This is a genomic window from Streptococcus sp. SR4 (genome assembly GCF_000517725.1).
Taxonomy (GTDB): Bacteria; Bacillota; Bacilli; order Lactobacillales; family Streptococcaceae; genus Streptococcus; species Streptococcus salivarius_F.
In genome coordinates, this window is record NZ_AZYW01000068.1 from 1 (window position 1) to 57,671 (window position 57,671).

A 57,671-nucleotide genomic window follows, 5' to 3' on the forward strand; every position below is an offset into this window, starting at 1 on the left:
AATGAAAAAACTCAGGCAAAACCTGAGTTTTTTAGTCTTAATCAATTTCAAGACCACCAGTATAGAGTCGGTAATAAGTACCACCTTGCTCCATAAGGCTATCGTGGTCACCACGTTCAATGATACGTCCGTGGTCCATAACCATGATAACGTCAGAGTTGACTATGGTTGAAAGACGGTGGGCAATAACGAAGACCGTACGTCCTTCCATAAGTCGGTCCATCCCTTCTTGTACCATTTTTTCGGTACGAGAGTCAATAGAGGATGTCGCCTCGTCAAGGATAAGAACCGGTGCATTGGCAAGGGCAGCACGCGCAATGGCGATAAGCTGACGTTGCCCATTAGACAAGCCTGCACCGTCATCTGTAAGAACAGTGTCATACCCATTATCCAAGTGTTGCACAAAGGAATCCACGTTAGCAATACGGGCAGCTTCAAGAATTTCCTCACGTGTCGCATCGGCACGACCATAGGCAATATTTTCAGCGATAGTTCCCGTGAAGAGATGGGTATCTTGAAGCACGATACCAAGTGAGCGACGAAGAGAATCTTTTTCAATCAACTTGACATCAATACCATCATAAGTAATCACACCTGATTGGATGTCGTAGAAACGGTTAATCAAGTTGGTAATCGTCGTCTTACCAGCACCCGTCGCACCCACAAAGGCTACCTTTTGCCCCTTGTCTGCATAAAGGTTAACGTCATGAAGGATTTGTTTCTTACCATCGTAAGAGAAATCAACGTCTTGGAAGACCACATTTCCGACCAACTCGACCAATTCGTAGTCGCCATTTGGACGTGGGTGTTTCCAAGCCCAGAGATTGGTTTTCTTGTCTGTCACAACCATCTGACCATCTACCAATTCGTAGTTGACCAAAGTGACCTTACCTTGGTCTACTTCTTCTGGCTCATCCAAGAGGTCAAAGATACGGTCAGCACCAGCAAGTGCCATAAGAACAAAGTTCAGTTGTTGAGAGACCTGAGTAATAGGTCCGTTGAAGGAACGGTTCAATTGTAGGAAGGCCATGAGACCACCGATAGTCAAACCACCGACACCATTAAGGGCAAAGAGTCCACCAACCAAGGCGGTCAAAACAAAGGAAACATTTCCTAAGTTCCCAAGAATTGGCATGAGAACATTGGCATAGCGGTTGGCCAAGTAAGAAGATTCAAAGAGTTGCTCGTTAATCTTGTCAAAATCAGCCATGCTTTCTTCTTCGTGAACAAAGGCCTTGACCACTTTTTGACCTGACATCATTTCCTCGATGAAACCATTCTCAATCCCCAAATTCTTTTGTTGTTCACCGAAGTAACGGCCTGATTTGGCTGATACATTTTTGATGACCATAAACATGATACCTACCATGACTAGGACCACGATAAAGAGGAGAGGACTAACCGTAAGCATTGTCACTGTTACCCCGATAAGGGTAATAGCCGTTTGTAGCAACTGTGGAATGGATTGCTCAACAGCCTGACGGAGAGCATCGATGTCGTTGGTGTAGATAGACATGATGTCACCGTGTTGGTGAGTGTCAAAGTAGCGAACAGGAAGCTTTTGCATACGAGCAAAGAGCTGATTACGAAGGGAACGTAGAGAATCTTGCGAAATCGTCGCCATGAGGAGTGATGACACATAGTTGGCAATCACACCGATAAGACAGAAGACAGCCACTGAAGTCAAGAAATGTAAAAGCGGACCAAAGTCATGGCTACCAGATTTGAGCATGGGTTGAACGTAAACGTCAACCAAGGACTGAATAGAAGCCGTCAAATTGACCGTTGCCAAGGAAGCAACCACAATAAGGACAAAGGCGATAGAAAGCGAAAGTTTGTAGTCTTGCCACAAAAAGCGTAGAAGACGTGCTAGAGAGCCCCAATTAGCTTTTTTCTTATTCTGCATCTGCTACTCCTTTCCCTTGTGTTTGCATCTTGTAGACGTCACGATAAATGGCATTGTTAGCCACCAATTCATCGTGGGTACCAATAGCATCGATACGGCCATCATCCATAACAACGATGCGGTCTGCATCTTGGATGGATGAAATACGTTGACCAATGATAATCTTAGTGGTGTCCTTAAGACTTGATGCCAAACCTTGACGAATCAAACTATCTGTCTTAGTATCAACCGCTGACGTTGAATCATCCAGAATCAAGATTTTTGGATTCATGAGGAGGGCACGTGCGATACAGAGACGTTGACGTTGTCCCCCTGAGACATTGGCTCCACCACGTTCAATCTTGGTGTCATAGCCATCTTTAAACTCTTGAATAAATTCATCGGCTTGGGCAATCTTACAAGCTTCAATGATTTCTTCATCTGTCGCCTGTTTATTCCCCCAACGCATATTTTCCTTAATGGTTCCTGAGAAAAGAACGTTGGTTTGAAGCACCATGGCAACTTGCTTACGCAAGCTATCCAAATCATAGTCCTTAACATCGCGGCCAGCAACCCTAACCTGACCGGCTTCCACATCATAAAGACGAGGAATGAGCTGAACCAAACTTGATTTACCAGAACCTGTTCCACCAAGAATACCGATAACCTCACCAGACTTAATATCTAGAGTGATATCTTTGAGAACATGGGTCTTGTCACCATTTTCATCAGTATATGAGAAATCCACATGATCAAAGCTGATAGAACCATCTGTGACTTCTGTCAAGCCATTTTCAGGTGAAACAATGGTTGATTCAGTATTAAGCACTTCATTGATGCGCTCTACAGAGGCCATAGAGATAGACAACATGACAAAAATCATCATGAACATCATGAGTGACATGAGAATGGTCATGGTGTAACTGAACATGGAAGTCAATTCCCCAGTAGTTAGGCTACCACCAACGATAAGCTGGGCACCAAACCAGGAAATCATGAGGAAGGATGCGTACATAGACAACATCATGGCTGGATTAGACATGACAACCACACGAATGGCACGCATGAACATCTTGTAAATACGACGTGAGGCCTTCTTGAATTTGTCCGTCTCTTCTTTCTCTTTAACATAGGATTTCACCACACGCATGTTGGTGATATTTTCCTTGATACTGTTGTTGAGGTTGTCATAAGCCTCAAACACTTGAGTAAAGAGAGGGTAAACGATTTTGGTAATAATAGCCAAAACCAGACCAAGGAAGAGTGTCACACCAACGAAAATCCAAGCCATTTCGCCATTAATCAGGAAACTTGCTGCAATGGCAAAAATCAAGTTAAGAGGTGCACGTACACAGATACGGATAATCATCTGGTAAGAGTTCTGCACGTTGGTAACATCAGTCATCATACGTGTTACCAAACCACCAGCTGAGAACTTATCGATATTTTCAAAAGAGAAGGTTTGAACCTTTTTGAAAATGGCCTGGCGAAAATTCTTGGCAAATCCAGCAGAGGCAAAGGCCGCATAGCGTGCCGACTGCATCCCACAGAAAAGCGACAGGAAGGCACAGACCAACATGAGGCCACCATAGAGCCAAATGTTAGACATGTTAGATTGCTGGACACCTTTGTCCAAAAGATTGGCCATGACAAAGGGAATGGAAATCTCAAACATGACTTCTAGCGTCATGAAGAGGGACGCTAGGATTGAGGGTTTCTTGTATTCCTTTATCTGGGCGATCAGGGTTTGAAACATAATTACCTCCGTTTTTATTCTTATTCTTTTTTTCTTTTGATATTTTTCTTAAGTGGCTTCGGACGCTAGCAGCTTCCTTCGGAATCTCATAGCTAAGTTTTGAGCCTAGGTCTCAAAACTTCCGTGTTATAGAAGTCTCTTGACTTCTATAACTATTGCCACGGCGAAAAATATCGCCTGCTCTGTGCAGAGCGTGTTTCATGCATCGATAGATATACACCATTTTTGTAATCTATCACGGCGAAAGCATCGTTATTGGGCAGAGCGAACTGTCGAATTGTGAGCAACTTCGAACAAGTGCAAATAGGTTCAGAATGGTCTCGACCACGGCGAAAAATATCGTCTACTCTAGGCATAGCAAAGCTTAAAACTAAGAGTCTTATGCTTATCATTTATCTATAAAAGAACGGTCATACCCTTTTGAGAGCATACAAAAGCCCCTGAGGGCAGACCCTAGGGATTTTTTCGTTCTCATATATATGTCATTAGTATAGGTTAAATTGAGTAAAATTGCAAGCACAATGTCATTTCACTAACATTTGTAAGCATTTTATGATGTTTGATAAAAATATCTCTCTAAAACCTGCTCATTTTTCACAAAATTATCATAAATGTTCGTTAATTACAGCCAAACGTAGCAGAAATTTGTTTTCTGTTCCTATTTATAATAGACTAACACTAACATTAGATGAAAAGGTGACTCTATGACTATAAATCAACTGCTTCAAAAGCTGGAGCCTACCAGCCCTATCCTTCAAGCTAACTTTGGAATTGAACGCGAAAGTCTTCGTGTCGATAGACAGGGAAAATTAGCACATACGCCTCACCCTTCTTGCCTAGGAGCTCGAAGTTTCCACCCTTATATTCAAACAGATTTTTGTGAGTTTCAAATGGAGCTCATCACACCAGTTGCTAAATCTACCACTGAGGCCCGTCGTTTTCTTGGAGCCATTACCGATGTAGCTGGACGTTCCATCAGTAAAGATGAACTTCTCTGGCCCTTGTCCATGCCACCTCGTATCAAGGCCCAAGAAATCCAAGTTGCCCAACTGGAAAATGAATTCGAACGCCATTATCGTAACTACTTGGCTGAAAAATACGGAACCAAACTTCAAGCTATCTCAGGTATCCACTATAATATGGAACTTGGGAAAGATTTGGTTGAGGCTTTATTCAAAGAAAGTGACCAGACTGATATGATTGCTTTCAAGAACGCCCTCTATCTTAAGCTGGCTCAGAACTATTTGCGCTACCGTTGGGTGATTACCTATCTCTTTGGTGCTGCACCTGTTGCTGAGCAAGACTTCTTCGACCAAGAAGTGCCAGAACCCGTGCGTTCCTTCCGAAACAGCGACCATGGTTATGTCAATAAGGAAGAAATCCAAGTATCTTTTGCAAGCCTAGAAGACTATGTCTCTGCCATCGAAAACTATATCGAACAAGGTGATTTGATTGCGGAGAAGGAATTTTACTCGGCTGTTCGTTTCCGTGGACAAAAGGTTAATCGCTCCTTCCTTGACAAGGGAATCACCTACCTGGAATTCCGTAACTTCGACCTCAACCCCTTTGAGCGTATCGGTATTAGCCAAAATACCATGGATACCGTACACCTACTCCTTCTAGCCTTCCTCTGGCTGGATGCCCCTGAAAATGTTGATCAGGCTCTGGCTCAAGGTCACGCGCTGAATGAAAAAATTGCCCTCTCTCATCCTTTAGAACCTCTACCTTCTGAAGCTGAAACTCAGAACATTACGACAGCTCTAGACCAACTGGTGCAACATTTTGGACTTGGTGACTATCATCAAGGTCTGGTCAAACAAGTTAAAGATGCCTTTGCAGATCCTAACAAGACACTAGCAGCCCAACTTCTTCCTCATATCAAAGACAAGTCCCTTGCTGACTTTGCCCTTGACAAGGCTCTTGCCTATCATGATTACGACTGGACTGCCCACTATGCACTTAAGGGGTATGAGGAGATGGAACTTTCTACCCAGATGCTGCTCTTTGATGCCATTCAAAAAGGGCTTCATTTTGAAATCCTAGATGAGCAGGATCAATTCCTTAAACTCTGGCATAAAGATCATGTTGAGTACGTCAAAAATGGTAACATGACCTCAAAAGACAACTATGTAGTTCCTCTTGCCATGGCTAATAAAACCGTAACCAAAAAAATCCTGGCTGATGCTGGTTTTCCTGTTCCCGCTGGTGACGAATTTACCAGTCTGGAACAAGGTCTAGCCTATTATCCTCTTATCAAGGACAAGCAAATTGTGGTTAAACCAAAATCAACCAACTTCGGTCTGGGCATTTCCATTTTCCAAGAGCCTGCCAGCCTTGATAACTATAAGAAAGCCCTCGAGATTGCCTTTGCAGAAGATACAGCTGTTCTTGTTGAAGAATTTATCCCAGGAACCGAATACCGTTTCTTCATTCTGGACGGGCGTTGTGAGGCTGTTCTCCTTCGTGTCGCTGCTAATGTTGTCGGTGATGGCAAACACACTATTCGTGAATTAGTCGCTCAGAAAAATGCCAACCCATTGCGAGGCCGTGACCACCGCTCACCTCTGGAAATCATTGAGCTAGGAGACATCGAACAATTGATGTTGACTCAGCAAGGTTATGCACCTGATGATATTCTCCCAGAAGGGAAAAAGGTCAATCTCCGCCGTAACTCCAACATCTCTACGGGTGGTGACTCTATTGATATCACTGAGACCATGGATTCATCCTATCAAGAATTAGCTGCAGCTATGGCGACTAGCATGGGGGCCTGGGCTTGCGGGGTTGACCTCATCATTCCAGATAAAACTCAGCCTGCTAGCAAGGAAAAACCTCATTGCACTTGTATCGAGCTCAACTTCAATCCCTCTATGTATATGCACACCTATTGTGCTGAAGGTCCTGGACAAGCTATCACTCCAAAAATCCTAGACAAACTTTTTCCAGAAGTTGCCACAAGTCAAACCTAAAACCTAATTCTTAGGAACAAACAAATCACCTTTATCTCGAGATAAAGGTGATTTTGCTTTATTAACCAAACTCTCCTGCTTCTTCCTCAGGATGCGTTTCCATGTACTGGATGTGTTGTATATAGGCATCTTGAGCCTGATTGAAAGCTTCCTGATCACTATATGGATAATCTATATAAAATAGGTCCCGCCAGCCATTAAAGGTTTGGCTATTGTAAAAACCTTGAATCTTAGTCGGAAGGAAATCCTTGTTGTAGCTGATCCGCAGCTTAAGCAAGGTCTTATCCTGAAACTGAGTGATGATACTGTTGGAGGTTTCTTGACCTTCCAGACTAGACCAAACGTTATTCAGAACGATGTCCTGACTATAGTGATTAGACTTGATACGATTTTTGTCCACTGGGAGCTTCTGGGTGGCCTCTAAAAGGTAGGACGCCTCCCCCTGAAAATAAGCCTCAATGGTCAAATCTCCAAGACTGGAGCCATATAACAGACCATCTTTAATAGCAATATTTGACCCAAAGAGTCTCTGACCAGCCACATCAAAGGACATCCCCTCATCCTGCCCGTAGAGCTTGATGGCATAGGCATCCCTTACACGATAGAAACTTTTAGCGACAAGAACACTATCAAGGGTTTCAGTCTTTTTTGTCTCCACCTTGGGGGTTGTAGGTTTCTTGGTAAAAGCTGTCAAACCCATTAAGCACAAGATGAGAGCGAATATAATCAAGGTAAGCATTGTAGACCTGGAGGCGGTCTTCAGCTTTAACTTGTTTCCATGTTTCAAGATCTTTCAAGCCTCCTTTTTTAACAATATCAGCATAGCGCCCACCATTTAAGACATTCTTGGCATTTTTCCACTTTCTAACCATCTTGCGTCTAATCGCATTATCCGCAGGGTGACGAACATCGAGATAGGTATGGCTATTATTGAGATAGGCTGGCAAGTCAGCATTTAATCCCTTAGATAGGCCGTAGTTAGCAGAGTCCGTATCAGCAATGTCAGCACCATCTTCAACCTTGTAATGCTTAGGATTAGAGTCGATACTACCGTCTTTCCTTTTCTTGTAGACATTCCACTCAGAAACAAATTTCCCTGTATCCATATTGACAATAAATTCAATAAAGCGGGAATTGCTGACACCGTAAGGTCCCATGACACTGGTCTGAGGTAGCTGAATTTTCATGTTCTCTGGATAGGTAAAGTCTCCCAAGCTTCGATTATGATAGGAAGCACCTGTAGTATAATCCAACTTAATCTTCTTGTCCTTGCTGTAAGCCAGAAGCTTGTCCAAATCCGTCTTGCCCTTGTAGTTGGTCCTAATATAGTCCATGGACTGCTTATCAATCCAAGACCTAAAAAGGTGGAGCTTGATACCTAACTCATCTACACCAAGCCCTAGATCCGTCTGATAGGTCTCCATAATAGCCTCACGGAAGTAACTGTAAAAAGCGCTGGTTGGCTCTAGCTTTTTGGAAAATTTATAACCTGACTTCCCTAACTGGAGAAACTGGTACTTATCCACATAAACCTGCATGTGCTCCATAACCAAATTGAGCTTGTCGTGATTAGGCAGTTGAGAAGCTTGGAAAAAGGCCGTATAGGCATCCGAGCCCACTTCCTTGCTTTCTTGGTCAACGTCCTGAAGAACCTTGTCTAGCTGGGTTAGGGAAGTCTTCTTCATCTTACTTCTCACCTGAGCCACATAGGCTGGCTTAATGGCCTGATCCCAGTGATCACGAGATATAATAGCATCTGCCTTTTGCGAAATTAAGGTCAACCGTTTCTGATAAGACTCGTCCTCCAAGGCTAGCTTCAAAGCCTTTGATGGCGTCGCTTGAACAACAGATAAATCACCGTAGATATCAGACTTTAGGACAAGATTTACCTGCATATCATAGGAATGATTGATATGGAGAACGAGGTGAATCTTTCCATCTTCCTTCCTAACAGACAAAGAATCGAGTTGATAGGATTGTATAATCCCAGCCTGACTAAGGGCCAATCTATCTAGATTTTCCAAAGAATCCTTATAGATATAGGAAATCTCAGGGTCTTTGACCTTCTTTACCAGAGAGTGATTTCGCTGTCTGTTGAAAACCACAAGACCAAGTATAAGGATTACAGTCAGAGCACTTGCCAGATACTGTAAAATTACTTTCTTCATAGTACTTCCATTATAGCATAGGAGGACAAAATATTCTGAAAACGATTGGCAAACGCTGAAAACAAATGAAAAACAGGTTGACTAAGACCTGTTTGGTTTGATTGTTTATAAATCACTCAAACGACGATGTTTAATACTGAAGTCAAAATAAGCATTTTCCTGAAGTTTGTGGAATATGTCTCTGTAAGCTTTTTCGTCAAAGTGATCGCCACGATAGAGAATCTCAAAGCTCAAACCCTCATATTCCAAAAAGGCATTGGAAGTCTTAAAACCATTACGCTTATAGAAATCCCAACGCGCCGCACGTTGCTCAGGATTGTCGTTAGGTTCATCCAAGCGCTCTACTTCCAAGACCATAGAACGCGATGGTCCATAAAAGTCCACCAGTTTATCAATAATCTCACTTCCGTAGCCATGACTCCGCATTTGAGGTACGATGGCAAAGAAACTGACATAAAAAACTTTGGCATTGTAGAGAACTGAGGCAAATCCAACAAAATCATCCTCGTCATAAAAGGCAAAGAAATGATAATCATCACGACCATCCAATTTTAAGAAGTCAATTAATGGAATACGTTCTTCTTCTGGAAAGGCCTCGTTGTTTAAACGCTCGACCCTATCTAATTCTGGAAACTCCTTGGTAATTAATTGGCTGCGTAAAGCCATAAATTCCCCCCCCTTTTTGATGCTTATACCTATAGGTCATTATAACATCTTGATAAGCAAGTGCAAGTTTCAAGGGCTAAGATAGATCTGCGGGTAGACTCCTACTGGAATTTATAAATGCTGCTTGGCTGTCTACGACTTCTCTCTTCTTAAAAAATAAAAGACAACGACCATTTCTAGTCGTTATCTTTTTGTGATTCATAAGCTATCGCCTATTTTTTCAATTCCCAAATTTCTTTAGCATACTCTGTGATCGTATCATCTGAAGTGAATTTGTGAGATTTAGCAATATTAGCTAAGCTCATACGTGCCCACTTGTCATGATCACGATAAAGCGCATCGATTTTCTCTTGAACTTCTACATAAGCAGCGAAGTCTTCCAAGAGGAAGTACTCATCGTTGTGGGTGATGAGGGCTTCGTAAATTTCAGTACCTTCAGATTGAGCATTTGGAATCGTACCGTTAACAAAGGTATCAACGACACGACGAATGACTGGGTTATTTTCATAAACTGCACGAGAGTAGTAATCGTGACGTGCATAGTGTTCATAAACTTCGTCCTTGTCCATACCGAAGATGACAACATTCTCATCGCCAACTTCATCCTTGATTTCAATGTTGGCACCATCAAGTGTTGCCAAGGTAATAGCACCAGTCATCATGAATTTCATGTTTGATGTACCAGATGCTTCTTTAGAAGCCAATGAGATTTGTTCAGAGACATCTGCTGCTGGAATGATAAGTTCCGCAAGGCTGACACGATAGTTTTCAAGGAAGACCACTTTAAGTTTTCCTTGAAGGCTTTCGTCATTGTTAACAAGATTGGCAACTTCGTTGATGAGTTTGATAACAGATTTAGCGAAGTGATAACCAGGGGCAGCTTTGGCACCAAAGATGAATACACGAGGTACCATGTCTTTATCTGGATTATCTTTCAGATCCCAATAAAGTTTGATGATGTGAAGAAGGTTAAGCAATTGACGTTTGTAAGCGTGAAGACGTTTCACTTGAACATCAAAGATAGCATCTGTTGACACTTCTACGCCTGTTGTTTCTTTGATGTAGTCTGCCAAACGTTGTTTAGCAGTCTTCTTAACTTGATAGAACTGGTTCAAGACTTCCTTGTCATCCAAGTAAGTTGTAAGATTTTCAAGCTCATGGATGTCGTTACGCCAACCGTCACCAATCACGTCATCAATTGCTGCTGAAAGTTCTGGAGCTGCAATTTGTGTCCAACGACGTTGAACGATACCATTTGTCTTGTTATTGAATTTTTCAGGAAAAATAGTATAGAAATCGTGGAGGGTATCTTCTTTAAGGAGTTCTGTGTGGAGTTTGGCAACCCCGTTAACTGAGTGACCACCAATAATCGCCAAGTTAGCCATGTGGACTTGGTTATCCTTAACAATACGAGTACGTTCGATAACATCTGCAGCAATACCACGTCCAGCCATTTCAGCGATGTAACGGTTGTCGATTTCCAAGATGATTTGGTAAACACGTGGAAGGACACGTTTGAAGAGCTGTTGATCCCATTTTTCAAGGGCTTCTTGAAGAATAGTGTGGTTAGTGTAGCTCATAGTTTTAACAGTCGCATTCCAAGCATCTTCCCATGAAAGACCATATTCATCAAGGAGGAGACGCATGAATTCAGCTGGTGCAACCGCAGGGTGCGTATCATTGATGTGAACAGATACTTTTTCGTGGATATCTTTCAATGGCAAGCCCATCTTGAGGTAAGATTTAATGATTGTTTGGAGACCGGCACTTGTCATGAAGTACTCTTGAACCAAACGCAATTCTTTACCTTCAATCGTTGAATCATCTGGATAAAGAATAGCAGTAATATCTTTCACACGACGACGTGCATCAAGCGTAGGATAATCCAATTCGTATTCTTCAGGAATTTCTACATCCCAAAGACGAAGGTTGTTAATCACACCATTCTTATAACCAATTTGCGGCACATCGTAAGGCACAGCACGAAGAACTTGAGCATTCTTATAAGTTGGAACAAAACGACCATCTTCGTCGCTTTCAAGGACAACATCACCAAAGAGTTTTACATAGACAATATCATGGTCTTTACGCGTTTCCCAAACATTTCCTGTTGAACCAAACCAACCATCTGGTAGCTCTACTTGGTAACCATCAACAATACGTTGTTTGAAAAGTCCGTAACGGTAACGAAGACCATTACCAAAACCTGGATAACCAGTAGTTGCAAGCGAATCCATGAAGGCAGCAGCCAAACGACCAAGACCACCGTTACCAAGTGCCATATCATGCTCAGCTTCTACCACTTCGCGGAAATCGATATCAAGTTCTGCGAAACCTTCTTTAACAAGGTCAAGAATACCAAGGTTGAGAAGGTTAGTTTCCAACATACGACCTGGAAGAAATTCAATCGAGAAGTAGTAAGCAATTTTTTCTTGATTGTCTGAAAGTGCATGGTTACGTTCAATCCATGTATTTGTGTAATATTTACGGATCAAACCAGCCAAGGCTGTAAAGATTTCTGTTGGTGTCGCCTTAGCAACTTTAATCAACTGCTCTTGATGGAGAGTATCTTTAAAGTCACGGATAAATTGTTCTTTTGTTAAATTTTCTAGTTGCATAGAATTCCTTTCTTACTACTTCTATACCTTGGATCCACCTCTAAAAGAGAATAATTAGGATAAGGGGGATTGGAAATTTTTAACTCCCAAACCTTGCCAGATAAGATTCAAAACAAAGGTTTCAAAATCTTTTTACAAAACTGCTAAAGCAGTTAAATTCATTATAACATGATTAGAGTTATTCTTCTATTCAGATTTTTAGATGTTATCTCCATAATTGCTTTCAAGCGAATCTTAAAGAACTAAATAAGTATAGAAGCATTTTCAAACTCTTTACATGAAGATAACTTTTCCCTCACGAGAAAAGTTATCTTTGGAACTATACTAATTGTTTGTACAAATCAACATATGCCAAACTTGCTGTATCCCATGAGAAGTCACGTGTCATCGCATTGTGTTGAAGTTGTTTCCAAGCTTCAGCATGATTTTCGTAGACATCGAGAGCTTTTTCAAGGGTTTGAACCATCCAGTAACCTGAGAAGTTACCAAATGAGAAGCCTGTACCTGAGCCTGTCACAGGGTTGTAAGGTTCAACAGTGTCACGAAGACCACCAACCTCACTAACCACTGGCAAGGTACCATAGCGCATAGACATCATTTGAGAGAGACCACATGGTTCGAAGGCTGAAGGCATAAGGAAAATGTCACAACCAGCATAAATTTGTTGAGCCAACTCTAGGTTGAAGGTAATGTTGGCAGACATTTTCTCTGGGTAGGCATGACCGAACCAAGAGAAAGAATTCTCATAGTCACTGTAACCAGTACCCAAAAGAACAATCTGAACATCATGTTGCAAGATATTGTGGAGCTCATTGACCACCAAATCGAAACCTTTTTGGTCTGTCAAACGAGACACCATACCAATGACTGGTACATCTTCACGAACTGGAAGACCAAGACGTTCTTGAAGCGCTGCCTTGTCTTTGGCTTTACCTGACAAATCATCCACTGAGAAGTGGTAAGGAATGTGAGTATCCGTTTCTGGATCAAGGAGGTCCGTATCGATACCATTAACAATACCAGATAACTTACCAGATTCCATACGCATGATTTGATCAAGGCCTTTACCAAATTCAGGTGTTTGGATTTCTCCAGCATATGAAGGTGAAACTGTTGTTACACGGTCTGCGTAAAGAACAGCAGCTTTCATCCAGTTGAGGCAGTCATTCCAACGAAGGGTACCATCTGCATAACGCTCATAACCAACACCGAAGATTTCCCAAAGCATACCACTGTCAAATTGACCTTGGAACTCAATATTGTGGATAGTGAAGACTGTCTTAATACCTTGGTAAGCTTGAATCCAATGGTATTTTTCCTTAAGAAGGAATGGAATCATGCCTGTGTGGTAGTCATGAACGTGGAGAATATCTGGAATAAAGTCCACTTTTTCCATCAACTCAAGGGCAGCCATTTGGAAGAAGCCGAAACGCTCACCATCGTCCCACTCACCGTATACCGTACCACGGTTGAAATACTGCTCATTATCAATGAAGTAGAAAGTCACACCATCGCGAACGATTTTCTTGATGCCGACATATTGACGCCGCCAACCAACATTTGTATAGAAGAAGCCAAGGTCTTCAACTTGATCGCCAAACTTAGCCGAAACCACATCATAATAAGGGAGAATTACGGCAACTTCGTGACCATTTTTGACTAGAGATTTAGGGAGAGCACCGATAACGTCACCCAAACCGCCAGTCTTAGCGAAAGGTGCACCTTCAGCCGCTACAAATAAAATTTTCATCGTACAATATCCTCTGTTACAACGCTACCTTTTTTGATGACAACTGGGTTGTTTTCTGTACCGCGGATAGTAACGCCGTCAGCGATTTTAACACCTTTATCCACAATAGCATATTCAACGGTAGCATTCTTACCAACTTCAACACGTGGGAAGATGACTGCATGGTTTACAGTTGAACCTTCTGACAAGTCAACATTACGTGAAACAACAGAATGATCTACTTTACCACGGACAAGAGAACCTGAAGCAAACTGAGAAACTTTAACATCAGATGAAGCTGCATAGTATGTTGGCTCTTCATTTTTAACTTTTGTATAAACTTTTTGGTTTGGTGCAAAAAGTGAATAGAATTTTTGTGATTCCAACATATCCAAGTTAGCATCAAAGTACGCTTTCACTGAGTGGATATTTGAAAGGTAACCAGTGTACTCGTAAGCAAAAGCATTTTCAGCAACTGCCAAATCACGAAGTACATAACGAAGCTTACGTGGTTCTTCTTTAGCTGCTTCTTCTTCCAATTTTTCAATCAAGAATGGTGTATCCACAACAAAGATATCTGTAGACATATTGTAAACTTCTTTATCTCCACCCTGGAAGAGTTCATGGCCAAGCACTTTGTCAGATTCATCAATTTCCAAAATGCTGTTTACATCTGAAATGAGTTCTTTCGGAAGTTTTTTGTAGACAACAGTAATTTTTGGTTCTGCTGTATTGTGAAGGTGGAAAACTTGGTTAAGATCAATATTGACCAAAACATCACTGTTAAGCGCTACCGTTTGGTCTGACCCTGAACGTTTAAGGTAAGTCAAAATTTGACGATAGTATTCTTCATCAACAGTTGAACTTTCAACTGGAGTGTTATAAATACCAAGGTAGTAGTGGCTGAGGAGTGTTGATAAGCCCCACTCACGACCTGAACGAATGTGGTCGAAAACAGAACTGATATTTTCGTTTTGGAAGATACCAAAGACGCTACGGATACCAGCGTTAGCCAAGTTAGACAACGGGAAGTCGATGAGGCGATATTTTCCACCAAATGGTAGGCTGGCAATAGGACGGTGCTCAGTCAAACCATCCATGTCATGGAATCCTACGGTATTTCCTAGAATTGCAGAATATTTATCAATCTTCATCTTTTGGTACCCCCACTACTTCATTGTATCCTACGACTTGCACTTCTTCTGTACCGTCAATTTCCACGCCATCAGAAATGTGTGCCCCTTCACCGATAATCGCACGTTTAATTTTTGCACCTTTACCGATAACTGCACCACTCATAATCACTGAATCTTCAACGACCGCACCTTCACGGATTTGGGCACTTGTTGAAAGCACTGAATGTTTAACAGTTCCATCAACCAAACAGCCATCAACAACGAGTGAGTCTTCAATTTCAGCATGTTCACCAAAGAAGTTTGGTGGTGCAATCATGTTACGTGAATAAATTTTCCATTGACGGTTACGGCTATCCAAAGCATTTTCTGGAGAAATATACTCCATATTTGCTTCCCAAAGGGATTCGATAGTACCTACGTCCTTCCAGTAGCCTTCAAATTCATAAGCATAGACGCTTTCACCTGTTTCAAGATAAGCAGGAATAACGTTCTTACCAAAGTCAGACATATCAACTGCACTCTTTTCAGCTGAAACCAACATATTGCGAAGACGTTTCCAGTCAAAGATGTAAATACCCATTGATGCCTTCGTTGATTTAGGATTTTCAGGTTTTTCTTCGAATTCGACGATACGGTTATTAGCGTCTGTGTTCATGATACCGAAACGGCTAGCTTCCTTAAGTGGCACATCAAGAACTGCTACAGTAAGACTCGCGTTGTTGTCTTTGTGTGCTTGGAGCATATCATCATAGTCCATCTTATAAATATGGTCACCAGACAAGATTAAAACGTATTCAGGATTGATGCTGTCGATATAGTCAATGTTTTGGTAAATAGCGTGGCTGGTACCTTCAAACCAACGATTACCTTCACTAGCTGAGTAAGGTTGAAGAATTGATACACCAGAGTTAACACCATCCAAGCCCCAACTTGAACCATTTCCGATATGGTTGTTCAAAGCAAGTGGTTGATACTGTGTAATGACACCAACATTGTTAATCCCTGAATTGGCACAGTTTGACAAACCAAAGTCAATGATACGGTAGCGTCCACCAAACTGAACAGCTGGTTTGGCAATACTTTGGGTCAATTTTCCAAGACGAGTTCCTTGCCCACCAGCAAGGATCAAAGCCAACATTTCATTTTTCATGAATAGTCCCCCTCATGATTTTTAGTTGCATCCTAAAAAGGATGACGAGACAATCAGTCGAAACTGATTATGACAATTAAAGTAAGTTTCTCATTCTGGCAATAGTTTGGGCATCAAACAGCTTCTTTCAACCGTGACTTCCTTGCTATCACCTCTGAAAAACAAATCGTGTACACGTTTAAGTCTACCCTTTATTTCAGGCGACGTTTCACACGCCAGATACTTGCTCCTAGAGCAGGTAGGGTGAAGCTAAGGGTATTTTCATAGTCCTTCCACTTCGCCTTTTGAGTACGGGTTTCAGGATTTCCTTTTTTCCAAACGCCACCGAATTCTTCCATCTCAGTGTTAAGCACTTCTTGGTAGATACCAGCTACTGGCAATCCAATTGTGAAGTTTTGTCGTTCCACTGGAGCTAAGTTGAAGACACAGACGAGGAAGTCACCCTTATCGCCTTTATCATCCTTACGAATGAAGGAAAGAACACTTTCAGCACGGTTATCCGCATCGATAATTTCAATACCATCGTAAGAATCATCAATCTGCCAGAGAGATTTATGGTCCTTGTAGAAAGCATTCATATGGCTAGTAAAGGCCTGCATCTTCTGGTTCATCTCATCTTCAAGATTACCCCATTCGAGTTGATAATCAAACTTCCACTCCAAGAATTGACCAAACTCAGAACCCATAAAGAGCAATTTCTTACCTGGGTGACAGAGTTGGTAAGCATAGAGGTTACGAAGACCAGCAAACTGATTATAGCGGTCACCCCACATCTTATGCATCATGCTCTTCTTACCATGAACCACTTCATCATGTGAGAAAGGTAGAACATAGTTTTCATTGAAGCAATACATGAAACTGAAGGTCATCAGATTGAAGTCATACTGACGGTAAACTGGATCTTCTGCGTAGAATTTGAGGATATCGTTCATCCAACCCATATTCCATTTGAAGTCGAAACCTAGACCACCTTCTTCAATCGGTTGTGTGATTGGCGTTGCCGCAGTTGATTCTTCCGCAATCATCATGACATCTGGATAACGGTTTTTAATTTCACGATTGAGCTTTTGAAGGAAGCCGTAACCTTCCAAGTTACGATTACCACCATCCTTATTAGGCATCCATGGACCTTCATCATAGTCCAAATAGAGCATGTTAGATACTGCATCCACTCGGATACCATCGATATGATAATTTTCAATCCAGTAAAGAGCACTTGAAATAAGGAAAGACTGAACTTGATTTTTTCCTAAGTCAAAGTTAAGTGCGCCCCAACGATAGTTATGAGCTCGATCATGATCCTGATATTCGAAAGTTGGTGTACCATCGAAGTAGGCCAAAGCATCGTCATTCTGTGTATAGTGACCTGGGACCCAGTCTACCAAGACACCGATATTATTCTGGTGACATGCTTCTACGAAATCTTGAAATTCTTCTGGTGTGCCATAGGTATGCTCAAAAGCAAAGTAACCCATAAGCTGGTAACCCCAACTCATCCCAAGAGGATGAGCCATGAGTGGCATGAATTCCACGTGGGTATAGTTCATCTCAACCAAATATGGAATCAACTCTTCTTTCAATTCTTTGAAAGTATAAGGTTGACCATCCTCTTTTAGTTTCCAAGATGATGCATGAGCTTCATAGATATTAACCGGACGTTTTTGGAAACCAAAGCGTTTACGACGACCCATCCAAAGGCCATCCTTCCACTTCTTAGTTTTCTTCTTACGAATCACAGCTCCTGTTCCAGGACGAGGCTCTAAGTAAGTCGCAAAAGGATCCATCTTTTCGACGACTTGACCTCCCTTACGTTTCACCAAGAACTTATAGAGTTGTCCTTCTTGAGGGAGAGCTGAAGTTGCCTCCCAAACACCGATATGGTTTTTGGTCATATCCAGAGGTTCATCAAACCAACCTGTGAAATCTCCAATTACCTGAATCTGCTCAGCATGAGGGGCCCACACACGGAAGATAAAACCTTCTTCTCCCTCTAATTCATGCACACCCAAATAATTCTGAAGGTGGAAGTTCTCACCTGTTCCAAATGTGTACATGGCTTCATCGAGATTCATACCATCACTCCTTTCTTAAACTAGCCTTGATAGTTCTAACTATCAAGAAATTAAAACATTGAAATATATGCAAATACACTAGAAAACCCTTCAGACCGATAGGGCTTACAAGTAAACAAAACCACTTATGTAAGCGTTTACTGTATTATAACATTTTTTGATATTCTTGTCAGTAAATCTCCAAATCTTTTTTCATATTGTTGAATACCAAAGTTTCACGTAATTTTCCTGAGATGTGCAATTCAACAATACCTGAATCGTACTCCGCTTTTGCGACATAGAGGTTATCGTAAATATCTGCATATGAACGATATGAAAATTCTTGTACGGTTTGCTTACGCTCAATTAATTTGGCAACTTTAGCAACCAAGTCTTTCTTAAGAGTCACTTGATTCCAATCCACCTGATTAACCTCATCAGGGGCATTGTAGCTATTCATGGCACGCTTAACATCTGCTTCCGTGTAATTGCCATCTTCGCCTGTAGCAACCATCTTAGTGCGCTGGAATTCTTGTCCCAATTGCATGAAACACATTCCCTGCATAGTCAGATTGAGGGCATTAGCCAAGTAGATACGTTTTTCAATATCCTCTGGCGAATCATGTGGATGCAAATGATGCATCAAATCATTCAAATTGTAGTTGTCATGCGCTTCGATATAGTTGAGGACCTGACCTGGCATGAGGTAGTTTACAAAACCACGGCTTCCAAGCAGACTCTTGGCAATCTGGTCTTCCAATGGTGCTCCAGACACATAGCCATTACTGATGTGTCCATAGACCTCTGCTCCCTTGACCGCGTCACGCGCATTGTCATTGAAAAATCCGATTCTAGGCATCAAGGCTGCATTATCCTTCTTGCCCTTTTGGTCTACAGGAAGTCCAATTCCCATGTCCCATCCTTCACCATAAAGAAGAATCCTAGAATCAATATCATCCATAGCCGAACGAATAGCATTCATCGTAGCAACATCATGCAAGCCCATGAGGTCAAAACGGAAACCATCCACTCCAAATTCTTCTGCCCAATAGGTTAAGGAATCAATCATATACTTACGGTACATTTCCTTTTCACTGGCTGTTTCATTTCCACAACCTGATCCATCTTGGAAAGACCCATTGTCATGCATACGGTAGTAATAAGCCGGCACAGATAGTTGGAAAGGAGAGCTGTAAGATGAGTAAGTATGGTTATAAACCACATCCATGATAACCCCCATTCCTGCCTCATGGTAGGCCTGAATCATTTTCTTAAGCTCTAAAATTGGTGCCACGGGATTCTTTTGATCAGCAGCAAACTGACGATCCGGAACATTGTAATTTTCAGGATCGTACCCCCAGTTGTAGAGAAGCTTCCCACCTTTATCGTAGGTTTTATGGTGATCAAAGACCGGTTGCAGTTGGACATAGTTGTAGCCCATACGTTTGAGGTAATCAAAACAAGTCACATCTCCATGGGCATTTCTAGTCCCTTTCTGACAAGCACCTAGATAGGTTCCTCTATAGGACTTCTTAACCCCAGACGTCTCTGAAATCGAGAAGTCACGGAGGTGCATTTCACAGATTACGGATGAGCAAGCATTTGCCTTACGCCAGCTCGCTTTTTGCTTAGTAACCTTTTCATACCCTCTTGGGACAAGTCTCTTAGGATTGACCACCAAACTTTTTTTATTATCTAAGCTAAGGGCAATACTGTAGGGGTCTCTTGTATCCTGATAGAAGCTTTCCTCATGATACACACGAAATTGGTAGGCTACCCCATCCAAATCCTTTTTGACAGTGGCACTCCAAACACCGTGAGTATTCATCTCATGACGGTCCTTATTGATACTGGTTCCTCGGCTCATCTTAATGATCTTAGGGTTTTTACTGCCCTTTTTAAAAAGCAAGAGCTTCACACGACGAGCTAGAGGTGACCAAAGGCGAAACTCTGTAGCCCCTTTTTCATACTTATGACCTAACCAACCTTGAAAGCCCCACTTCTGATCAAATTCCTGTCTACGAAGTGCCATATCAAAGGCATGCTGGTCACGACCTTCGAAACTATGGCTAGTCAAGGCTGCCTGTTTAGAATAATAAACAGTTGGATCACCTTCAACTATCCAAATAGCATTGGGAGCATCCCCTAGGAAGCGTCGGACACGGTAATCATGTGTTTGCCTCGACCAGTCTTCCGTTTTGACCAAAAGATTGACAGAATCAATAAAACGATTGGAGGGAGAAGTAACCTGACCAACAAGGCCAAAATCATCCTCACGTGAAAAATGGGCTTCTTCGCCCCAATAACCATCTAGCCACTTCCACATACTGTATCTGGAATAGTCGCCATGCATACTATGAAAATGAACGGTTAATAAATTGTCCATTTTTTACTCCTTAGTTTTTGTTACTCACTCTTTCTCCTATTATAGCAAAAATTGTTCGTTTTGTAAGCGTTCTTATGGAATATTTTGCAATTTTTTGGTCTATTTTGAACATAAAAAAAGAATGAGAAAATAAATGGCAAAACACTCATTTTTCTCATTTCTTTTGTCTATTTTAATTCTTTTAAAAACCAGGCTTGAGACTCTTTCCAGTTCATTATTCTTGAGTCATCAAAACCTTACGTGGTTTGGTACCTTCAGCTGGTCCGATAACGCCTGCTTCTTCCAACTCTTCCATCAAACGAGTGGCACGGTTGAAACCAACTGACAGACGACGTTGAATCATGGAAGCACTTGCTTTTTGTGTTTCAAGGACCAAAGCCTTGGCCTCTTCAAAGAGTGGGTCACCTTCTGAGCTACCACCATTGGCAGAGGAACCTCCACCAAAATCATTTTCAGAAACTTCACCAGGATCAAAGCTCTCATCATAGTCAGCTGAAGCCTGATCCTTGATAAAGGTCACAATACGTTCCACGTCATCATCAGAGATGAAGGAACCTTGTAGACGAACAGGGTGGTTCTCATCAATCGGTTTGAAAAGCATATCCCCACGTCCGAGTAGCTTTTCTGCCCCATTTTCATCTAAAATGGTACGACTATCTGTTCCCGAAGACACGGCGAAGGCCACACGAGATGGCACATTGGCCTTAATCAAACCAGAGATAACATCAACCGACGGACGTTGAGTGGCGAGAATCATGTGAATTCCCGCAGCACGCGCTTTTTGTCCTAGACGAATGATGGCATCTTCCACTTCCTTACTGGCTACCATCATCAAGTCAGCCAACTCATCGACGATAACCACAATTAAAGGTAAAGGAATCTGTTTCTCTTGCGATTGGGCATTCCAATCTTCAACCTTGGCATTATAGCCGGCGATATTACGCACACCAAACTTACTAAAGAGTTCGTAACGATTCTCCATCTCATCTACCACTTTTTGAAGAGCCTTGGCGGCCTTACGTGGATTGGTTACCACAGGGATAAGGAGATGGGGAATATCATTGTAAACTGAAAGTTCAACCATCTTTGGATCGACCATGAGGAACTTAACCTGGTCTGGACGTGCCTTCATAAGAATACTAGAGATAATACCGTTAACCGCAACCGATTTACCTGAACCTGTAGATCCAGCCACCAGCAAGTGAGGCATCCGACCCAAATCAAAGCTACGTGCTGAGCCGTCGACTGCCTTACCGAGAGGAACTTCCAAGAGTTTATTAGGATCCGTCTTGGACTGTTCCCAAAGCTCACGGAAGGATACGGTCGCAATCTCAGAATTAGGCACTTCGATACCGACCAAAGATTTCCCTGGAATAGGTGCCTCGATACGGACATCTTTTGCAGCTAGAGCCAGAGCTAAGTCATCAGCTAGGTTGGAAATGCGATTGACCCTGACCCCAACAGCGGGCTTGACCTCGTACTTGGTCACAGACGGTCCAATTTCAGCCCGTTCAACCTTAACATCAATGTTGAAACTCTTGAAGGTATCCTCAAGGATACGTATATTTTTACGAACAATGTTTTTCTCTTTAGATTGACTCTTAGGCTTGTCAGGTGCAAAGAGATCAATAGTAGGGAGCTTATACTGCAGGAGTTCCTTAGGTGTGAAATCAACTTCGACAGGTGCATCATCCCCCTCAACTACCATAGACTGAGGAAATTCCTCACTTGGCAAATCCTCTGGATAAGGTGCATAATCTTCTTGAAAATCTCCGTAATCCTCTGGAGGAAGACTGTCATAATAGTCCTCAGAGCTATAAGCACTGATTTCAGGCTCAGCTGCAAAAATCTCTGCTTCCTGTGGCAAGGCCTCTGCGGCATCCTCCAAGATTTCTCCTGTCTCCTCATCGACAGTCAAATCAGCCAGACGCTCGGACTCGGCACGTTCTTCTGCTTCACGTTCTTTCTGAGCCTGACGTTCTGCCTTCTTCTCCTGACGTTGAGCCGTCCGTTCCAAACGCTTCTCAGCCCCTTTCTGCCAAGCTTCCTTAGCATACTCCATGATATCCAAGACAACCCAAGGGCTAAGAATGAAAGCACCCAAGAAAATAATCAATACCCCAATCATGAAGCTACCAATATTTGAAAAGAGGAAGGAAATAGGCTGATACAAAAGAGCCCCTAGCATGCCACCACCCGCGAAACGAGCGACTTGCACACTCACAAGTTCCCCAAAAAGTAAGTCCTTGGTACCAGGGAAAATATCCAGACCGCTCATACGATCTAAACTAAAGAGATAAGCGTGAAACTCCAACAAGAGCCCCGCAAAGACCATCCAAAATCCTGTGACATAGTTACTGTGTTTACGTAACCATTTAAAGCCAAAGAGATAAACATAGATAGCAAAAATTAAAGGGTAAGCCATACTCCCCACAAATACGCGAAAGAGATTATAGAGGGTAACCCCAAAGAAACCCAATCGAAAGACTGGGAAAATTAAGACAAAGGCAAAAAAGAAGGTCCATAGCATTCGCTTAATCGCCTTCTGTCTGTCTAATTCTGCTTTTGTAAGACGCTTCTTACCGTTCTTAGAAGCCGCCCCTTTTTTCGTTTTTTTCGTTGTAGCCATAGGTGTATTATACCACGTTTTTATACATGAAAAAAGAGAGACAAATCTCTCCTGTGATTAAAGACAAAGTCTTCATTTGACATTATTCTTCAATTAATGATGTTGAGTGGACTGGACGATTCTTACCGTCTGGATCAATATATTGGATAGCTTGGTTGATAGCAATTGGGGCTTCACCCATTCCCACAGCAATCAAGTCAATCTTACCTTCATATGCTGCTGCATCACCGATAGCATAAACACCCTCTTGTGAGGTTTCAAATTGGGCATTAACAGTAACGCTAGAACGTTTATAGTCAACGTTCCAGTTACGAAGGTTCTTGTTGTTAGTTGAAAAACCAAAGCTAACGATGAGGGCATCAAGTGGCAATTCCACAACCTCATCTGACTTCACTTTTTGAACAGTCAAACTTTGGGCAAAACCATTTTCACCCTTGATTTCAAGTGGCACATAAGGTGTCATCACATTAACTGATGATTGATGAAGAAGCTCCACACTGTGCTCGTGGGCACGGAAGGCGTCACGACGGTGAATCAAAGTCACACTTTCAGCAATGCCATCCAAGTGATTTGCCCAGTCAACGGCTGAATCCCCACCACCAGCAATCACAACCTTCTTGCCAGCAAATTGATCGAGACTATGCACATTATAGAACAAGTTATTATCCGCATAATCATCCTCATTGTCCACACCCAAAGGACGTGGGGCGAAGGCACCATTTCCACAGGCAATGACGATAGCCTTAGACAAGTGTTGACCCTTGCTAGTAGCAATTGTGAAGATGCCATCTGTCTTTTCAAAGGTTTGAACTTCCTCTTTCAAATGAATGCTGACACGATCTTCAAAACGCTTAAGCTGAGTCAAGAGGTTTTCTGTCAATTCCGCACCTGTTGTTTGAGGAAAGGCTGGAATATCGTAGATTTTTTTCTCAGGGTAGAGAATGGCAGGCTGTCCACCAAGCTCTGACAGACTCTCAATAATATTAACAGTCATGCCACGTAGACCGGCATAAAAGGCAGCCCAAAGTCCTACTGGTCCACCACCAATAATGGTAATATCATAAATCTTTTCTTCTGACATTTTATTTTCCTTCTGCTTTTATCTCTTCTAAAATCTGACGTTCTTCATCCGTAAAATCATAGTTTTCCAAAAGATCTGGCCGACGCTCCCAGGTCTTACGCAAACTCTGCTCCATACGCCAACGTCGAATATTGACATGGTGGCCTGACAAGAGCACATCTGGCACCTTCATGCCACGAAACTCAGCTGGGCGAGTATACTGTGGAAACTCCAAGAGCCCTGATGAGAAACTATCATCCTTATGACTAGCTTCCTTACCCAAAACCTCAGGAATCAAGCGGACAGTAGCATCTACAATAGTCATAGCAGCTAGCTCTCCCCCAGTCAAGACAAAGTCTCCCAAGGAAATCTCGTCTGTCACCAAAGTTTTGATGCGCTCATCATAGCCCTCATAATGGCCACAAATAAAGACCAATTCCTCTTCTTGCGCCAATTCTTCTGCATAGGCCTGATCAAAGGTACGACCAGCAGGATCTAAGAGAATAACGCGAGGCTTAGTGACATTTAGCTTGTCAAAGGTATCAAAAATTGGCTGGGCACGAAGCAACATGCCTTGTCCGCCACCGTAAGGTTCGTCATCTACATGACGAGCCTTCTCCGCATTTTCACGGAAATTGTGATAGTTGATTTCTAGAAGCCCCTTATCCTTTGCCTTACCGACAATGGAATGCTCTAAGGGAGCAAACATATCTGGAAATAGGGTCAAGATATCAATCTTCATCGTCCAATCCTTCCATGAGCTCAACCTCAATACGACCAGCTGCAACATCAACATCAAGAACTACAGGTGGGATATATGGCAAGAGCAAATCTTTCTTGCCTTTACGTTTTACTACCCAAACATCATTAGCACCCGGTTGGAGAATCTCTTTGACCTGACCAATCAAAGTATCACCTTCATAAACATCAAGGCCTATGATCTCATGGTAGTAAAATTCCCCGTCATCAAGGTCTGTTAGATTTTCCTCAGCAATCTTAAGGCTACAACCTTTATACTTCTCTACATCATTGATATGGTAAAGTCCTTTAAACTTAACGATATCAAAGTTTTTATGCTTACGGTGACTCGCAATCTCGACATCCATGATGTAATTATCTTTGTCATCAAAAAGGGCTAGGACACTCTTCTTCTTAAAACGCTCATCCGCAAAATCTGTTACAGACAAAACACGAAGTTCACCCTGTAAGCCCTGTGTATTTACAATCTTTCCAACGTTATAGTATGTCATTGCATTTCCTTATTATCTGTTTTCTTATTCAAATAAAACCACGACTCGACCAAGGGCTTATCATCATATGACAGCCATCACAAAACAAAGTTTTTTCTTCGAGTCGAGGTCTCGTTATTTATGATTTTAAAGTGGTATAAAATGTCTGACCTAGGCCAGTCAACCCCTCTATTTTATCAAAAAGGACACAAAAAAACCAGCTTTCTCTAGCTGGTACTTATAGTCCGTACGGGATTCGAACCCGTGTTACCGCCGTGAAAAGGCGGTGTCTTAACCCCTTGACCAACGGACCATAATCTGTGTCTCTACCCTCAGGTAGAACTGGGGTAGCTGGATTCGAACCAACGCATGAGGGAGTCAAAGTCCCTTGCCTTACCGCTTGGCTATACCCCAAAAGACTCTTATTATTCTACAGAAAAACTAGTAGGCTGTCAACACTTTTTTAAAACTTTTTTTTAAAAAAGCAACCGGAAATACCGATTGCTAGGAGTTAGGAGATTTCATCATCTAAGCGAACTTAGATAGATGATATGAGGTCGCTTCAACCTCATATGAAAAAAGAAAAGTTTTAGGATGGTTTAATTATATGTTTTGCTAGAAATAAAGTCAAAGAATTTGACTCGCAAAATCCGACTTAGGGTTAAGAGTTATGATCCCCCTCCCTGACCCCTAGATAACAAGCTTAGTTGATAGCTTTATTCATCATCCTGCGAAACCAAATGATGTCTAAAAGCATAAACGACAGCCTGAGTACGGTCATCAACATTGAGTTTTCCAAGGATATTAGACACGTGAGTTTTAACGGTTTTCAACGAAATAAATAGCTCATTAGCAATGGTTTGATTGTCATACCCCTTAGCCAAAAGGGCCAAGATATCACGTTCACGTGCCGTCAAGTCATCGTGTAAGTCCGGATGACTATCATGGTATTTAATCTTATTGTCCACCTCAGTTTCGATAGCTTCTTCACCACGGTAAACCTTACGGATACTATTGAGAATCTCTGCCGCACTACTAGTTTTAAGCATATAGCCTTTAGCACCAGCTTCAATGACTGGGTAAATTTTTTCATTGTCCAAATAGCTAGTCAAAACCAAAATCTTGGCTTCAGGCCATTCTTTGAGCAATTCCAAAGTCGCTTGAACACCATCTAATTCAGGCATGACAAGATCCATAACGACGACATCCGGACGCAGTTCCAAGGCAAGATCGACACCCTCTCGACCATTCCCTGCCTCTCCAACTACTTCTATATCTCCTTGGAGATTCAAGAAACTCTTAAGGCCCAAACGGACCATCTCATGGTCATCGACCAAAATCACATTAATCTTATTCGACATTGTCTTCTCCTCTTAATATCGGCACACGGACATCAATAGACGTCCCCTTACCTTTAGCAGATAGGAACTGCACAGTTCCTGCCATTTCATCGACACGCTCTTGGATATTTTTCAAGCCATAACTCATCTCGTCAGTCGAAGCATTTAAGTCATAACCAACACCATTATCCAACATTTTCAATTGAATTTCCTGACTATTTTGATAGAGGTAAACCTCTATCTGGCTAGCCTTGGCGTGTTTAAGGGTATTAGAGATAAACTCTTGGGCAATCCTAAAGAGATTATTTTCAATACGCTTGGGCACTTTCTTAACCATATCCTTGTAGACGACATGGATATTGGATTTATCGGTTAATTCCTTAAGAATCATCTGCAAACCTTCTTGCAAGGTCTTGTTCTCAAGCTCTGTCGGGCGAAGATGCAAAAGTAAGACACGCATATCATTCTGAGCGTCCGTCAGCATGGCCTCAACCGCCTGGATCTGATTATGCAAATCTTCCTTACTTAGCTGGTCCGCCATCTGAGAGACACCAGATAGGATCATACTAGCCGCAAAAAGCTCCTGACTAACGGTATCGTGAAGGTCACGAGCAATACGTCCGCGCTCCTTCTTGATAATATCACGGCTTTGTAGAGCTTGGGCATTCTCAGTTTTCTGCAAGTCCTTAGTCAATTTACGCATCTTATGAGACAAGCGCATCATATTTTTGTCTAACTCAATATCTCCCTGACGTTTGACTGGTTGATTATTGATAATGCGGCGCAAATCCTGATTGACTGAACGCATACTGTTATCATTGGCAATGGCCCAGAGAATATAAAGCAAAATGAGCAAACTCAGAACCACAAAAACCATGTTAAAAAGGAAGTGGAAGGCCTGAGACAGATTGCCGAAAACCAGTGAAAAGTTGAGGTTAAAGCTATCCATCACTACAAGGGTAACACCAACCAAAACTACAACCGAATAAATCAGGATTAAAAATAGGTACTGTTTCTTCATTTGCGACGTACCTCCACTGGTCCAGCTCCCACATTGAGAATCAATTTAACCGTCCGATGGGCATGCTCATACTCTGCCCCCTGCAAGGTCAAGCTTTCATAACGGAGATCGTATTCATCTTCATTAAAGAAGGTGACAGAGCTATAGATTGCCGATATGTTGAGTTTAACGGAAACATCAATTGGTACCAAGATAGTCGTCGGTCCATAGAGTTTCTGCAAAATCACGACATTATCTCGCCCCGAGATGATAACCTGGGTCAAATCAATCACATCTGTCCCAAAGAAACGGATGATATTGATATCATCAAAGTCATAACGATCACTGACAGGTTCCATTCGAGTCCCAATCCACTGGTTTCGCACAGCCTGAGGATCCAAGTCGTCTTCCTTGAATTGAATGAGAGCGTAACGATTCTTTTTCTTGACCTGTGAAAAATGGTTAATCATGACATAGGCCACACCCACCAAAATAGCAAGAACCACATAGATATTCCACATGGAAACCAGAAAAAGTGATATCAAACTGATAGTCAAAACAAAGTCACTCTTGGATTCCTTGTTAAAAAAGCGAACGGCCAACAAGGTCAAGACCAAAATGAAAATAAAACTGGTAATATCATTATTAAAGATGGTAATCAGGCCCAGAGTCAAAAGCAGGGCTTCCACCACTAAGAAAAAATTAAATTTGGTCATAAGGACCTCTCAAATAAAAGTATACAGGGTTCATTCTATCAAATTTTAAGGCAATTGACAAAAAGACCCAGTTTGAGCACCGACTAACCAAGATAGAAAAGGGGCAGCAGAATTCAAAAAAAGTGCCTCCATTATAGGAAACACTGTCTTTCATTCAAAAATCTTAATCGTCAGTTTCGTCCATTTTACTATTTATGAGTTGCACCGTACTTCTGATTTCCTCCAGTATGACACGCTGCTCTGCCAACTCCTTCTCAATCTCAGCTAATTTCCGTTCAGTCTGACGACCTGACCGCACAAAAATATTATTGAGTGAGCTGGTTAATAACCCTAGAGTGGCAATCCCACTAAACATAAGAACAACCGCAACGGCCTTACCTACCAATGTTCGAGGAACGATATCTCCATAACCTACCGTAGTAACTGTTGCTACAGACCACCAAATAGCATCTATAAAATTATGGTGCTCTACTCTAGCAATAATAGCACTACTGATAAGGATGATAATGCTATTAACCGAAAGCAGAAAATAAAAGCCATTTCTGCGATTAATGCGATTGGAAATGTGCTTGAGCTTACTACTCAAACCAATTAAGCGAGAGAGTTTGGCCAAACGAGCAAAGCGTCCCACCCTTGAAAAACGGAGGAAGGTAAAGACTTCATTGTAGGGAATAATAGCCAACAAGTCTAATACATGCGTTTTAACAAAAATTCGCTTACGAGGTGCCAAGGAGAAACGAATCGCATAATCAATGGCAAAGATGAGCGTTATAGACTGATCTATCACTCTGAAAGGTCGCCTTCCAATTGAAATTAATCCAACCAAATCAAAGATAACCAAGCCAATGGAAATCAGGGCCAGGACCGTCATGACGATATCGTAGGTAATGATATACCTTCTCAGTTTTCTACGGTTTCTCATAGCGTCTCTCCTATATGTGATGTCTTCATTATAAAAGAATCTCTGACCCCTGGCAAGCAGGCTTTTTAAGCTATCGACAAGAAGTCTAGATAACAAAAAAGAGAGATGAAATAACCTCTCTTTTTTTGTTATCTTAGTTATTTAAAACTACTGTAGCTCTGTGTGAGTAGCCTCTGTCGAGGTTTCAGTGCTTGAAGTTGTACTGTCAGTACTTGAGCTCGTCGATGACGAATGTGTCGTACTGCTTGAGCTTGACTGTAGACTTGAACTTGCTGTTGCAACTGAAACATAGAGAATCACTGTACCATCAACACTTGTACCAGCTTGTGGATCTTGATAAAGGACCTCTGTACTGCTAGGAACCTTATCCTTATCTAACTTGGCACCAGTATTATAGTCGTGGTACTCGATGCTACTACTTGAGATACTCTTACGATTCAAGGTTTGAACCGCTGTTGAAACCGTTAAACCAGTCACATCAGGCATGGTGACGGTCTTAGGAGTTGCCACACGGAACTTAATCTTAGCCTTACTATCCTTAGGATTGAAAGACTTGTTTTTCCCTGGACTTTGAGATAGGATTTCTCCCTCTTCAGCACTGTCGTCTTCGACATGCTGAATATCAATTTGGTCCTCAGAAACGCCATAATTCGAAGTTAAGTCCTCAATGGCATCCTTATAATTTTTACCTTTGTAGTCTTTCAAAGCGAAACCTTTACCACCAGAAGAAACATAGACATCAATGCTTGATCCTTCTTTTCGTGTAGTTCCAGCTGTAGGATCAGTCTTGATGACCTTGCCTGTATCAACAGAGTCATCTTCCACTTCTTTAACTTCTCCTACCTTAAATCCAGCACCCTCAATTTTAGTCTGAGCTGTGGACAACTCTTGGCCGACCACATTAGGCACCTGGACATTATCAGGATTGGTAAATACCAAATAGGCAAAGATGATAATACCAATAAAGACAAGTCCTAGGAAAACCTTGAGTAAAGTTGAGAAGAAATTCTTCTTTTTCTTCTTAGCTGGTGTCGTTTTCTTCCTCGGTTGTTTACTTGGAGCAGGTGTAGGCTCTGATGGCTCAGCAGCAACGGCCTTTTTCTCAAGGCTTGCTGATGGAACTGGATCAACCTTTGGCAAGGTCTTGGTATCCGTCATATCATCAAAGACTACCTTGGCATCGCGTCGATGACTAGGATGCAAACTCGTTACCAAGTCACGGCTCATTTCCAAAGTACTATTATAACGATTTTCTAGTTTTTTGGCTGTTGCTCGAATAACCACGTTTTCCAAGGCTTGGGGAACGTTACGGTTCTCTGCCAAAATCGATGGGAGTGGCTTTTGGAAATGTTGGAGTGCAATGGTTACCGCACTATCGCCATCGTAAGGAATATGACCTGTTAACATTTCAAAAAGCATAATACCCATAGCATAGATGTCGCTTTGGATAGTTGCTTTCGATCCACGAGCCTGCTCTGGTGAGAGGTAGTGGACAGACCCCAACATAGAGTTAGTTTGAGTTAGACTAGTCTCTGCAAAGGCAACCGCAATTCCGAAGTCTGTAACCTTGGCTGTACCGTCCTTAGTTAAAAGAACGTTTTGTGGCTTAAGGTCACGGTGGATAATGCCCTTTTGATGGGCAAGAGTCATGGCGGAAAGAACCTCCCCCATGATACGCACAACATCTTGGTTAGAAAGTGGCGCATGGTCTTGAATATATTTCTTCAAGTCCGAACCATCTACATACTCCATCACCAAAAACTGCTGGCCGTCTTCTTCGCCAATATCTCGGATAGCAACGATATTAGGATGACTGAGTTCTGCCATGGCACGCGCTTCACGCTGGAAACGCGCCACAGCCACCTGATCCGTTTGATAATTGGTACGTAGCACCTTAATAGCTACTCTTTCATTATCCAGAATCAGGTCGTTAGCCAGATAAACATCCGCCATACCACCACGCCCGATAGACTTAAGGATTCGATAACGTCCAGCAAACAATTTGCCAACTTGGATCATTATCCTTCCTCACTTTCTATTTTGATGAGAGCAACGGTAATATTATCATGACCACCAGCCTCATTGGCTGCAGCTACCAAACGACTCGTTTTTTCTTCGACGAAACCAGGGCTGTTGACAATATGAACAATCTGTTCAACTGAAATCATATTGGTCAAACCATCTGAATTAGCCAAAATATAGTCTCCTGGTTCCAATTGTTGGACACCAAGGTCAGCCTCAATCGGAGCAGCTTGCCCAATAGATTGCGTAATGATATTACGTTGTGGGTGAACCGCTGCTTCTTCTTCGGTCAACTGACCAGCCTTGATAAGAGCATTGACCAAAGAGTGGTCATTCGTCAATTGCTTATACTCACCATTACGGATAAGGGCAATACGTGAATCCCCAACATGGGCGAAAATCACAGCATTATCAACAAAGGCAAGAACCTCGATAGTTGTTCCCATTCCCTTATATTCTTCGTTTTGGCCAAGTTCATAGATTTTACGATTTTCTGCATCAATGGCAGCAATCATCCAATCACGAATTTGACTCAACTCACGAAAATCAGTGTTAATCCAGTCACGACCAAGGTCAGTCACTGACATCTCACTGGCAATATTTCCAGCACGGTGTCCACCCATTCCATCTGCAACAACGACAAGGGTAACACCAGCTTGGTTGACAAATTTATTAACAAAATCTTGGTTGTTTGACCGTTTTTGGCCAATGTCCGTTAATAATGATATTTCCATAGTTTTCTTTCTGACTTGCGTCAGCATTTCCTCCTCTGTAACCCTAAGCTTTTTTACGCAACTGTGCGATGAAAAAACCATCAGTTAGATACTGTTCGGGGGTAATTGCCAAACAGCCATTGACCACGATGTCTTTGCATGGATGGTCTAAGGCAACTTGCTCAAAATCAGGATGGCTCTCAAGAAAGGCTTGAATCACCTCTTGATTTTCTTCTGCTATGATGGTGCAAGTACTATATGTTATTATACCACCTTTTCGTAGGGTTTGACAAACGCTGGATAGGATATCCAACTGCACAGCCTTAAGGGACTCAAAGTCTTGGAGATCCTTGTTATATTTGATGTCGGGTTTCCGACGAATGAGCCCAATCCCTGAACAAGGAGCATCCACTAAAATCTTGTCAAAACTATCAGCCGGAAAGACTTGATGTACCTGACTAGCATCCAGTTTCTGTGTCTTAACCTTATCAGCTAGGCCAAGACGTTGGGCATTTTCTTCGATAAGGGCAAGCTTATGATCATAGAGATCAAGCGCCGTCACATGTCCACTCGTCAAATAAGAGGCCATATGTACCGTCTTACCACCAGGTGCCGCACAGGCATCCAGGATTTCTTCTTCACCTTGAATCCCTAAAGTTGGCGCAACCAGTTGACTGGTCTCATCCTGAATGGTCAACAAGCCCTCTTTAAAATAATCTGTTCCAGCAAAGTAACCGGAAGACTTAACAAGCCCGACTGGTGATAGGACTGAACGCTCAGCCCCAGTGGCCTCCTCTATCTCTTCCAAACGTGACGCATCCGTTACACGCACACTAGCCTTATTTCTCACAAAGAGGCTTTGGAAAATAGCAAGGGCACGGTCTTCCCCGTACTGGTCGATAAGTTTTTTAACCAACCATACAGGTAGAGAATACTGAACGGAATAGCGTTTATTGACACGTTTAATCTGGCTTGGATCTGGCAAAGGCTGGCTAGATAGTTTACGAAGAACCGCATTTACCAGCTTCTCAGCACCCTTTTTATTGCCACGATTTTTGGCAATAGCAACAGCATCGTTAACTACTGCATGGGCTGGAATCTTATCTAAATAGGCTAGCTGATAGAGACTTAAGAGCAAGAGGTCATAAACCCAAGGTTCAAGCTTATCACGGTCCTCAATAACATGGGCTAGAATCCACTCCAAAGTAATCTTATGAGCCACGGTCCCATAGACAATCTCCGTCACTAAGGCCTTGTCCTTATCTGTCAGCTGCGACTTGCTCAGATGTGCATTGAGAGCAATATTTGAGTAAGCCCCTTCCTGGAAGACTTCTTCTAAGACTTCGAGTGCCTGTCCACGAGCTGTTTTTTTCCAATCATTGGCCAAATGCATCACCTACTTCAAGATTGCGTCCGACCCCATTAAGGAAATCAGCAATAGCCATACGAGGTTTTCCAGCAGGTTGAACTGTCTTAAGCGAAATAGCTCCTTGGCCAGTCGCAACTACCAAACTCTTCTTGGTTTTTTCAATAATATGACCAGCCTGTCCTTGACCTTCTGCCAAATCCGCTTCATAAATTTTGAAACGTTTGCCATCAAGCAAGGTATGGGCCACAGGCCATGGGTACATACCACGGATTTGATTGAAGATGTCACGAGCCGGCTTATTCCAATCAAGGCGCTCCTCTTCTGGGCTAATATTTGGCGAAAATGTTACCTGACTGGCATCTTGAGGAACAGGTTTGATTTCCCCAGCGATATAGGCAGGCAAGGTTTCAAGCAAGAGGTCACGCCCCAAGACTGCCAATTTTTCAAACATGGTACCAACATTATCCTCGTCAAGAATTGGCAAGGCCTTTTGGCTAACCATGTCACCAGCATCCATTTCCTTGACCATTTCCATGATTGTCACACCCGCTTCTGCATCACCATTGATAATGGCATAATGAATAGGTGCTCCACCACGATATTTGGGCAGGAGTGAAGCGTGGACATTCACTGCAAAATCCATGCTATCAAGTAACTTGCTTGGCAAAAATTGTCCATAAGCCGCAGTAACAATCCCATCAGCACCAAGTGCCATAAGCTGTGTCATTTCTTCAGAACCTGACAACTTTTCAGGTTGATAAATTGGCAAGTCATGCGCCAAGGCTACTTCCTTGACCGGTGTCATGCGGATTTCTTTTTTACGGCCAACAGCACGGTCTGGTTGCGTCACCACAGCGACAATATCATAATGCTCATCGGTCAAAAGTCCTTCCAGCACTGTCGCTGAAAAGGCAGGCGTTCCCATAAATACTAATTTTGTCATATTCTTCCTTTTCTAGATTAGGTAAAATTCTGAGGTTCGTGATCAATAATCAAACGCAGGTCCTTGTTCTCAGGCTCCTGAGTCATGTCAAGGACCCTATTAAGCGTTTCTTCCAAGTTATCCTCAAAACGGTATTTGATAATAATCTGATAGTGATAAAGGTTATGTGTTCGGGCAATTGGCTTAGGCGTAGGCCCTAGGAAGGTCACCTTGTCTGACAGGTGCTCTCTTAAATAAGCCATAACCTCATAGCTCTTGCGAACTACAAACTCTTCATCCTTGTGAGAAAGCGTAATTCCTACCGTATAGAAATAAGGGGGATAGGCCAACTGACGTCGAATCCCCATTTCATAGGCGTAGAAACCTTCATAATCCTGTTGCTGTGCAAACCGAATGGCATAATGACTAGGATTATAGGTTTGAATAATAACTTCCCCTTCCTTGTCAGCACGACCAGCACGACCAGCCACCTGAGTCAACAGTTGGAAGGTACGCTCAGCTGAACGAAAATCTGGTAAATTTAGCGACGTATCTGCATTCAAGACCCCTACCAAGGTAACATTTGGAAAATCCAAGCCCTTGGCAATCATCTGAGTTCCAAGCAAAATGTCAGCCTTACCACTTCCAAAGGCCTCCAAGAGTTTCTCGTGAGCCCCTTTCTTGCGTGTCGTATCAACATCCATACGAATCACTTTGGCTTCTGGCAAAAGTTCCGTCAATTGGTCATAAGCCTTCTGTGTCCCAGTCCCATAATAGCGAATCTGACGGCTCTGACAGTTAGGGCAGACATGTGGTATTGCTTTTTGAAAATCACAATAGTGGCAATTCATGGTCTTGGTATCCATGTGCAAGGTCAGTGAAATATCACAATTCGGACAATCATCCACATAGCCACAGTCACGACACATGACAAAAGAGGAATACCCACGACGGTTCAACATCAATACGACTTGTTCCTTACGTGCCAAACGTTCCCTGATTTTTTCCAAAAGAGGTGGTGTAAAATCACTCGCCTCTTGACGGCCCACAAAATCCTTGAAGTCCACCACTTCCACCTGCGGAATTTTAGCATTAGGATTAGCCCTTTGTGTCAACTCAAGAAAATGGTAAACCCCTTTCTGAGCTCTCGCCCGTGTCTCAATAGAGGGTGTTGCCGACCCAAGGACAAGCACAGCTCCATGACTCTTAGCCCTAAGCAAGGCAACATCTCTAGCATGATAGCGAGGATTGGACTCTTGTTTATAAGTAGCCTCATGTTCCTCATCGATAATGATTGCCCCGATATTGTCCAAAGGAGCAAAGATAGCCGAACGCGCTCCTACCACAACCTTGGCCTGACCAGATTTAACCTTACGCCACTCGTCAAATTTCTCACCGTCTGACAAGCCTGAATGCATAATCGCCACCAAGTCACCAAAACGTGAAATGAAGCGATTGGTCATTTGGGGTGTTAGGGAAATCTCTGGCACCAAGACAATGGCGGTTTTTCTCATAGCCAGGGTCCTCTCGATAAGATGCAGGTAGACCTCGGTCTTACCTGATCCCGTCACTCCTTCCAATAAGAAAGGTTTGCCACCTTGTCCAATTTGGCACATCATTTCTTCAACCGCATGCGCCTGTTGGGCATTAAGCTCAAGAAAATCTGTCTTTTCTACCTTTTCAAAGTAGCTATCGGCACGATTGACCTCAACTTCGGTGATAACCAAGGCACCAGCTTCAATGAAAAACTTAACCACATCTCGTGAAAAAAGCTTGTGGAGATCCGTCAACTTGCCAGACTCACTCTTTTCTAGCAAGAAGTCTCGCAACTCCAATCGTTTCTTAGCCCTTTGCGAAATAGCCAAAGTCTCGAGAATACCCTTTTGAACACTATAGTGCTTCTCAGTCTTGATATTCTGCTTATCTTTAGCAAGGTAATCAACCGTTACACGCCCAGACTGGACCAGACGAGGAATGGCTTGACGTTGTACCTCTGACAACTGCGAGAAAAGAATATGATTCTGCCCTTGAAGGAGAGTCTCTTTTTCCTCTTCACCCAGTTTATCAGTTGCCATGATAACCTTATCGTACTGCGAATTAAGGAGACCAGGTAGCATTGACTTCAAGATGGAAATCTTATAAGAAAAGACCGTATGTCGCATCTGATCAGCCAAATCCAGCTGTTCCTGATTAAGCACTGGCTCATAATCTAAAAGCTCAGCGATGGGTTTTAGTTCAGGAAAATCTCTTAAATTTTCCTGCTCTTCCAAGCCAATAATAAAACCTTGAAGTAAACGATTTCCTTTACCAAAAGGCACATGAACCCGCATACCGATGGCGATTTGTTCTTGCATGGCTTCCGGAACCAGGTAACTATAAGGTCTGTCCGTCTGCATCAGAGGAACGTCGACAATAATATGTGCTACTAAAACCATAAATCTCCTCCTGTCACTTCCTTAAGACCAGTATCTTCCAAGCTCAAGAAAATATGAGCTGCCTATTATCGTCATAAAGAAGGAAGCTGAGACACTATGCCTCAGCTCCCCTCTCCTCATAAACCAAAGCAAGACTTTGATTTTAGATTTTATCGCCTTCTTCTTTTTCTTTAGCGATTTGTTCTTTGATTTTACGTTCTTCTTCCTCAGCAGCAAGACGTGCTTGAATCACTTTCAAACGTGCCAATTCACGTTTAGATTCTGGATCTGGGTGGATAGTCACATTACCAGATTCAATCTCTTCAAGGGCTTGAAGGGTTGGTTTTACTGACGTAAACTCTTGAGTTGGTTCAGCACCAGCGGCTAATTCATGGGCACGTTTGGCTTGCAAAATAACCAATGAATATTTTGAAGGCACTTTATCCAAAAGTTTGTCAATAGAGGGTTTCAACATCATAATTCTATACCTATTTCTAATTTATTTATCTGATAATTTCTTTTCTGAAATCATATTACGATAGCGACCAATCACACGGTCAACTCGGAAGTGTTCTGCTTCAATAACACGTTTGACACGCTCAGCAGCCAAAGGCACTTCATCATTAACAATGGCATAATCGTATTCGCTCATGAGAGCAATTTCTTCACGCGCACGCTCGATACGTTGAGCAATAACTTCCTCAGAATCTGTCCCACGACCAACCAAACGTTCTTGAAGCTCGTTCAAGTCTGGTGGTGTCAAAAAGATGAAGACAGCATCTGGGACCTTTTTCTTAACCTGAAGGGCACCTTGAACCTCGATTTCAAGGAAAACATCAATACCCTTATCCAAGGTTTCATTAACATAAGTCAAAGGTGTTCCGTAGTAGTTACCCACATACTCAGCATATTCCAACATTTGACCATTACGAATAAGCTCTTCAAATTCCTCACGCGAACGGAAGAAATAATCCTTCCCATCAACTTCACCAGGACGTTGAGCACGTGTGGTCATTGATACTGAATATTCAAATTTGTGGTCAGGTGTTGAAAAAATCTCCTGACGAACAGTTCCTTTTCCGACACCAGAAGGCCCTGAAAAAACAATCAAAAGTCCACGTTCAGACATGTCTTCTCCTTAAACTAAGATTAAAAATCTTCTTATGACTCACCTTTAAAAAAGAGAAAACAATCATCTCTTTTTTTGGCTTAGGGGTTGTTCAGTGATTAAGTTACAGCTCACTTTTCAGAGCATGTGTTTTTCCTTACTATTTTACCAATAAAAGCGACTTTTTTCAAGGTGAGGACACCATTAAAAAGAGTGAATTCCTTTTCTCAGTACTCACTCTTTTTTAAATACTCTTTTAAACCAAACCAGTCAAGAGACCTTGCATGAATTCTTCTGAATGGAACTCACCAATATCATCAATTTTCTCACCAAAACCAATTAACTTAACTGGAATATCCAACTCTTGGCGAATGGCTAAAACCACCCCACCCTTGGCACTACCATCCAACTTAGTCAAGACAAGACCTGTAAGAGGTGTAATTTTTGAAAATTCCTTAGCCTGACTAAGGGCATTTTGACCTGTTGAGGCATCCAAGGCCAAGAGGGTTTCATGAGGTGCTTCTGGAACCACACGCTTGATAATACGACCAATCTTTTCAAGTTCTGCCATAAGATTGTCTTTATTTTGCAAACGACCCGCAGTATCAATCATAAGGACGTCAACTCCCTCAGCAAGAGCCTTTTCCATACCGTCAAAGACCACTGAAGCTGGGTCAGCCTTCTCAGCACCAGTCACTACTGGCACATCAACACGACGTCCCCACTCAACCAACTGAGCGACAGCTCCCGCACGGAAGGTATCAGCAGCTACCAACATAACTTTTTTGCCTGCTTCTTTGTATTTATGCGCCAACTTACCGATAGACGTTGTCTTACCAACCCCGTTGACACCAACGAAAAGCATGACTGTCAAACCATCTTGGAAATTAATCTGCTCCCTGTAGACATCATCCTTCTCGTAGATATCCACAAGTTTTTCGATAATCAAGCGTTGCAAATCCTCAGTCTTTTTGACATTTTCAAGGCGGGCTTCATAGCGCAAATCTTCCGTTAATTGCGTTGCAACATTAACCCCAACATCGGAAAGAATCAGCATTTCTTCCAATTCTTCGAAGAACTCCTCATCAACACGACGGAAATTCGCAAAGAATTCATTCAAGCGAGCAGCAAAACCAGTACGCGTCTTCTTGAGGGTACGGTTATATTTTTCTTGTTCTGTTTCAGTTTTTGAAGCCTGAACTTCTTCAGGTTTTTCCTCAACTTTACGGGTTTGAACGGCTTCAAAAGTGACAGTTTCACCTTTTTCTGCAGCAGCAGCTACTTGAGCCTTCTTAGCATAGTAATCAGCCATGACATCCGCAAAGTGGTTATCCACAGCAACTTGACTTTCTTCTGACTCTGAAACGCCTTCTGCTTCGCTTGAGGCCTGATTATCAACAGAAAGGTCTTCGTCAGACACTGCTTCACTTTCTTCTGTCACAGTAGAATCACTAGATTCAACAGATTCTGTGTATGAAATCTCTTCTACTTGAGTCTCTGACTCACTGAGCTGTTCTGTTTGACTCTCGCTTATCCCTTCACTTGTTGACAAGTCTTGATTATTAAGAGCCTCAGTTTCTGAAATTTCCTGATTTGCTACAGTTTCCTGTGACTGTTTTTCCTCTTGTCCAAATAATCGATCAAATAGACCCATTTGGTTCTCCTTATTTCTCTAGAATATATTTGTGGATGGCCTCAGCCACTCCAGATTCCTCATTAGTTTTTGTCGTTACTGCCTTGGCAACAGCCTTGACCTTAGGAACAGCATTCGCCATAGCCACACCAAGACCAGCCCACTCCAGCATTGTCAAGTCGTTTTCCTCGTCTCCCATAGCCATGACCTGACTTTTATCCAGAGCAAGGTAATCAGTCAAGAGTCTCAAACCTACAGCCTTATGAACACCTTTAGGCATGACCTCTAGGATAATTTCACGAGACTTAAAGACCTCAAACGCTTGGTATAAATGGTCAGGTATTTTTTGAATTTGAGAATCCAAAAACGCTTCCTCACAGACCGTAACTACTTTATTATAGACGATATTTTCAGGAATGTCATCAATACTCTCCACATCAACGAAGGTCAAGGTAGGATTAGCCTGACGATAGAGAGAATGATTGCCTTTACTTGGCACACCATAGACAATGCCATCACTGATAACATCCATCGGGAGCCCCAGAGGCTCAAAGACAGCATAAATCTGCTTTAAATCTTCTCGACTCATCTCTTTCTTTATGAGGATATCCCCATTATTACGCTGAACCAAGCCACCATTGAAGGTCACACTATAGTGCTTATCATCCAACAAGCCCAAATCTTCCAAGATATGAGTAATAGCTGGCAGAGGACGACCAGTCGTAATGACCACATGACCCCCCTTAGCTTCTGCCGCCTTAAGAGCAGCTCTATTTTCAACTGTTACTTGCTTATCCTTAGTAAAGAGGGTCCCATCTAGGTCCAAGGCCAACAATTTAATCTCAGACATCCGAACATACCAATCCTTCCATGAAGTCAAAGACTGCACCATCTTTATGGTGACCAATCACTTCGTCAGCTACTGCCTTAATCTCATCGCGGGCATTTTCCGTAGCAACCGCATGCCCAGCAAAGGTCAACATCTCCATATCATTGAGATTATCGCCAAAGGCTACAACATCTGAAGCTTGACGCCCCAACTCTTGACAAAGATGGTAAAGACCAAAGCCCTTGTCCACACCTTTAAGGATAATATCCATAGAATCAAAGCCAGTTGTCACAGCTGTCATATCCTCAAAAATCGTGTTGAGATAGTCACCACGTTCCATAATGGTATCCCCTTGGAACTTAGCAGTTACCTTGAAAATGTCATCTGTAACCGCTTCAAGGTCCGTTGCCATAACATTTTCATAGTAACGTTCCATGGCCTTAAGATAGGCTGGTTCTGCATCGTTTGGAGCATAGGCACCACGACGTCCCGACAAGAGAATTCCCTCGCAAGTTGGTAAGGCTAAAGTCGTGTCTGCAATTTCTAAATAATCTTTAGGTTCTAGCTTGGACTCAAATAGGACTTCACCCTTGTACTGAACCAAGGCCCCATTCTCCGCAATAATAGCAATGCGGTCCACAAAACCATCAAAAAGCTCCTCCAAGGCCAAGAGAGCTCGGCCAGAAGCTACTGTAAAAACGTAATCTTTAGCTTCACACGCATCCAAAAGGTTTTCCAAACGTGCCTTATCATAGGCACCAAGATGGTCTAGAAAGGTACCATCCATATCTGTTGCTAAAATTTTCAAAATAATCTCCCTTCAGGTCGAATATACTTGCCCCTATTGTACCAAAAATAGGAATATAAGTTTGGGAAAAGCCAGAGAAATTAGAGAAAATATGGCATTTTACTTGCAAATCCACTATTTTAGTTGTATCATTACGGTAGTACAAAAATAATACTGTTATACTTTTAGAAAGGAGTCTCTTATGGCTTGGACATTTGATGAAAAATCGCCAATTTATCTCCAAATCGCCTATCGCGTCAAACTGAAGATAGCTTCCAAGGAATTGAGTATGGGACAACAACTCCTACCCGTTAGAGAATTTGCTCAGGAAGCTGGGGTCAATCCTAACACTGTACAAAGAGCCTTCCAAGAACTTGAAAAAGAGGGGTTGGTCTACTCTGCCCGTACCTCTGGTCGCTTTGTTACCGAAGATGAAAAACTAATTGATCAAAAACGACACGAGATTGCCCAAAGTCTCATGAAAAACTTTGTCACTGAGATGACAGCCATTGGTTTTAGCTCACCTGAAATCAAATCTATCATCACTGACTACATCGAACAAACAGGAAAGGACTTATAGACCAATGACTGATATTGTAACTCTAACAAATCTCACCAAGACCTATAATGGTATTCCAGCCCTTAGAGATGTGACCATGTCCATCCCTTCTGGTAAAATCATTGGTCTCTTAGGACCAAACGGTAGTGGTAAAACAACTCTCATCAAGATTTTGAATGGCCTCCTCCAACCAACTTCTGGTTTAGCAACTATTAATGGATTTCAGCCATCACCTATCACCAAAGCTCAAGTGGCATATCTACCTGATACAACTTATTTGGATGAAAGTAAGACTATCCAATACTACTTGGACTTCTTCCAAGATTTCTATGCTGACTTCCGTTATCCTCTTGCCTTGCAACTCTTGCAGGATTTAAAGCTCCAGCCTGATTTGCGCCTTAAAGACCTATCAAAAGGTAACAAAGAAAAAGTTCAGTTGATTTTGGTTATGAGTCGTGAAGCTAAACTCTATCTCCTCGATGAACCTATCGGTGGAGTCGATCCCGCGTCACGTGACTACATTCTTAAAACCATCATCAACCAATACTCTGAAGATGCTTCTGTTATCATTTCAACCCATTTGATTGCAGATATTGAATCCGTCCTAGATGAAGTTATCTTCTTAAAATACGGTCAGATTGAACTTCAAGGGGATGCTGATAATATCCGTCAAGCCCATGGCAAATCTATCGACAAACTCTTTAGAGAGATGTTCCATAACTAGGAGGTATGAGCATGTTTTGGAAATTAGTTAAGTATGAATTACAATCGGTCCGTAAGTGGTACCTTAGCATTTATGGTATTGCCATCCTACTCTCTATCCCCTTGGGCTTAATGCTGCACAAATTAATATTCACCTTTGAACACAGTCACGAAGAACCTAGTCTACTCTTCTTCGCTTTCTTCACACTGATGGTTTTTGCTACCATTATCGTATGGGGAACCATTTATATAGCGACAATAGTCCTCATTGTTAGACGCTTTGCACAGACTGTCTTTGGGAGAGAAGGCTATCTAACCAATACACTCCCAGTTTCTGCCCACCAATTGATTTTATCTAAACTCTTGGTAGCCTTTATTTTAAATACGATTTCTAGTCTCGTAGTACTCGCTTCGATTGCTATTATAGCCGGATTTAATATAGACTTCAAAGATTTCCTACTAACTACTAGTTACTTGGGACAGCTCCTAAAAGAAATAGGTGCCCTCTACCTTGTCATCCCTTCTACAATTTTAGGAACAATTAGCGGTATCCTATTCTATTACCTCTGTATTAGTATTGGAAACCTCTTTAATACTAACAAAGTTCTTATGGGGTTTGTCGCCTATTTTGCCATTCAGGCTATCCTATCCTTTATTGGTTTCTTCTTTGGAATCGGTGCAGCCTTGACCGGAGATGCAACAAATACTGCAATTAATAACTCGGCATATATATTTAGTCTAGTTCAGTCTCTCATTCTCATCGGAGCAAGTTACTTTGGTACCTACTATATCATGACAAAACGCTTAAATTTAGACTAAAGAAAAAACGTGTTCCTTCTGGAACACGTTTTTTTTGCATTGAAAAGACTTATTTACTTTGTTCTTTACGATAAGTCTCGATTTCGGCCTTGTTACCCCAAACGAAGTGTCCTGGACGTACTTCAACCATTTCTGGTTTATCAACCGAATAGTCGTGTTGGTTTGGATTATAAACCTTCAAGACTTTCTTACGTTCCAAGATTGGGTCTGGAATAGGAACAGCAGACAAGAGTGACTTGGTGTAAGGGTGGATAGGATTGTTGTAGAGTTCTTCTGTCTCAGCAACTTCCACGATTGTCCCCTTGTAAATAACAGCGATACGGTCAGAAATGAAACGGACCACTGACAAGTCGTGAGCGATAAAGAGGTAGGTCAGTCCCAACTCTTTTTGGAATTTCTTAAGCAAGTTCAAAACTTGGGCACGAACTGACACGTCAAGGGCTGAGATGGGTTCGTCAGCGATAACCAAATCAGGTTGCATGACCAAGGAACGTGCAATCCCAATACGTTGACGTTGTCCCCCAGAAAATTCGTGAGGGTAACGTGTCAAGTGCTCCTCAAGAAGTCCCACTTCTTTGATGATTTTCTTGATTTTAGCTTTACGATCTTCCTCATCCTTATAGAGATGGAAGTTATGCAAGCCCTCAGACAAGATATAATCGACTGTTGCACGTTCATTCAAACTAGCCGCAGGGTCTTGGAAAATCATCTGGATACGACGGATAAGGTCGTTTTTCTCAGAGTGAGACAAGTGTCCATTGATTTTCTTACCGTCAAAAATAATCTCACCATTACTTGTATCATTTAGACCAATAATGGCACGCCCGATAGTGGTTTTACCACTACCAGACTCACCAACGAGGGAAAAGGTTTCACCCTTGTTGATGAAAAAATTAGCATTGTGGACAGCAACGAATTTCTTGCTTCCTTCACCGAAGGAAATCTCCACATCTTTTACTTCAACTAACTTCTCAGGCATTGCCTTCCTCCTCATCTCCTAAATGTGCAAATCCCATATTAGCACGGATTTTTTCATGTAGATTTTGGATAACCTCAGGTTTTTCAACTTTTGGTGCATCCTCATGTAAGAGCCAGGTCTTAGCCCAGTGAGTATCTGAAACTTGGAATTGCGGTGCTTTTTCCTCGAAGTCAATCTGCATGGCATAATCTGAACGCAAGGCAAAGGCATCTCCAACAACTGGTGTATAAAGTGATGGTGGTGTCCCTGGAATTGAGAAGAGCTCACCCTTATCATCAGCCAACTGTGGCAAGCTTGAAAGCAAGCTCCACGTGTATGGATGACAAGGCTCATAGAAAATCTCCTCAACAGTTGCATACTCGATGATTTCACCAGCATACATAACAGCAACCTTGTCAGCGATACTTGCTACGACACCAAGGTCATGGGTGATGAAAATCACTGAGAAACCATACTCCTCTTTGAGTGATTTCAAAAGGTCAATGATTTGAGCTTGAATGGTCACATCGAGGGCAGTTGTTGGTTCGTCACAGATAAGGACATCAGGACGACAAGCCAAGGCGATGGCAATGACGATACGTTGACGCATCCCTCCAGAGTATTGGAAAGGATATTCGTTGAAACGTTTCTCAGCATCAGGAATACCAACCTTGTCCATGTAATCAATGGCCATTTTTTTAGCTTCTTTAGCTGATTTTCCTTGGTGTTTGACAATGACTTCAACAATTTGACTACCGATAGTCTTAATTGGGTCAAGACTGGTCATCGGATCTTGGAAGATAGTTGCAATCTTAGATCCACGAATTGCTGCCCAATCTTGGTGACTCTTAAGCTTGGTCAAATCTTGGCCACGATAATCAATAGAACCACTAGCGACACGACCATTTTCTTCAAGCATCCCTGTGAAGGTCTTGGTCAAAACTGATTTACCTGAACCAGACTCACCAACCAAGGCTAAAACTTCACCTTCAACCAAATCAAGGGAAACCCCTCGAATAGCTGTCAAAACACGGTCACGAACGTCAAATTCCACGACGATATCGCGAGCCGATAATATTACATTTTTATTTTCTGTCATATTGGACTCCTATCTATGCGTACGTGGGTCACTGGCATCCGCCAAGTTTTGACCGACAATAAAGAGAGAGAGGGAAACGAGGATCAAGGTAGTCAATGGAATCCAGAAGAGGTAAGCATTGACTGTAACGTTCTGTGCATAGTCTGAAATCAAACGACCAAGACTAGGCGTCGTAACGGGAAGCCCCAAACCAAAGTAAGAAAGGAAGGCTTCGTAAGAGATAAATCCTGGCAAGAGCTGACTAGCCATAGTCACGATAACTGATACAAGTTGTGGCATGATATTTTTAACCACAATCTTAGGAGTTGGTGTTCCCAAAGTACGAGAAGCCAAGTTGTACTCCAAATCACGGTAACGCATGATTTGAATACGGATAGTATAAGCAATACCAATCCAACCTGTGACAGTCATGGCAAAAATCATGTTCCAGAAACCTGCACCCAATGAGTAAGTCAAGACGATAACGACAAGGAGGGCAGGAATGTTTGAGATGATGTTGTAGATTTCCATCATAATCATATCAAAGGTCTTAGAAATCCCCCAAACAGCACCAACGACTAAACCAATAACAACGTTAATGAAGGTAGCGATAACAGCAATAAGGATAGAATTACGAGCTCCAAACCAAACACTGTCAAAGAGAGACTTACCATTACTGTCCGTACCGAACCAGTATTGAGCATTTGGATGCACATAACGTACACTAAAGTCATTAACCTTAGACACGTCATTGAAGTCAAATTTTGAAAACATTGGGTAGATAAAGCTCATCAAAATGATAGCAATCAAGATTCCCAACATGACAGTTGTTGACTTTTTCTTGAAGAACTGACGCATCACTGATTTCCAGTATGAATAGGCCGGCGCATCAATTGTTTCAGAGGCAAAATCATCGCGCTTTACAAATTGGAACTTACTTTTATCAATTGAAGCCATTATTTACCTCCTTTAGATGTCAATTTGATACGTGGGTCAATTATAGTCATAAGGATATCACCCACAAGCAATGAGAAGATGGTAAGGGCTGTGAAAATAAATACAAGACCCACAACCATAGCGTTATTTGAAGCACGAACTGAGTCAATCAACATTTTACCCATACCAGGGTAGGCGAAGATTGTTTCTGTCAAGGTTGCCCCTGTGATAACACTAACGATAGATGCTGGGATCCCTGAAACCAAGGAAACCATAGCATTTTTGAAAATGTGTTTATTCGAAATTTCTTGTTCTGACAACCCTTTGGCGCGTGCAAAACGGACGAAGTCTTGTGATTGCAAGTCAATCATGTAACGACGAATCCAAATGGCAAGACCTGGTGTTGACAAGAGACCGAGAATTACAGATGGCAAGACGTATGAACGCCAGTCACCCGCACCCAAGATAGGGAAGGAATCTGGAAGACCAATCTTAGAACCAATCAAACGAATGATATAAACCAAGGCGATGGTTGGTAGTGAGAGCAAGAAAGTCAAGATACCAGTTGACACACTATCAAAGAGTGTGTTTTTAAAGCGTGCCATGTATGATCCCAATGGAATTGCCAAAGCATAAGACAAGACCAAACCAATCAAACCAGCAATGGCAGAACTTGTCACCATTGATGGGTACTGGTAGCGACTCTTAGTAGCTGTGTAAGGGTCATCACCATAGTAAGAACGATCCCTAGCATCAGCCTGACTTGGTGATTTATAAGTACGAGAGTAGATATCTACTGAAGATACTTTCTTACCAGTAGGGAAGTTGACCTCAGAGCTTTGTGTTTGCCCTTGTCCTTGTGTAATAACATCAAGAACACCCTGCTCAGCATAGGTTGGGTAAGATGTACCAAGGTTCATCTTCACAAAGTTTTGGTGAACAAATGGGAACTGACTGTTAAAGTAAAGCAAGTATTTATGCTTAGTTCCTGAACCGACAACTGACCAACCGATAGCTGGGTCATTTTCAATACGGATGTAACGCTTCAAGTTTGGATTTGTTTTATCTTTAACCCATCCAGTATTGTCAAATTCAAAGAGGTGTGCATAGAAACCAAACACACGTTCAAGCACTGGCACATCACGTGTCGCATAGAATTGTTTGCTTTGCTTGAACTGATGCAAACGCCAGCCACGTCCTAAACTATCCACATATTTTTGGTAGATAGCCTTATTTTCTTTTGTTGGCTTAGTGGTTACCGACTTGTCAACTGAGCTAGCTTTCTCCTGCAACTCTTTGGTGTCGTAGTACTCGATATAACCCATACGTTCATAGATTGTATTTTCATAGTTAGCCTTAGAATCGGCTGTCTTAGCAATCTTGTTGTAGTTAGGGTCCTGTCTGAAAATCAGACGCCTCGGCACCATGGTATAGATAATCGTGTAGGTCAAGGCCGTCACGACAAATATTGACAATAGAGAACGGAGGGTTCTCAATAAAATGTATTTTTTCATGTCTCTTCCTTTAATTCCAAAAGAACTTTCCCAATCTAATGAGAAAGTTCCATCGTCCTTTTATTTAACGTGTTTCTCAAGGTCTTTTTGAGCTTTTTCGTTGGACTTAGACTTTTCTTTAAGCCAGCTTTCACGGGCTTTATCATAGTTTTTCTTAGTGACAACATCTTTTTGAGGTTCGAGGTACTTGAAGTATCTGTCAGAACCTTTAGGTCCTACTTGAGAGTAGGCTCCTGAGAATGGTGTCAAACGAGCTACCATTGGAGCTGCACCCTTGTTAACCATAAGTGGCATGAAGAGTGAGCTATCTTCCAACCAAGCTTGTGCCTCTGCATAACGTTCATAACGTACGTTGAGGTCGCTTGTTTCTTTAGCTGCATTGTCAACCAAAGCATCAAAGTCTTTAAGACCTACTTGAGCTGCTGCTGCATTGTTAGGATCGTCAAATCCCATGTAAGTTTTTGTGTTCTCACTAGCTGTTGTTTTGAAGATATCGAGGTATGTTGATGGATCTTCATAGTCAGGAGCCCAAGCTACTGAGATATTGATATCCCAGTCTTCTGCTGCTGCATTAGCTGCATACAATGTGCTATTTAGAAGATCATCTTGAGACATTTGATGAACATCCACCACGACATTTTCTTTACCAAGTGTATTTTCAACAGATTGTTTCAAAGATTGTGCACGTGCAACCGTTGGTTTAGCTGCTTGGTCAACTGGAAGGTCCAAGTGAATTGGGAATTGAACACCATCTGCTTGAAGAGCTTCCTTAGCTTTGTTAAATTCAGCCTTCGCTTTATTAGCATTGAAGATACCGTCTTGACTGTCTTTAAAGTTAACACCTGACCACTCGTCACCATATGAAGCCATCTTTTCAGTTACCAAATCACCGAATGACTTATCACCAGCATAAACAAAATCAGGTTTCACGAGAAGGTTACGAACAGCAAGGGCTGCACCTTTTTCACCATTAAGTTGTGCAGAATAAGCTGTACGGTCAATAGCAAAGTTAACTGATTGACGGAAGTCCTTGTTAAGAAGAGCTTTCTTAGTTGAATCTTTCTCAGCATCAGTCTTCTTAGATGTATGGTTGTAAGACTGACGGTCAATATTAACACCAACCCCACCAATATCTGCAGATGGTTGTGTATAGAAGATATTATCTTTATATTGTTTTTCTACTGAATTAAAGTTTGAGCTTGTTGGATATAGACGTGCTTGGCTATAAGCGCCATCAGTGAAATTACGAACAAGCGATTCTTGGTCTGAAGCATCGTAGAAAGAAAGTTTAATGCCATCGAAGTGGACATTTTTCTTATCCCAGTAGTTTTCATTTTTAGCCAATTCAATAGATGATTTAGCTGTCAATGACTTAAGGATGTATGGACCATTATAAAGGATAGATGATGGATCTGTTGATTTACCAAAGCTATCCCCTTTTGACTTAAGGAACTCTTCATTTACAGGCCAGAAGAGAGAATAAGTCATCTTAGAATTCCAGTAAGGTTCTGGTTGTTTAAGTGTGTACTGAAGAGTGTAATCATCAAGAGCTTTAACGCCAACTTTAGAGAAGTCTTTATCAGTACCATTGAAATAATCAGCAAGACCTACTACAGAATCTTTTGCCAAGTAAATTGACTCTGTCTTTTTATCAGCAGCATGCTTAAGACCTGTTACGAAGTCTTTAGCTGTTACTTCCGCATACTCTTCACCGTCTGAAGTATACCATTTAACTCCCTTACGAAGTTTGTAAGTATAAGTCAAACCATCAGCCGAAACAGTCCAATCCTTGGCAATAGCAGGTACCAAGTTACCATATTTATCATTTTCCAAAAGGCCATCGACACCATTTGTCACAGCATCAGTCGTTGAACCTTTATTGGAAATAAGGTAGTCCAATGTTTCAGGATCAGCAGTATAAACATAGTTATAAGTATTGCTTGAAGTGTTTGATTTTGATGAACAAGCCACTAAAACCCCAACACTTAGGAGGGAAACACCCGCAAGGGCCAACCATTTACTTTTTTTCATAAGCATTCTCCAAAAAATCTTTTTTTATATGCCTACATTATACCATAAAAAATAAGATGAGTACAATTTTCAGAATATTTTGTCTTATACTGACTTTCTCACATTTACAAACCTAGAAAACACTAGAGCTAAGCCCTTTCTTGGCAAAAGAAAAAGGCTAACTGCCTTTTCCTCAAGAATATTATTTAACGTGTTTCTCAAGATCTTTTTGAGCTTTTTCGTTAGATGCTTTCTTTTCTTTAAGCCATTTTTCACGACTTTGTTCATATTCTTTCTTAGTAACTACTTTTTCTTGTGGTTTCACGTATTTGAAGTAGTCTGATGAGTTCTTATCACCCACTTGCATGCTAGCACCCGTAAATGGTGTCAAGCGTGAGATAACTGGTGCTGCACCGTTACCAACAGTCAATGGAATGACAAGCGAGCTATCTTCCAACCATGCTTGAGCTTGGGCATAGCGGTCGTAACGAGCGTTGAGGTCTGTTGTTTCTGAAGCTGCTGAATCAAGCAAGGCATCATAATCTTTAAGACCTACTTGAGCTGCGGCCGCATTGTTTGGATCATCATAACCCATGAAAGTCTTGGTATTTTCACTTGAAGTTGTCTTAAAGATATCAAGGTAAGTTGATGGATCTTGATAGTCTGGACCCCAAACCACACCGTTTGAAATATCCCAGTCTTCTGCTGCCGCATTTGCCGCATTAAGGGTTGCATTTTGCATATCATCTGATGACAATTGGTTAACATCGATAACCACATTATCGCTACCCAATGATTGTTCAATGGTTTGTTTCAAAGATTGGGCCTGAGCAACATGGATTTTAGAACTTTGGTCAACTGGAAGGTCCAAGTGAATTGGGAATTGAACACCTTCTCCTTGGAGAGCTTCCTTAGCTTTGGCAAACTCAGTCTTAGCTTTTTCAGCATTGTAGAGGCCATCTTGACCATCAGTAAAGTTGACACCTGACCATTCATCACCATAAGAGGACATTTTCTCTGTTACAAGATCTCCAAAGGTCTTATCACCTGCACTGACAAAATCAGAAGGAACAAAAAGGTTACGAAGAGCTAGAGCTGCACCATCTTTACCATTCATTTGTGATTGATAAGCCGTACGATCAATTGCGAAGTTGATTGATTGACGGAAGTCTTTGTTTAGAAGAGCCTTCTTAGTTGATGTCTTTTCAGCATCCGTCTTCTTGGCTGAGAATTTATAGCTTTGGCGGTCGATATTAACACCAATGGCTGATGTAGACGCACCTGGTGCAGTGTAATAAATGTTATCTTTATATTTCTTCTCTACAGAAGAATAGTTAGAACTCGTTGGGTAGACACGAGCCAAACTATAGGCACCATCCGTGAAACCACGTTCTAGAGCCTCTTGATCCGAACCGTCATAATATGACAATTTGATGGCATCAAAGTGTACATTCTTCTTGTCCCAATAATTTTCATTCTTAGTCAACTCAATAGATGATTTAGCTGTCAAAGATTTGAGAAGGAAAGGACCATTATAGAGGATAGATGTTGGGTCTGTTGACTTACCAAAATCTTTTCCTTTGTTCTTAAGAAAGTCTTCGTTAACTGGGAAGAGCAAGCCATAAGTTGTTTTAGAGTTCCAGTATGGCTCAGGTTTTTTAAGGGTGTATTGCAATGTATAATCGTCGATTGCTTTAACGCCTACATTTGAGAAATCTTTATTGGCACCAGAGAGGTAGTCAGACAAGCCAGCAATAGAATCTTGCACCAAGTAAAGAGCTCCAGACTTGCCATCAGCCGCATGCTTAAGACCAGTCACAAAGTCCTTAGCAGTCACATCAGCATACTCTTCACCATCAGAAGTATACCATTTAATTCCCTTACGGATTTTATAAGTATAAGTCAGACCATCTTGAGAGACAGACCAATCTTCAGCTACTGAAGGGACAAGATTTCCATATTTATCTGCTTCCATAAGACCATCTACACCGTTTGTCACAGCTGTCTTAGTAGGTCCTGTATTTGAAGTGATGTAATCCAATGATTCTGGATCTGAATTATAAACATAACCATAAGTCGTTCCACTAGTACTTGACTTAGAAGAACAAGCCGCTAAGGCACCTACACTGAGGAGTGCCACACCCGCAAGGGCTAACCATTTGCTTTTTTTCATAAGATTTCTCCAAAAAATAAAATTTTACTCTTTCATTATAGCATAAATAATCAAGAAAAGGAGTCATTATCAGACTATTTTGCACAATTATTGCACCTGATGAAATACGAAAAATTCAGCAGTCCCTTGTGTTTTCTGGATTTCTAGCTACTTTAATCGATTTATTTTTAATCACCAGTCATGCATAAAACAAAAAGGCCTAACACCTTGGTTAAACCTCTGTTTCTAAGTTAAAATTAGCTATTAAGAGCTTGAGCAGCTGTAATAATCGCCAAATTGTAAATATCTTCAGCACTAGCCCCACGAGAAAGGTCGTTAACAGGTTTATTAAGACCTTGTAAGATTGGTCCGATAGCTTCGAACATTCCCAAACGTTGGGCAATCTTATATCCAATGTTACCTGCTTGCAAGCCAGGGAAGACAAAGACATTAGCATGTCCTGCTACGTCACTATCTGGAGCCTTAATAGCTGCTGTTGCTGGAACAAATGCTGCATCGAACTGCAACTCCCCATCAATAGCCAAGTCAGGACGCATTTCTTTAGCAATATTTGTTGCTTGAACAACCCTGTCAACTTTTGGCGATTTAGCAGAACCTTTTGTTGAGAAGCTAAGCATGGCCACTTTAGGATCAATACCAAAAACTTTAGCTGTTTCGGCAGTATTAATTGCAATTTCTGCCAATTCTTGAGCATTTGGTTCAATGTTGATGGCACAGTCAGAAAACATCAAGCGATGATCGGTATTTTCACGGTTCATAAGGAAGACACCTGATGTACGAGAAATACCAGGTTTTGTTTTGATAATTTGAAGGGCCGGACGTACCGTATCCGCTGTTGAGTGAATAGCACCTGAAACCATCCCATCAGCAAGACCAAGTTTAACTAGCATAACACCGAAATAGTTGACATCATGAAGCAACTTTTCCGCATCTTCCATTGTCGCTTTCCCTTTACGGATTTCAACAAATTTTTCCTTCATTTCCTCGAAATCTTCATAGGTTTCAGGATTAATAATTGTATAGTTAAAGTCTGCAAAACCAAGATTGTTCAAGATTTTGTGAACCTCTGCTGGGTCTCCCAAAATAATAGGATCAACCAATCCTTCAAATTTCAAACGGGCTGCTGCACGAACCACACGGTCGTCGTTACCCTCAGGGAAAACAATCTTAATACCCTTCCCTAAAATATGTTCACGAAGTTCACCAAATAGACTACGCATAAAAAAATTCCTCAATCAATCTTTTTTAGTTTGTAAGTTCATGATAACGGTTTCAAAATCATCTGTCAAGGAAGATGCATGGACCATCTCTTTTTTGGTAAAAGGATCAACAAATGCAAGACGGTGACAATGCAAGGCCTGGCGCTCAATACCATAGTCTAGAGAACCACCATAAAGATCATCTCCCAAAAGGGGAAGGCCTAAGTAGGCAAAGTGGACGCGAATCTGGTGAGTACGCCCAGTATGCAAATTGATATCAACCAGTTTAACCCTACCATAATCACCTACCAAACGATAGCTCGTATGGGCATATTTCCCCGACTTATGGACTCGACGTGTGATAATGGAATCCACATCACGCGCAATCGGGGCAATGATTTCACCCTGCTTCTCAAGTTTGGTGTCGCCTTCAACCAAGGCATAGTAATGTTTCTTGATAGACTTCTGTTGTAACTGTTTATCCATACGAGCATGGGCGTAACCATGCTTGGCAAACAGCATGAGACCAGAGGTATCCTTGTCTAGACGTGTCACGATATGGACACGCTGGTTGGGATAATTATTGCTGACAAAGTGATATTTGACAAAATTAGCCATAGTATTATCATGGTTAACACTTGGAATACTAGCATAGCCATAGGGTTTATTAATCACCAAGAAGTTATCATCCTCATAAACTATATCCAAGTCAAAAGGAATGGGTTTCAAGGTTTCATGTGGTGCCTCATCAGGGATTTCTATGGCAACCACGTCTCCCTCATGAACAGGATAAGTCGCAAACTGCTCCTCACCATTGACCCAGATATGACCACCCTCAAACTTAATCTTGGCCAGAAGTCCTTTTGAAACATCGTGCTCCTTCAAAAAGGTCTTAACTCGACATGAACGTCCTACAGTAAATTCATATCTCATTCTTCCATGTCTCCAATAAAGGAATCACGGACCCGTTCCCAGAAACTTGTGTGACTGGCACTGGCCACAAAGGAAATCTTACGTTGGTCGATTGAAAATTCTACCTTTTTCACATTACGGTTGGTATAGGTTTTATTATCAACGGATAGAGTGTAGCTTCCCATTCGGGTAGGATAAACGGTAATCTTCTCATGCTTAGGTACAATAAGGGGACTTCCTAGGGTACGATAAACACGATTATTAAGACTGGCAATCTCAGTCAGTTGCAAGGCTTCAATGGTGGGATGAAGGACCGCACCACCCAAAGATTTATTGTAGGCCGTTGATCCTGTAGGCGTTGACACCGACAGCCCGTCACCACGGAAGCTCTCAAACAAGACATCATTAAGGCAAACATCTGCTGCCATGGTTTTCTCATTACGCTTTATGGCTGCTTCATTAAGGGCAATCGACGTAAAAGAACGCCCATCAGCAAGAGTCAATTTGACATTCAAAAGAGGGTAAGAGATCTTAGCACCACTATCTTTTCGAAGCGTCTCGATTAATTGATCCACTTCACTGTCCAAATAATCCGTATAAAAGCCTAAGTGACCCGTGTGAATCCCTACAAAACGCACACGAGCAAGCTCTTTTTCATACATATGAAAGGCCGATAGCAACATACCATCACCACCAATTGAGATGACCACATCTGGATTTTTCTTGGTCAAATAAAAATCTGGATCATCTCGAAAGGCATTAAAAAGTTTTGAGGCCACACGCCTACTTTGGGGTTTGCCATTGGCAATAATAGCTACCTTCATCTCATCCGAAGAGGTCTTCATCTGTGTCATCACTATTTCCTACACTATCCTTCAAAGTTCTGTTAATTGGATCAAAGAGCAACTGGGCATCTCTAATATCATCACGTATCTTACGCATTTCTTCATCAAGTTCATAAGCCATGCGGGCCGTAGTTTCCAAGCGAAGTTTAATCTCCTCAGGAAAATTCCCCTGATACTTGTAATTAAGGGAATGTTCAATGGTGGCCCAAAAGTTCATGGCCAAAGTCCTAATCTGAATCTCTGCAAGAATTTCCTTACGACCATCTATGGTATCAACGGGATAAGAGATAATAACATGATAAGAGCGATAACCCGAATTTTTACGGTTTCTGATGTAGTCACGCTCTGAAACAATAGTCATATCACTACGATGACGAAGCAAAGCCAAAACTTCATCCACATCATCGACAAATTGGACCATGACTCGGAGACCAGCGATATCCTGCATATCTTGAGCCAAATTTTCAATCGAAAGGCCACGAAGGGCGATTTTCTCCTCAATGGAAGCTACTGACTTCACACGTCCCGTCACAAACTCAATGGGCGAGTGACGATTTTGCTTACGAAATTGTTTACGAATGCCTCGGAGCTTGATTTTGAGCTCACCTACGGCCTGAATATAGGGGTCTAGAAATTCTTCCCAATCCATGGTCAAGATAGGACTCCTCCTTGTCAAAAGCTTTAGTTTTTTATAAAATAAATACAATCTGTTATATTATACCACATTTGAAAGCACAAGGGAGGACACACATGAACCATTTAGAGATAGAGTACAAGACTCTACTCACCAAAGACGAATACAATCGTTTAGCGATGCTTTTCTCCCATGTGACACCTGTTACGCAAACAAACTACTACATCGACACTCCTCAGAGTGACATGAGAAATAAAAAGTTGTCTTTGCGTATTAGGACACTTCCCACTCATGGTGAGCTGACCTTGAAAATCCCTGAAAAAGTCGGGAACATGGAGTACAACCTTACCATGGATTGTGCGGATGCTAAGGCTTTGACTAAGTCGCTGGACTTTCCTGATTGTCAAATTAAATCCATTCTTTTAGAACGTGGGGTTAAACTAGAGGACCTAACCATCCTCGGACATTTGACCACAACTCGTCGCGAATACCAGACCAACATCGGCCTCATGGCTCTTGATGTCAATGTCTATGCTGACAAGAAAGACTACGAGCTTGAACTAGAAGTTTCGGATGCTGAGAAAGGTAAAGACGACTTTGATGCCTTTCTTAAAGAAAATAATATTGACTTTAAGTATGCCAAGAGTAAGGTTGCACGCTTTGTAGCTACCCTCAAACGAGACAAAGACTAAAATTTAGACAAGGAGTTGGCTCCTTGTTTTTTTTATTTTAAACACATGTAGCTTCAAATACCACAAGTATTTAGAACTTCAGAGGGTAATAGATTTCTCTAAAAACGCATACAAAGGCGTTTTATCTAACAAAGGTTCGGTATTTTTCACTAATATCATACTTTGATGGCTGAAATTTCTACTTCTTTTTGCTAAAATAGAACTATCTGTAGTTTTATTACAATAGCCCTAACTGGGCTTAGCATCTTATTTTTTTAAAGGAGTCACCATCGTCATGGTACATCAAAAAGCAAACCCACAATTGAAATTGTTCTCGCTCAGCTCAAACCCAGAAATTGCTGAAAAAATTGCTGAGGCTACTGGATTGCCACTTGGTAAAGTATCTTCACGTCAATTTTCTGACGGTGAAATCATGATCAACATTGAAGAGTCTGTTCGTGGGGACGATATCTATATCATCCAATCTACTAGCAACCCTGTTAACGACCACCTTTGGGAATTGCTCATCATGATTGATGCCTGCAAACGTGCCAGTGCTAACTCTGTCAACGTTGTTATGCCTTACTTTGGTTATGCACGTCAAGACCGTATCGCTGCGTCACGTGAACCAATCACTGCTAAATTGATAGCCAATATGCTAGTTAAAGCTGGTGTCAATCGTGTCTTGACGCTTGACCTTCACGCTGTCCAAGTTCAAGGATTCTTCGATATCCCAGTAGATAACCTCTTCACAATGCCTTTGTTTGCTGAATACTACAACAAAAAAGGATTTACAGGAAGTGATGTTGTCGTTGTTAGCCCTAAAAACTCAGGTGTTAAACGTGCTCGTAGCTTGGCGGACTACCTTGATGCACCAATCGCTATCATTGACTACGCTCAAGATGATTCAGAACGTGAAGAAGGCTACATCATCGGTGAGGTTGAAGGAAAAACAGCAATCTTGGTTGATGATATCCTTAACACTGGTAAAACGTTTGCTGAAGCTGCTAAAATCCTTGAACGTGGTGGCGTTAAAGACATCTATGCAGTAGCTAGTCACGGTCTCTTTGCAGGAGGTGCTGCTGAAGTCCTCAACGCTGCTCCAATTAAAGAAATCTTGGTGACAGATTCAGTTGCAACTAAAGAAAAAGTTCCTACAAACGTTAAATACATTTCAGCAAGTAAGCTAATCGCTAACGCTACTACTCGTATTTTCGAACGTCAACCACTTAGTCCACTCTTTGCATATACAGCACACGAGGACTAAGCTATGGTTTATTTGGACAATGCAGCAACAACTCCTTTAAATACTGCTGCTATTTCAGCTATGACACATGTCATGACTGAAACCTTTGGAAATCCATCCAGCCTCCATGCTTACGGTCGACAGGCTTCTAAGGAACTTCGTGAAGCCCGTGAAGAAATGGCCAAACACTTTGAAGTCCCTGCTCGTA

Annotated in this window: 46 protein-coding genes and 2 tRNA genes (1 of these 48 running past the window's edge); 7 read left to right on the plus strand and 41 right to left on the minus strand. The window is 41.9% G+C overall.

Annotated elements, in window-relative coordinates:
- Positions 1–37: 37 nt before the first annotated feature.
- Positions 38–1,906 (minus strand): ABC transporter ATP-binding protein, encoded by a 1,869-nt coding sequence (locus HMPREF1519_RS07750; RefSeq protein WP_013990253.1) that lies wholly within the window; start codon positions 1,904–1,906, stop codon positions 38–40.
- The gene (locus HMPREF1519_RS07755; protein ID WP_037611803.1) at positions 1,896–3,641 is read right to left on the minus strand and encodes an ABC transporter ATP-binding protein; all 1,746 of its coding nucleotides are present in this window, start codon (positions 3,639–3,641) and stop codon (positions 1,896–1,898) included. The genes HMPREF1519_RS07750 and HMPREF1519_RS07755 overlap by 11 nt, the downstream gene beginning before the upstream one ends.
- Before the next feature lie 704 nt (positions 3,642–4,345).
- On the opposite strand from HMPREF1519_RS07755, the gene gshAB reads away from it, so the two are divergent.
- Positions 4,346–6,610 carry a bifunctional glutamate--cysteine ligase GshA/glutathione synthetase GshB gene (gene gshAB / locus HMPREF1519_RS07760; protein WP_037611805.1) on the plus strand — a complete coding sequence of 755 codons (2,265 nt, stop codon included), beginning with the start codon at positions 4,346–4,348 and terminating at the stop codon, positions 6,608–6,610.
- 61 nt (positions 6,611–6,671) lie between these two features.
- Here gshAB and HMPREF1519_RS07765 read toward each other — a convergent pair whose 3' ends face one another.
- From HMPREF1519_RS07765 to HMPREF1519_RS07905, 29 genes are all read right to left on the minus strand, one after another.
- Complete coding sequence (locus HMPREF1519_RS07765) at positions 6,672–7,268, minus strand: hypothetical protein (protein WP_037611807.1); 597 nt, start codon at positions 7,266–7,268, stop codon at positions 6,672–6,674.
- Positions 7,249–8,778 (minus strand): DUF1310 family protein, encoded by a 1,530-nt coding sequence (locus HMPREF1519_RS07770; protein WP_037611809.1) that lies wholly within the window; start codon positions 8,776–8,778, stop codon positions 7,249–7,251. Before HMPREF1519_RS07770 ends, HMPREF1519_RS07765 begins: the two co-directional genes overlap by 20 nt.
- A gap of 105 nt (positions 8,779–8,883) precedes the next feature.
- Entirely contained in the window at positions 8,884–9,444 is a 561-nt protein-coding gene (locus tag HMPREF1519_RS07775) for a GNAT family N-acetyltransferase (protein ID WP_037611810.1), read from the minus strand.
- Positions 9,445–9,656: 212 nt separating this feature from the next.
- Positions 9,657–12,062 carry a glycogen/starch/alpha-glucan phosphorylase gene (locus HMPREF1519_RS07780; protein ID WP_037611812.1) on the minus strand — a complete coding sequence of 802 codons (2,406 nt, stop codon included), beginning with the start codon at positions 12,060–12,062 and terminating at the stop codon, positions 9,657–9,659.
- 319 nt (positions 12,063–12,381) lie between these two features.
- The gene (gene glgA / locus HMPREF1519_RS07785) at positions 12,382–13,812 is read right to left on the minus strand and encodes a glycogen synthase GlgA (protein WP_002884231.1); all 1,431 of its coding nucleotides are present in this window, start codon (positions 13,810–13,812) and stop codon (positions 12,382–12,384) included.
- Positions 13,809–14,945, minus strand: coding sequence for a glucose-1-phosphate adenylyltransferase subunit GlgD (gene glgD / locus HMPREF1519_RS07790; protein ID WP_002884710.1), 1,137 nt, complete (start codon positions 14,943–14,945; stop codon positions 13,809–13,811). Before glgD ends, glgA begins: the two co-directional genes overlap by 4 nt.
- Positions 14,935–16,077, minus strand: coding sequence for a glucose-1-phosphate adenylyltransferase (locus HMPREF1519_RS07795; protein WP_014634805.1), 1,143 nt, complete (start codon positions 16,075–16,077; stop codon positions 14,935–14,937). The genes glgD and HMPREF1519_RS07795 overlap by 11 nt, the downstream gene beginning before the upstream one ends.
- A 191-nt stretch (positions 16,078–16,268) precedes the next feature.
- Complete coding sequence (gene glgB / locus HMPREF1519_RS07800; RefSeq protein WP_002884243.1) at positions 16,269–18,149, minus strand: 1,4-alpha-glucan branching protein GlgB; 1,881 nt, start codon at positions 18,147–18,149, stop codon at positions 16,269–16,271.
- A 169-nt stretch (positions 18,150–18,318) separates the two neighbouring features.
- Positions 18,319–20,514, minus strand: coding sequence for a type I pullulanase (pulA, locus tag HMPREF1519_RS07805; protein WP_002884663.1), 2,196 nt, complete (start codon positions 20,512–20,514; stop codon positions 18,319–18,321).
- A gap of 214 nt (positions 20,515–20,728) precedes the next feature.
- Positions 20,729–23,143 carry a DNA translocase FtsK gene (locus HMPREF1519_RS07810; protein WP_037611814.1) on the minus strand — a complete coding sequence of 805 codons (2,415 nt, stop codon included), beginning with the start codon at positions 23,141–23,143 and terminating at the stop codon, positions 20,729–20,731.
- Between the two features lie 82 nt (positions 23,144–23,225).
- Positions 23,226–24,224 (minus strand): NAD(P)/FAD-dependent oxidoreductase, encoded by a 999-nt coding sequence (locus HMPREF1519_RS07815; RefSeq protein ID WP_022495776.1) that lies wholly within the window; start codon positions 24,222–24,224, stop codon positions 23,226–23,228.
- 1 nt (position 24,225) lies between these two features.
- Positions 24,226–24,945, minus strand: coding sequence for a tRNA (guanosine(37)-N1)-methyltransferase TrmD (gene trmD / locus HMPREF1519_RS07820; RefSeq protein ID WP_002886864.1), 720 nt, complete (start codon positions 24,943–24,945; stop codon positions 24,226–24,228).
- Positions 24,935–25,453 (minus strand): ribosome maturation factor RimM, encoded by a 519-nt coding sequence (gene rimM, locus HMPREF1519_RS07825; protein WP_002884411.1) that lies wholly within the window; start codon positions 25,451–25,453, stop codon positions 24,935–24,937. Before rimM ends, trmD begins: the two co-directional genes overlap by 11 nt.
- A gap of 220 nt (positions 25,454–25,673) precedes the next feature.
- Positions 25,674–25,745, minus strand: a tRNA-Glu gene (locus HMPREF1519_RS07830).
- Between the two features lie 29 nt (positions 25,746–25,774).
- Positions 25,775–25,846, minus strand: a tRNA-Gln gene (locus HMPREF1519_RS07835).
- 302 nt (positions 25,847–26,148) lie between these two features.
- Positions 26,149–26,793, minus strand: coding sequence for a response regulator transcription factor (locus tag HMPREF1519_RS07840; RefSeq protein ID WP_022496266.1), 645 nt, complete (start codon positions 26,791–26,793; stop codon positions 26,149–26,151).
- Positions 26,783–27,793 (minus strand): sensor histidine kinase, encoded by a 1,011-nt coding sequence (locus HMPREF1519_RS07845; RefSeq protein ID WP_013990239.1) that lies wholly within the window; start codon positions 27,791–27,793, stop codon positions 26,783–26,785. Before HMPREF1519_RS07845 ends, HMPREF1519_RS07840 begins: the two co-directional genes overlap by 11 nt.
- Positions 27,790–28,488 carry a cell wall-active antibiotics response protein LiaF gene (gene liaF, locus HMPREF1519_RS07850; RefSeq protein WP_022496267.1) on the minus strand — a complete coding sequence of 233 codons (699 nt, stop codon included), beginning with the start codon at positions 28,486–28,488 and terminating at the stop codon, positions 27,790–27,792. The genes HMPREF1519_RS07845 and liaF overlap by 4 nt, the downstream gene beginning before the upstream one ends.
- Positions 28,489–28,651: 163 nt before the next feature.
- Complete coding sequence (locus HMPREF1519_RS07855; protein ID WP_002884314.1) at positions 28,652–29,410, minus strand: potassium channel family protein; 759 nt, start codon at positions 29,408–29,410, stop codon at positions 28,652–28,654.
- Positions 29,411–29,557: 147 nt separating this feature from the next.
- Entirely contained in the window at positions 29,558–31,429 is a 1,872-nt protein-coding gene (pknB, locus tag HMPREF1519_RS07860) for a Stk1 family PASTA domain-containing Ser/Thr kinase (RefSeq protein WP_022496268.1), read from the minus strand.
- Positions 31,429–32,166 (minus strand): Stp1/IreP family PP2C-type Ser/Thr phosphatase, encoded by a 738-nt coding sequence (locus HMPREF1519_RS07865; RefSeq protein WP_037604753.1) that lies wholly within the window; start codon positions 32,164–32,166, stop codon positions 31,429–31,431. Before HMPREF1519_RS07865 ends, pknB begins: the two co-directional genes overlap by 1 nt.
- A 43-nt stretch (positions 32,167–32,209) precedes the next feature.
- Positions 32,210–33,532, minus strand: a complete 1,323-nt coding sequence (rsmB, locus tag HMPREF1519_RS07870; RefSeq protein ID WP_002884194.1) for a 16S rRNA (cytosine(967)-C(5))-methyltransferase RsmB — start codon at positions 33,530–33,532, stop codon at positions 32,210–32,212.
- Positions 33,522–34,457: a methionyl-tRNA formyltransferase gene (fmt, locus tag HMPREF1519_RS07875; RefSeq protein ID WP_037611816.1), complete on the minus strand. Its 936-nt coding sequence runs from the start codon at positions 34,455–34,457 to the stop codon at positions 33,522–33,524. The genes rsmB and fmt overlap by 11 nt, the downstream gene beginning before the upstream one ends.
- A 17-nt stretch (positions 34,458–34,474) precedes the next feature.
- Positions 34,475–36,871, minus strand: coding sequence for a primosomal protein N' (locus tag HMPREF1519_RS07880; protein ID WP_037611818.1), 2,397 nt, complete (start codon positions 36,869–36,871; stop codon positions 34,475–34,477).
- Between the two features lie 142 nt (positions 36,872–37,013).
- Positions 37,014–37,328 (minus strand): DNA-directed RNA polymerase subunit omega, encoded by a 315-nt coding sequence (gene rpoZ, locus HMPREF1519_RS07885; RefSeq protein WP_002886855.1) that lies wholly within the window; start codon positions 37,326–37,328, stop codon positions 37,014–37,016.
- Between the two features lie 21 nt (positions 37,329–37,349).
- The gene (gmk, locus tag HMPREF1519_RS07890) at positions 37,350–37,979 is read right to left on the minus strand and encodes a guanylate kinase (RefSeq protein WP_002884259.1); all 630 of its coding nucleotides are present in this window, start codon (positions 37,977–37,979) and stop codon (positions 37,350–37,352) included.
- A gap of 235 nt (positions 37,980–38,214) precedes the next feature.
- Complete coding sequence (gene ftsY, locus HMPREF1519_RS07895) at positions 38,215–39,612, minus strand: signal recognition particle-docking protein FtsY (protein ID WP_022496270.1); 1,398 nt, start codon at positions 39,610–39,612, stop codon at positions 38,215–38,217.
- Positions 39,613–39,622: 10 nt separating this feature from the next.
- Entirely contained in the window at positions 39,623–40,441 is an 819-nt protein-coding gene (locus HMPREF1519_RS07900) for a Cof-type HAD-IIB family hydrolase (protein WP_022496271.1), read from the minus strand.
- The gene (locus HMPREF1519_RS07905; RefSeq protein ID WP_022496272.1) at positions 40,434–41,228 is read right to left on the minus strand and encodes an HAD family hydrolase; all 795 of its coding nucleotides are present in this window, start codon (positions 41,226–41,228) and stop codon (positions 40,434–40,436) included. The genes HMPREF1519_RS07900 and HMPREF1519_RS07905 overlap by 8 nt, the downstream gene beginning before the upstream one ends.
- A 181-nt stretch (positions 41,229–41,409) precedes the next feature.
- On the opposite strand from HMPREF1519_RS07905, the gene HMPREF1519_RS07910 reads away from it, so the two are divergent.
- From HMPREF1519_RS07910 to HMPREF1519_RS07920, 3 genes are read left to right on the plus strand one after another with little or no spacing between them, the layout of a single operon-like run.
- Positions 41,410–41,787, plus strand: coding sequence for a GntR family transcriptional regulator (locus HMPREF1519_RS07910; protein ID WP_022496273.1), 378 nt, complete (start codon positions 41,410–41,412; stop codon positions 41,785–41,787).
- Between the two features lie 4 nt (positions 41,788–41,791).
- Positions 41,792–42,490 carry an ABC transporter ATP-binding protein gene (locus HMPREF1519_RS07915; protein ID WP_022496274.1) on the plus strand — a complete coding sequence of 233 codons (699 nt, stop codon included), beginning with the start codon at positions 41,792–41,794 and terminating at the stop codon, positions 42,488–42,490.
- Positions 42,491–42,501: 11 nt separating this feature from the next.
- Positions 42,502–43,287: a hypothetical protein gene (locus HMPREF1519_RS07920; RefSeq protein ID WP_037611821.1), complete on the plus strand. Its 786-nt coding sequence runs from the start codon at positions 42,502–42,504 to the stop codon at positions 43,285–43,287.
- A gap of 49 nt (positions 43,288–43,336) precedes the next feature.
- Here HMPREF1519_RS07920 and HMPREF1519_RS07925 read toward each other — a convergent pair whose 3' ends face one another.
- The 10 genes from HMPREF1519_RS07925 to HMPREF1519_RS07970 form a co-directional block, all read right to left on the minus strand.
- A complete protein-coding gene (locus tag HMPREF1519_RS07925; RefSeq protein ID WP_022496727.1) occupies positions 43,337–44,266 on the minus strand; it encodes an ATP-binding cassette domain-containing protein in 930 nt (309 codons plus the stop codon).
- Entirely contained in the window at positions 44,259–45,344 is a 1,086-nt protein-coding gene (locus HMPREF1519_RS07930; protein WP_022496728.1) for an ABC transporter ATP-binding protein, read from the minus strand. Before HMPREF1519_RS07930 ends, HMPREF1519_RS07925 begins: the two co-directional genes overlap by 8 nt.
- A 9-nt stretch (positions 45,345–45,353) precedes the next feature.
- Entirely contained in the window at positions 45,354–46,280 is a 927-nt protein-coding gene (oppC, locus tag HMPREF1519_RS07935) for an oligopeptide ABC transporter permease OppC (RefSeq protein WP_022496729.1), read from the minus strand.
- On the minus strand, positions 46,280–47,773 hold the full coding sequence (locus HMPREF1519_RS07940) for an ABC transporter permease (protein ID WP_022496730.1): 1,494 nt from the start codon (positions 47,771–47,773) through the stop codon (positions 46,280–46,282). Before HMPREF1519_RS07940 ends, oppC begins: the two co-directional genes overlap by 1 nt.
- Before the next feature lie 60 nt (positions 47,774–47,833).
- Positions 47,834–49,804, minus strand: coding sequence for a peptide ABC transporter substrate-binding protein (locus HMPREF1519_RS07945; RefSeq protein WP_022496731.1), 1,971 nt, complete (start codon positions 49,802–49,804; stop codon positions 47,834–47,836).
- Positions 49,805–49,985: 181 nt separating this feature from the next.
- Positions 49,986–51,956, minus strand: coding sequence for a peptide ABC transporter substrate-binding protein (locus HMPREF1519_RS07950; protein WP_037611823.1), 1,971 nt, complete (start codon positions 51,954–51,956; stop codon positions 49,986–49,988).
- A gap of 236 nt (positions 51,957–52,192) precedes the next feature.
- Positions 52,193–53,176 (minus strand): phosphate acetyltransferase, encoded by a 984-nt coding sequence (pta, locus tag HMPREF1519_RS07955; RefSeq protein WP_037611825.1) that lies wholly within the window; start codon positions 53,174–53,176, stop codon positions 52,193–52,195.
- A gap of 15 nt (positions 53,177–53,191) precedes the next feature.
- Positions 53,192–54,088: an RluA family pseudouridine synthase gene (locus HMPREF1519_RS07960; RefSeq protein WP_037611826.1), complete on the minus strand. Its 897-nt coding sequence runs from the start codon at positions 54,086–54,088 to the stop codon at positions 53,192–53,194.
- A complete protein-coding gene (locus HMPREF1519_RS07965) occupies positions 54,085–54,921 on the minus strand; it encodes an NAD kinase (protein WP_002884507.1) in 837 nt (278 codons plus the stop codon). The genes HMPREF1519_RS07960 and HMPREF1519_RS07965 overlap by 4 nt, the downstream gene beginning before the upstream one ends.
- The gene (locus HMPREF1519_RS07970; protein ID WP_037611828.1) at positions 54,893–55,567 is read right to left on the minus strand and encodes a GTP pyrophosphokinase; all 675 of its coding nucleotides are present in this window, start codon (positions 55,565–55,567) and stop codon (positions 54,893–54,895) included. Before HMPREF1519_RS07970 ends, HMPREF1519_RS07965 begins: the two co-directional genes overlap by 29 nt.
- Before the next feature lie 95 nt (positions 55,568–55,662).
- Between HMPREF1519_RS07970 and HMPREF1519_RS07975 the strand changes: the two genes are divergently transcribed.
- From HMPREF1519_RS07975 to HMPREF1519_RS07985, 3 genes are all read left to right on the plus strand, one after another.
- Positions 55,663–56,238: a CYTH domain-containing protein gene (locus HMPREF1519_RS07975; RefSeq protein ID WP_022496737.1), complete on the plus strand. Its 576-nt coding sequence runs from the start codon at positions 55,663–55,665 to the stop codon at positions 56,236–56,238.
- A gap of 274 nt (positions 56,239–56,512) precedes the next feature.
- Complete coding sequence (locus HMPREF1519_RS07980) at positions 56,513–57,484, plus strand: ribose-phosphate diphosphokinase (protein WP_037611830.1); 972 nt, start codon at positions 56,513–56,515, stop codon at positions 57,482–57,484.
- Positions 57,485–57,487: 3 nt separating this feature from the next.
- Positions 57,488–57,671, plus strand: the beginning of a protein-coding gene (locus HMPREF1519_RS07985) for a cysteine desulfurase family protein (protein ID WP_037611832.1). It continues 929 nt past the right edge of the window; only the first 184 of its 1,113 coding nucleotides appear in the window; its start codon is at positions 57,488–57,490; its stop codon lies off the right edge, out of view.

Bases quoted from the DNA above. Each gene is read 5' to 3' on its own strand.
- HMPREF1519_RS07920 (WP_037611821.1), top strand. From the start codon at position 42,502: ATGTTTTGGAAATTAGTTAAGTATGAATTACAATCGGTCCGTAAGTGG.
- HMPREF1519_RS07925 (WP_022496727.1), bottom strand. From the start codon at position 44,266: ATGCCTGAGAAGTTAGTTGAAGTAAAAGATGTGGAGATTTCCTTCGGT.
- glgD (WP_002884710.1), bottom strand. From the start codon at position 14,945: ATGAAGATTGATAAATATTCTGCAATTCTAGGAAATACCGTAGGATTC.
- HMPREF1519_RS07965 (WP_002884507.1), bottom strand. From the start codon at position 54,921: ATGACACAGATGAAGACCTCTTCGGATGAGATGAAGGTAGCTATTATT.
- HMPREF1519_RS07945 (WP_022496731.1), bottom strand. From the start codon at position 49,804: ATGAAAAAAAGTAAATGGTTGGCCCTTGCGGGTGTTTCCCTCCTAAGT.
- pulA (WP_002884663.1), bottom strand. From the start codon at position 20,514: ATGGACAATTTATTAACCGTTCATTTTCATAGTATGCATGGCGACTAT.
- HMPREF1519_RS07750 (WP_013990253.1), bottom strand. From the start codon at position 1,906: ATGCAGAATAAGAAAAAAGCTAATTGGGGCTCTCTAGCACGTCTTCTA.
- HMPREF1519_RS07980 (WP_037611830.1), top strand. From the start codon at position 56,513: ATGGTACATCAAAAAGCAAACCCACAATTGAAATTGTTCTCGCTCAGC.
- HMPREF1519_RS07755 (WP_037611803.1), bottom strand. From the start codon at position 3,641: ATGTTTCAAACCCTGATCGCCCAGATAAAGGAATACAAGAAACCCTCA.
- HMPREF1519_RS07910 (WP_022496273.1), top strand. From the start codon at position 41,410: ATGGCTTGGACATTTGATGAAAAATCGCCAATTTATCTCCAAATCGCC.
- HMPREF1519_RS07900 (WP_022496271.1), bottom strand. From the start codon at position 40,441: ATGTCTGAGATTAAATTGTTGGCCTTGGACCTAGATGGGACCCTCTTT.
- HMPREF1519_RS07930 (WP_022496728.1), bottom strand. From the start codon at position 45,344: ATGACAGAAAATAAAAATGTAATATTATCGGCTCGCGATATCGTCGTG.
- glgA (WP_002884231.1), bottom strand. From the start codon at position 13,812: ATGAAAATTTTATTTGTAGCGGCTGAAGGTGCACCTTTCGCTAAGACT.
- HMPREF1519_RS07940 (WP_022496730.1), bottom strand. From the start codon at position 47,773: ATGAAAAAATACATTTTATTGAGAACCCTCCGTTCTCTATTGTCAATA.
- HMPREF1519_RS07840 (WP_022496266.1), bottom strand. From the start codon at position 26,793: ATGTCGAATAAGATTAATGTGATTTTGGTCGATGACCATGAGATGGTC.
- gshAB (WP_037611805.1), top strand. From the start codon at position 4,346: ATGACTATAAATCAACTGCTTCAAAAGCTGGAGCCTACCAGCCCTATC.
- HMPREF1519_RS07780 (WP_037611812.1), bottom strand. From the start codon at position 12,062: ATGCAACTAGAAAATTTAACAAAAGAACAATTTATCCGTGACTTTAAA.
- gmk (WP_002884259.1), bottom strand. From the start codon at position 37,979: ATGTCTGAACGTGGACTTTTGATTGTTTTTTCAGGGCCTTCTGGTGTC.
- HMPREF1519_RS07880 (WP_037611818.1), bottom strand. From the start codon at position 36,871: ATGGTTTTAGTAGCACATATTATTGTCGACGTTCCTCTGATGCAGACG.
- HMPREF1519_RS07960 (WP_037611826.1), bottom strand. From the start codon at position 54,088: ATGAGATATGAATTTACTGTAGGACGTTCATGTCGAGTTAAGACCTTT.
- liaF (WP_022496267.1), bottom strand. From the start codon at position 28,488: ATGACCAAATTTAATTTTTTCTTAGTGGTGGAAGCCCTGCTTTTGACT.
- pta (WP_037611825.1), bottom strand. From the start codon at position 53,176: ATGCGTAGTCTATTTGGTGAACTTCGTGAACATATTTTAGGGAAGGGT.
- HMPREF1519_RS07775 (WP_037611810.1), bottom strand. From the start codon at position 9,444: ATGGCTTTACGCAGCCAATTAATTACCAAGGAGTTTCCAGAATTAGAT.
- fmt (WP_037611816.1), bottom strand. From the start codon at position 34,457: ATGACAAAATTAGTATTTATGGGAACGCCTGCCTTTTCAGCGACAGTG.
- ftsY (WP_022496270.1), bottom strand. From the start codon at position 39,612: ATGGGTCTATTTGATCGATTATTTGGACAAGAGGAAAAACAGTCACAG.
- rpoZ (WP_002886855.1), bottom strand. From the start codon at position 37,328: ATGATGTTGAAACCCTCTATTGACAAACTTTTGGATAAAGTGCCTTCA.
- HMPREF1519_RS07855 (WP_002884314.1), bottom strand. From the start codon at position 29,410: ATGAGAAACCGTAGAAAACTGAGAAGGTATATCATTACCTACGATATC.
- rimM (WP_002884411.1), bottom strand. From the start codon at position 25,453: ATGACATACTATAACGTTGGAAAGATTGTAAATACACAGGGCTTACAG.
- HMPREF1519_RS07950 (WP_037611823.1), bottom strand. From the start codon at position 51,956: ATGAAAAAAAGCAAATGGTTAGCCCTTGCGGGTGTGGCACTCCTCAGT.
- HMPREF1519_RS07810 (WP_037611814.1), bottom strand. From the start codon at position 23,143: ATGGCTACAACGAAAAAAACGAAAAAAGGGGCGGCTTCTAAGAACGGT.
- glgB (WP_002884243.1), bottom strand. From the start codon at position 18,149: ATGAATCTCGATGAAGCCATGTACACATTTGGAACAGGTGAGAACTTC.
- HMPREF1519_RS07795 (WP_014634805.1), bottom strand. From the start codon at position 16,077: ATGAAAAATGAAATGTTGGCTTTGATCCTTGCTGGTGGGCAAGGAACT.
- oppC (WP_022496729.1), bottom strand. From the start codon at position 46,280: ATGGCTTCAATTGATAAAAGTAAGTTCCAATTTGTAAAGCGCGATGAT.
- HMPREF1519_RS07770 (WP_037611809.1), bottom strand. From the start codon at position 8,778: ATGAAGAAAGTAATTTTACAGTATCTGGCAAGTGCTCTGACTGTAATC.
- HMPREF1519_RS07975 (WP_022496737.1), top strand. From the start codon at position 55,663: ATGAACCATTTAGAGATAGAGTACAAGACTCTACTCACCAAAGACGAA.
- pknB (WP_022496268.1), bottom strand. From the start codon at position 31,429: ATGATCCAAGTTGGCAAATTGTTTGCTGGACGTTATCGAATCCTTAAG.
- HMPREF1519_RS07815 (WP_022495776.1), bottom strand. From the start codon at position 24,224: ATGTCAGAAGAAAAGATTTATGATATTACCATTATTGGTGGTGGACCA.
- HMPREF1519_RS07865 (WP_037604753.1), bottom strand. From the start codon at position 32,166: ATGGAAATATCATTATTAACGGACATTGGCCAAAAACGGTCAAACAAC.
- trmD (WP_002886864.1), bottom strand. From the start codon at position 24,945: ATGAAGATTGATATCTTGACCCTATTTCCAGATATGTTTGCTCCCTTA.
- HMPREF1519_RS07845 (WP_013990239.1), bottom strand. From the start codon at position 27,793: ATGAAGAAACAGTACCTATTTTTAATCCTGATTTATTCGGTTGTAGTT.
- HMPREF1519_RS07915 (WP_022496274.1), top strand. From the start codon at position 41,792: ATGACTGATATTGTAACTCTAACAAATCTCACCAAGACCTATAATGGT.